We start from the raw sequence: 55151 nt of genomic DNA, 5'->3' as shown, positions 1-55151 counted from the left end.
TGTAGATTTCCGCATTGGCAAGGATGAGATCGACGGCGCGGCGATCCGCTTCATTGTTTCGGAATACACGCGCCAGCAATTGTCCGAAGCCTGCTCGGAAGACTATATGTGAGCAGGCCACCCCTCTGGTCCACGGCTTGTGAAATGCATGCAGTTATCGCCTGAAAACCTGCTCAAGGCGCTGTACGAGACGATGCCGGATCCGGTGCTGGTTCTCGACGGCAACCGAACCATTTTGGCGGTCAATGGGTCAGCTATCGAGACATTAGGGTTCTCTGCCGAGGAACTGATCGGGACCGGACCTGAGCGGCTCTATGCCTCTGCCGTCGACGCCCGGGAGGTGGGGGAGGACCTCTACCCGCTGCGCGGCAGCTCAAAACCCTATCGCCGGCGTGTCGATGTGAGGCGCAAGGATGGCAGCATTTTTCCGGCTGAGGTGACAAACAGCATTATCGAATCGGGCGGTGGGCAACCTATTGGCCTGGTCGCGATCATACGCGATCTCAGTGCTGTCCTTCAGGCGCAGAAACAGCGGTTGCGTGCCGAAACCATTCTCAACACGGCTCTTGCTTCGATTTCCCAGGGGTTTGCCGTCTATGACGGCGAGGACCGGCTGGTGCTCTGCAACGATGCTTACCGGGAAATTTATTCGATCTCGGCACCAGCCATGCAGGTGGGCAGCAGCTTCGAAACCATCATTCGCTATGGACTTGAGCGGGGTCAGTTTCCTGGCGCCGGGACCACCGCTGAAACCCGGGCGGCCTGGCTGGAACAAAGGCTGGCACGGCACACCAATCCCGAAGGTCCATTTGTGCAAAAGGTGGAACCGGGCCGGACGCTGCAGATTGAGGAGCGGATAACCGGCGACAATTACCGGGTCGGCGTTCTCACCGATGTGAGCGCACTGAGTGAGATCAAGAGCGAAGCCGAGCGGCTTGGTGTGATTATCGAAGGCGTGGCCCAGGAAGTGTATCTGGTAAGGCTGAGCGACCGGAGGTTCATTTATGCCAACAAATCGGCACGTGACAATCTGCAATACAGCATGGATGAAATGCGCCAACTGGAGCCGCAGATGATCAATGTGGATCTGTTTCCCGACAAGTTGGCCGGGAAAGCCGCTTCGATCATATCCGGAAAAACCAAGACGCTGATCGCCGATACAATGCTCAGGCGCAAGGATGGGACCATGTATCCGTGCCGGGTTCGGCTGGAACTCATGGACACGGGGCCGGACCCGGTGGTTCTGGCTTTCGCAGAGGATATCACCGAACGCCTGGAAATTGAGCGTGCGCTTGCGCGCAAGCAGCACGAATTCGAAACGCTGGTGCAAAACCTTCCCGATTTCATTGTGCGGGCTCGGCCGGACACCACGATGACCTATACCAACGCGCATTATGCGCGGTTTGTCGGTCTGGAACCCGCGGAAATGATCGGTCGAAAGTTCCTCGAATTCATTCCCGACCATTTTCATGAAGTGCTTGAGGCTCATCTGGCGAGCTTGTCCCCGGACAATCCGATGAAGACCAGCGAGCAGACCATGGTGGCCGAGTCGGGCGAGCAGCTGTGGTATCTGTGGACGAACCTGATGATTTTCGAAGACGGTGAGCCGGTGGAACTGCTCAGCGTGGGACGTGATATCACCGAAACCCGAGAGGCCCGGAACAGAATTGCCTCCCAGGCGCGCCAGCTCGAGTTGCGCAATGATGCGCTCGAGCAGTTCGGCGGTATCGTGTCGCACGATCTCAAGGCGCCGCTGCGCCAGATTCGTCTGTTTGCCGACATGATTGCCGAAGATGTCGGTGCCGGAAAGGTCGATGATCTGGAGACACCCTCGGGCTACATCTCCGATCGGGCCAAGGGGCTGGAGCGGATGATTTCGAGTCTTTTCGAATATTCCCAACTCGCCTATCAAGGCATCAACCCCGTGACGCTGCGGCTGGACGACCCGATTGCGGCCGCATGGAGCAATCTGACCGTCCATGTTGCCGAGGCGGACGCATCGTTGTTCTGCGAGGCGGATATTGAGATCGAGGCTGACCGGAATCTGCTGATACAGTTTTTTCAGAACCTGTTTGCCAACTCGCTGAAGTACCGCGATCCTTCCCGGCCAACCGAAGTCCGGTTGAGAGCCGAGGCTGGCGAGAACAGGATCACCATTACTCTAGAAGACAATGGAATAGGAATTGATCCGCGCAATGCGGATACCGTTTTCGGGGTCTTCCAGCGCTTGCATCCGGATGAAACGCTCTATTCCGGCTCCGGTATCGGATTGGCCTTGTGCCGCCAGATTGCGGAAAGTCATGGCGGCACCATAGTTTTGGATTCGTCCTATCGGGACGGTGCCCGGTTTGTCGCGACCTTTCCGACGGTTCCCCTTTGATCTGAGGCCGTCAGAAAGGCGGGTTGCATCGGCGTCAGCTCATCAGGCCGATTGCGCAGCGCTGAGGCCGCGCTCGATATCGGCCATCAGATCCGCGACGTCTTCCAGGCCGATTTGCAGCCGAATCACCGGGCCTTGCGCTGGCGCCAGCGCCACCGTCCGGTCGGACAGGTGCGCATGCACGGCGAGGCTGTCATAGCCGCCCCAGGAATAGCCAAGTCCGAAGATTTCGAGCGCGTCGAGAAACGCGTGCGCCTTGGCGCGCCGGCGTGTTTCATCAGCCACATCCAGAACGATCGAGAACAGGCCGGATGCCCCCTCGAAGTCGCGTTTCCACAATTGATGGCCGGGGAAACTCTCAAGTGCAGGATGCAAGACACCGGCCACGCCGGGGCGGCCTTCCAGCGCTTGGGCGATGGTCAAGGCGCTGTGCTGGTGGCGCTCGAGGCGGACGCCCAGGGTGCGCAGCCCCCGCAATGTGGTGTAGCTGTCGTCAGGTGATGCACAGAAACCAAGCGCCGTATAGGTCGCCAGCAAGGCCGGGTGGGCTGCCTTGCTGGCCGATACCGTGCCCATCAGAACATCGGAGTGGCCGGCGAAATATTTGGTCGCGGCATGAATGGAAATATCGACGCCATGGTCGAGCGGCTTGAAAAACAACGGCGTCGCCCAGGTGTTGTCAATTGCGACCAGCGCAGCGTGCGCGTGGGCGACTTTGGCAATCGCGGGGATATCCTGGATTTCAAATGTGTTGGAGCCGGGTGATTCGGTGAAGACCAGCTTGGTGTTGGGGCGCATCAGCCGTTCGATGTCAGCGCCGATCAGCGGATCAAAGTAGGTCACCTTGATCCCGTAACGTCCGAGCAGAGTGTCACAGAACCTCCGGGTGGGACCGTACACCGAATCAACCACCAGCACGTGGTCGCCGGCGCTCAGCACCGCCAGGAAGGTCAGGGTGACTGCGGCAAGGCCTGAAGGCAGGATAAGGGTGCCAGCGGATCCCTCCAGTGCATCCACCGCTGCGGCGAGGGCGTCGGTGGTCGGCGTGCCATGGGTCCCATAGGTATATTTCTGGTTCCTCGATTCGATTGTGGCTGCGTCGGGAAACAGCACGGTCGAGGCGTGCACCACCGGCGGATTGATGAAGCCGTGGAAGCTTTTCGGATCGAACCCGGAGTGGGCCAGGCGCGTGTTTGTTCCGGTCTGCGATGTCTTTGTGCTGCTGCTCATGCTGTATCCGTTTTTCTGGCTGGGCCTTGGGCGACATTGGATGTCCACAGCCTTATCGCGAGTTCCGGGCGACGACAACAATGGAGTAGGCGCTGGTCGGCCGGTTTGTCTTTCGCCCAGTTTGATCTGACGTTTTTGGACCTCACGCGATCAATTGGCCAGGAATTCCATTCCGATCTGCATGCTATTGGCGTTACTTTGCGGTTTTCGCGGATTGGAGGCTTGACCCATGATGGATTTCGGAATGGTATAAGGTCGGGCAAAGACGCACAGGCGGAGGGCTGAAAATGCAGCTCCCGCTGCTTTGCTGCATTCAGAACAGGGCAACAGAAAAAAGGTTGTATCACATGAAAAAGAATATCTTGTCGGCTGTCGTTGGCGTCGTGGCCGTTGCAGGCATGGGAGCCACCGTAGCTTCCGCCGCAACGCTCGATGACGTTAAGGCAAAGGGTTTCGTCCAGTGTGGCGTTTCCACCGGCCTTGCCGGCTTTTCCGCCCCTAACGATGCAGGTGACTGGTCTGGCCTCGACGTCGACCTTTGCCGCGGCGTTGCCGCAGCAGTCTTCGGCGATGCGAACGCGGTGAAATTCAGCCCGCTTTCCGCCAAGGAGCGCTTTACCGCGCTTCAATCCGGTGAAATCGATGTGCTGTCGCGCAACACCACCTGGACCATGAGCCGTGATACCCAGCTGGGTCTCAACTTTGCCGGCGTCAACTATTATGACGGCCAGGGCTTCATGGTCCGCAAGTCGCTCGGCGTGAATTCGGCGTTGCAGCTTTCGGGCGCATCCGTCTGCGTGCAGACCGGCACCACCACCGAATTGAACCTCACCGACTACTTCAAGGCCAACGACATGACCTACAATCCGGTCGTGTTTGAAAAGCTCGAGGAAGTCAACGGAGCCTATGACGCAAACCGGTGCGACGTGTACACAACCGACCAGTCGGGCCTGTATTCGATCCGTCTCGGCCTGTCGGCCCCCGACGAACATATGGTCTTGCCGGAAGTGATCTCGAAAGAGCCTTTGGGCCCGGTTGTCCGTCAGGGCGACGACCAGTGGTTCTCGATCGTCAAGTGGGTTCACTTCGCAATGTTGAATGCCGAGGAAATGGGCGTGACCCAGGCCAATGTTGATGAGATGCTCGGTTCGACAGATCCGAACGTCATGCGTCTGCTGGGCAAGGAAGGCACCTTCGGCGATTCAATCGGCCTGAGCAATGATTGGGCGTACAATGTGATCAAGCATGTCGGCAATTACGGCGAAGTGTTCGAACGCAACGTGGGAGCTTCAACCCCGCTTGCAATCGGCCGCGGCGTCAACGCGCTTTGGTCAAAGGGTGGCTTGCAGTATGCACCGCCGCTGCGCTAAGAGCTGAAATTGGTGAAGCGGGCTCCATCGGGAGTCCGCTTCACCGGTTCGCGCATTGAGCGCGAATCACAAGAGCCTGACGCAACGACGGCAGGTAGACTAACGATCCGGCCACAAGGCCCGGACGAATAAGAGTTGGGAACAGACATGGCTCGTCAAACAGGCGTCTCAGCCGAGGCTGATGATTCCGGTCGCGTATCATTGATGAATGATCCAAAGGCGCGCGGTCTCGTATTTCAGGCATTGTTGATCATTGCGGTCATCTTGCTGGTGTATTCTGGTATTTCAAACGCCATCGAAAATCTGGCGCGGGCAGGGATCGCTTCCGGGCTCGGCTTTTTTGGCGAGCGGGCCGGTTTCGATATTGGCCAATCCTTCATTCCCTACACAAATGACAGCACCTATCTGCGGGCGTTTTTTGTGGGCCTTCTGAATACGATGGTGGTCGGGGTGATTGGAATTTTCTTCGCCACGCTGATCGGCTTTGTTGTCGGTCTGGCCAGATTGTCGAAGAATTACCTGGTGCAGAAATTCGCCACCGTTTACGTCGAAACACTCAGAAACATTCCGCTGCTGCTGCAGCTCTTGTTTTGGTACAAGGCGGTGCTTTCAATCTTGCCGTCACCCAGGCAGGTGGGGCTGGAGCCAGGTGTCGAGGTCATATTCAGCCTCAACAATCGTGGTCTCTACATGCCGCGCATTGTACCCGAGGCCGGCTCATCCTTCGTCTTTATTGCCCTGCTTGTCGCGGTGATCGCCTGGGTCCTCATCGGCCGCTGGGCGAAGAAGCGACAAATGGCGACGGGACAGCAATTTCCGGTTTTCCTGACAGGACTGGGCCTGATCATCGGCCTGCCATTGCTGGCCTTTCTGGTCTCGGGCATGCCGTTGTCGTTTGAATATGCCAGCCTGCAGGGTTTCAACATGGTGGATGGCTGGGTGATCCAGCCCGAATTCATGGCGCTGCTGCTTGGCTTGTCGCTCTATACAGCTTCCTTCATTGCCGAAATTGTCCGTGCCGGCATTCTTGCCGTGTCGCGTGGCCAGTCCGAGGCTGCCTTCGCGCTGGGTTTGAGGCCAAACCTGACCAGCCGTCTGGTGATCGTGCCGCAGGCAATGCGGGTGATCATTCCACCCCTGACCAGTCAGTATCTCAATCTGACGAAAAACTCTTCGCTGGCTGTGGCCATTGGCTATCCGGATCTGGTGTCGGTTTTCGGCGGCACCGTGCTCAACCAGACCGGGCAGGCGGTGGAGGTGATCACGATTACCATGCTGGTCTATCTCACGCTGTCGCTGCTGACATCGGCATTCATGAACTGGTTTAACTCCAGTGTCGCATTGGTGGAGCGCTAGGCCATGGACAACAACACACGATCAATCGCTTTCGTTCGCACACAGGAAAGCCCGCTGATGGCGCCGCCGGTGTCCTCGCGTGGTGTGGTGGGGTGGTTCAAGGAAAACCTTTTTGCCACCCCGCGCGACACAGTGCTGACCATTCTGACCTCGCTGTTTTTGTTGTGGATGGTTCCGCCGATCATTGATTGGGCTTTCATCAGTGCGGTCTGGACCGGAGAAAGCCGGGAAGCCTGTCTTGCGCCGGGCACCGGCGCCTGCTGGGCCTTTGTCGAGGCAAAGTTCGGGCAGTTCATCTACGGACGCTACCCGGTCGATGAGCGTTGGCGGGTCAATCTGTCGGGACTGTTGCTGATTGCCGGTCTGGTGCCGATCGCCATTCCGTCGGTTCCCTACAAGCGTCAGAATGCCCTTTATCTGCTGGTTGTCTTTCCGGTCCTGGCCTTCATCCTGCTCACCGGACAATTCGGGCTGGAGCCGGTCGAGACGCCACTTTGGGGCGGCCTGCTGGTGACCCTCGTCGTCGCCATCGTCGGCATCGTGGTGTCGTTTCCGCTCGGCATTCTGCTGGCACTGGGGCGGCGCTCGGAAATGCCGATCGTCAAGATGTTCAGCGTCATCTTCATCGAGTTCTGGCGTGGCGTGCCGCTGATCACGGTGCTGTTTATGTCCTCGGTGATGCTGCCGCTGTTTCTGCCGGACGGGGTGTCGTTCGACAAGCTGCTGCGCGCGTTGATCGGCGTGGCGCTGTTCTCGTCAGCCTATATGGCCGAGGTCATTCGCGGTGGATTGCAGGCGATTCCGAAAGGGCAGTACGAGGCGGCCAATGCCATGGCGCTGACCTTCTGGCAGGGCACAAGGCTTGTGACCATGCCGCAGGCGCTGACACTGGTGATCCCGGGCATCGTCAACACCTTCATCGGCCTGTTCAAGGATACCAGTCTGGTTCTCATCATCGGTCTGTTTGATCTGCTCGGCATCGTGCAGCAGAACATGAACGACCAGAACTGGATTTCACCTGCTACGCCTGCGACCGGCTTCGTTTTCGCCGCGTTCGTATTCTTCCTCTTCTGCTTCAGCATGTCGCGCTATTCCGCTTATATGGAACGGCGTCTCGACACTGGCCACAAACGATAACAAGGGATTTTTACCATGGCTGACAACAACGCAGCAGCACAACAAGGTCCAGGCCCTTCGAAGATGACGGTGTCGGAGACCGATGTGGCCATCGAGATCATCGGCATGAACAAGTGGTACGGCGAGTTTCACGTGCTTCGCGACATCGATCTGAAGGTCATGCGCGGCGAGCGGATCGTGATTGCCGGTCCGTCGGGCTCCGGCAAATCGACCATGATCCGCTGCATCAACCGGCTGGAAGAACACCAGAAGGGCAAGATCCTTGTCGACGGCATTGAGCTGACCAACGATCTCAAGAAGATCGACGAGGTGCGCCGCGAAGTCGGCATGGTGTTCCAGCACTTCAACCTGTTTCCGCATCTGACCATCCTCGAAAACTGCACCCTGGCGCCGATCTGGGTGCGCAAGATGCCGAAGAAGAAGGCCGAGGAAATTGCCATGCACTATCTGGAGCGGGTGAAGATTCCCGAGCAGGCCAACAAGTATCCGGGCCAGCTTTCCGGTGGTCAGCAACAGCGCGTGGCGATTGCCCGCTCATTGTGCATGAACCCGCGTATCATGCTGTTTGATGAGCCGACATCGGCGCTCGACCCGGAGATGATCAAGGAAGTGCTCGACACCATGGTGGGTCTTGCCGAGGAAGGCATGACCATGCTGTGCGTTACTCACGAAATGGGTTTTGCGCGGCAGGTTGCCAACCGCGTGATCTTCATGGACCAGGGCCAGATCGTCGAGCAGAACGCGCCGGGCGAGTTCTTTGACAATCCCCAGCACGAGCGAACCAAGCTGTTCCTGAGCCAGATCCTGCATTAGGTCGTTTTCAGCATGGCTTCCGGAGGCGGCATTCGGCGGTTCCGGAGCTGGCGAACATTGCTCGTTGCAATGGGTGTCGTCATTCTGCTTTTGGGCCTTGGAACGGCGGTTCCGAGGCCCGGTGCCGTTGCCGGCCCGACAGCGTCAACGCCCGCGTCCACGATTGCGCCGTCGGTAGCGGCGAAGCGGACCGTGCTGCTCCTGTCGTCTGCAATCCACACCGACATTGCCTTGCCGGCAGATCCGGATGTAACGGCGCGTTTTGGTTTCATGGCCGCCGATGGGCTCGATCCGTCGCAGCCCGGGGTGGCGCACATCATTGCGGGTTGGGGTGGTCGCAGTTTCTATATCGAAACCCCGACCTGGGCCGACCTCAAGCCGGGTCCGGTCTTCAGCGCACTGACACTCGACAGCTCAGTCATGCATATGGGGCTGGCGGGCCCTCTCAATCCAGCCGATGCCTCAGTGATGACGCTTGAGTTCGATGCAGCAGCGTTTGACCGGCTGATCGATTCCATCCTTGCGAGTTTTGCGGTCAATGCCGAGGGAGCGCCTGTTAGGATCGAGGATGCCGGTTACGGCGCCTACGATCGCTTCTATGAAGCCAAGGGCGGGTTCAACGCGTTCGTCGGCTGCAATGTCTGGACCGCACGCATGCTGCGGCAGGCGGGGTTGAAAACCGGCTGGTGGACGCCGTTGCCCGGCTTGCTGGGCACAAGCCTGCGCGTGCACAATCCCCAGAGCCTCCAGGGTGTTTTCTGATCTGACTACAGCCCTGTCGCGCGGTAGCCATACAGCCAATCGAGATCGGCCGCGAGGCTTTCGGGCTTCCTCAGGCCAAGAACCAGATCGCGACCAAGGCGAACCGGGCCGCTGGCGTGATAGGCAAACCGGTTGAAAGCGCCGCGGCGGCGCACCTGGGTGAGGCGGGACCGGCGGTGGGTTTCATAGCGTTCGATTGCGCTGGAGAAGTCTTTGCCGGCATGGCCACAGGCATGGGCAAGTTCGTATCCGTCCTCGATCGCCATGGCCGCGCCCTGTGCCGCAAACGGTGTCATGGCATGGGCGGCGTCGCCAATCATGACCATCCCTGCATCATCGCTCCAGCGGCCATCGGCGACAGCGAACAACGGCCATCGGGTCATTCGTGGCGCGGTGCGCAGCAACGAAACCAGCCGTGGGTCCCAGCCGGCGAAAGCCTGCAGCAACTCGGTCCGATCAGCCGCCGCTTCTTGCGCAGCCCAGCTTTCACCAAGATTTTTGCCCCCGGCGATCGCCACCATGTTGAGGACGGTCCCGTTTTCCAGCGGATAGGCCACAAGGTGGGTCCTGGCGCCGAGAAATGCGGTGACGTTCCGGGTGTCGATGACCGATCCAGCGGCGCTGGCGTCGAGTTGGAAGCGCCATGCCACCTGGCCGGAAAACCGCGGCATCGAGGCCTGCGGGATCAACTTGCGGCTTTGAGACCAGACGCCATCGGCCGCGACGATGAGATCCGGGCGGGGTGTGCCAATCCGGGCGTGCAGTGTGGTGATGTCACTCGACTGGACCGGTTGTTCCAGATGCACCCGGCAGGCCGGGTGAGCAATGACGGCTTCGAGCAGCAGTGCTTGCAGATCTGCGCGGTGCATGACGCCGTAAGGCGCCCCCCACCTGTCGGCGGCAAAGCCACCACAGGGGACGCGCGCGATTGCCCGGAGCGAGCGTCCGGAAGCCAGCGCGATGTCGCGAGGCAGCACCATTGTCCGCTGCAACGCCTCGCCAAGGCCAAGTGCGACCAGGATTCGGCTGGCGTTGGGTGAGACCTGCAACCCGGCGCCGACTTCACTGAGTGTTGTTGCCTGCTCGACGACATCGACGGCAAACCCTTGCCGGGCAAAGGCAAGGGCGGTGGTGAGACCGCCAATTCCGGCGCCGATGACAAGAATGGTGTGAGCCGTCACTGCACCCTCCGGAGCCGGTACGCGTTCGCAGAGGCCAAACCGCGCCAGTCCGGCGCTGAAGATCCCCGCATTGTCATCGTGGTGCGATGCATTGGGGCCGCGTTGCCGGGGTCAAGCGAAGAGACGTGTTTCAGGCAGCCTGATCGACCCACGCACAGCCAGCCGGTGTGGTCTCGGTGGCAGGAAGCGCCGGATTGTAGGTGTACAAGGTCGAACAATAGGGGCAGACCTTTTCGGCATCTGCGCCCATGTCGAGATAGACATGTGGGTGATCGAAAGGCGGATTTGCGCCCACGCACAAGAATTCCTTGACGCCGATCTCGATCGCGGCATGACCCGCATCATTCTGAAAATGCGGGATCGTGTGGTCAGCCATGCATCTCTCCGTCGTGGCAAGCTTGATTTCGGCCGGACCTTATACGCTGGCAGAACAAAAGTGTAGCAGGTAATTTGACCGTGTCTTGATCGCTCGGACTCTGCGGCCGCGAAGTCCTGCGTCCGACATTTGCAAGCGGACCCGATTGGGTTAGGTAGGACGCGAAAGGAACTTCACATGAATCTGGATCGCCTGCAGGCCGCTCGTTTCACCTCCGGAGATGTTGAGCTTGCGTGGTATGAAGCGGGAAATCCGGAGGGATTTCCGGTCTTGCTCATTCACGGCTTTGCCTCAACCGCGCATGTCAACTGGCTTTTTCCGGGCTGGATCAAGACCTTTGACGAGGCCGGGTACCGCGTCATTGCCCTCGACAATCGCGGACATGGCCAGTCTGACAAGCCGCACGATCCCGAAGCCTATCACCCCGAGATCATGGCCGCCGATGCTGCCGGGCTGCTTGATTCGCTCAATATCACTTCGGCCTATGTGATGGGCTATTCCATGGGCGCGCGGATTTCGGCATTTCTTGCGATGTCGCGTCCGCAACTGGTTCGCGCGGTGGTGTTTGGCGGGCTCGGACTTGGCATGGTTGATGGCGTCGGTGACTGGGATCCGATTGCATCGGCCTTGCGGGCCGATTCGATTGAAGATGTGCCCGACGCCCGCGGCAGGATGTTTCGGGCCTTTGCGGATCAGACCAAGAGTGACCGGCTGGCGCTGGCGGCCTGTATCAGCACTTCGCGGACATTGGTCAGCCGGCCCGATCTGGCGAAACTGGACATGCCGGCGTTGATCGGTGTGGGCACCCGGGATGAAATTGCCGGCTCGGCGGAAGGGCTGGCACAGTTGATGCCGCGCGCGCGGTCCGTCGATATTCCCAACCGGGATCACATGCTTGCCGTCGGTGACAAGGTGTTCAAGGCCGCCGTGCTGACGTTCCTTGCCGATGTCGAGGCCGGTGCCATCTGATGAAAGCATTGAAAATCTCCACGGAGTTTAGCGGGGCTGCGGGCAACCGCCTGGTGGCCGACGACCATGGACCCCGCGGAGATGTGCGCGCAAACCCGGTGCTGCTGCTGCATGGCGGCGGCCAGACCCGGCATGCCTGGGGGGGCGCTGCGCGGCGCATTGCCGATGCGGGACACCGGGCCTTCACGCTCGACCAGCGCGGCCACGGCGACAGCGCCTGGCTGGAAGATCAAAGCTATGCCTTTGACGATTACGCCGCTGACGCCATCTGCATTTGCCGCGACATCACCGGGCGCTGCGGCCAGCCGCCGGTACTGGTGGGGGCGTCGATGGGCGGCATATCCGGTCTGATGGCCGAACATCTGGGTGGGCCGGGCCTGCTTGGCGGGCTGGTTCTTGTCGACATCACGCCCGATATCGACGCGGATGGCGTCAGCCGCATCCAGGGCTTCATGGCCGAGCGGATGCGGGAAGGATTTGCCACTCTGGAAGAAGCCGCGGGCGCCATTGCCGCCTATCTGCCGCACCGCGGGCCGCCGCGCTCGCTGGATGGACTGGCCAAGAATCTGCGCAAAGGGGTCGACGGGCGGTACCGCTGGCATTGGGATCCGGCCTTCATCGACGGGCCGCGCAACATCAACACCGGCGCGGCAACCCTTCAGTACCGGCTGGCGGATGCCGCACGCGGCTTGAACATACCGGTGCTGCTGGTGCGGGGACAGCAGTCGGAGCTTGTCACCGAAGAGGCTGTGCGGGCCTTCCAGACCATGGTTCCGCATGCTGATTTTGTCGATGTGTCCGGGGCCGGTCACATGGTTGCGGGCGACCGCAATGATGCCTTCAACGACGCAGTGTCGGGTTTCCTCGAGCGGTTCGAAGTCCGGGGCTGACCCCAGCTCTCCGGTAGACGCCGGGTGAGGTGTCATAGTGAAGATCTGACGTCTACGGACATGGATCAGCAGATCAGATGTCGTTACCGAACATGCGGGCTGCTATGTCCTGATCCTTGCACAAGCGGCTCAGATTTGCGGCGATGGCAGCCTTTGATTCCCGGACAGACAGTGATGCCACTGTGACAAGTGCTGCGGCCTCGGCCTGACCTTGTGCATCCAGCGCGCCGGGTCGGGAGAGAGCGGCAGGGCAGCCGCAGACCATTGCCGGGGGGTGGAGATCGAGCCTTCGGCCGCAGAAAATTTTTCGTCCGTTTGATCTGTGCGTTTGTTTTTTGTGCTGAGTGTCTTATCTTTATGGCAAATTCAATCCAGCCCGGAGGCGGCAATGTCAGCGAACACAGGTGTGCGGAGCAAGGACTCGGTCAAGGCGATCGACCCAATCTGGGATTCGATCCGGCTTGAGGCCGAGCGGTCCATCGCTCAGGAACCGCTGCTTGCAGCGTTTCTCTATTCCACGATTCTCAACCAGCCGTCGCTGGAGGCGGCTGTGATCCATCGGGTCTGCGAGCGGCTTGACCATCAGGATCTGCAGGCCAATCTGCTGCGGCAGACTTTCCAGGAAATGGTCGATGACTGGAAGGACTGGGAACCGGTGCTGCGGGTCGACATCCAGGCTGTTTACGACCGGGATCCCGCCTGCACCCGGTTCATCCAGCCGGTGCTCTATTTCAAGGGCTTCCACGCCATCCAGACCCATCGTCTGGCCCATTGGCTGTGGGGCAAGGGCAGGGTGGATCTGGCACTGTATCTGCAGAGCCGGTCATCCGAAATCTTCCAGACCGACATTCATCCCGCTGCCGCAGTGGGCAAGGGGATGTTTCTCGATCATGCCACCGGCCTCGTGGTCGGCATGACGGCGACGATCGGAGACAATGTTTCGATTCTGCAAGGCGTGACGCTTGGTGGAACCGGCAAGGAAACCGGTGACCGTCATCCCAAGATCAGGGATGGCGTGCTGATCGGCGCCGGCGCCAATGTGCTTGGCAATATCGAGATCGGCCGTTGCAGCCGGGTGGCAGCCGGATCGGTGGTTCTCAAGGCGGTGCCGCCGAATTCCACCGTGGCTGGCGTTCCTGCCCGCGTGGTCGGCACAGCAGGCTGCGACGAGCCGTCTCGCGCCATGAACCAGATGCTCAATGGCGGCAACTGAAGCGATCGACGTGGGCCTTGTGTGAAAATTTCATCGCGGGTTTGATTTAGCCCCCGGTCCGTGCCAAAAGCCCCGGCGAACCCCAATAGCCTCAGGAGTGCACCGTGAAACCCGATGAAATCATCAAGCTGAATGCCTATTTCAAGCGTATTTTCAACGACAAGATGGTGATCAAGGCGCGGCCCCGAAAAGATGATTCGGCGGAGGTCTATCTGGGCGATGAGTTCCTCGGCATCATTTTCCGCGATGATGAAGATGGCGATCTGTCATACAATTTTTCCATGGCCATTCTCGACGTCGATCTTTAACCGGCCAACGCCGATTCCAGATAGCTGCGCACATCGCTTTCAATCTGCCGCCATTGCGGCAGATGGTCGATTGAGAAGCGGTAGGTGACTGAAAGATCCTTGCCGATGAAGATGTCGCGCTGGCATCCGGTCTGAGTGGTTGTTGTGCGGTCAGCGCCGGTCTCCTCGACCAGGCAGCGGACCGTGTAGGGCCGTTCACCTGAAGTTCGCTCCACATACATCAGTTCGCTGGCATAGCCGGCGCCGGCGCGCAGGCGGAATGAGTCGAGGCCGTCCGGTCCGGCCACGGGCTGGCCATCGGTCAGCCGTTTGTAGATCGGGTCGAAACGACCGGACATGTCTCGTGACATGGTCGCCTGAGTGATACGGGCGAAGATGAGACCTTTTGCTGAGCTCGTCTGGTTGAAGATATTACGGTTTTCCAAGCTGTAACCACGCATGCCGGGCCATGCGAAATAAGTGTCGACTGCGTTTTGAACTCCAGACACACGCTGGCTTTGAAATCGGATCACATTGGCAGGCAGGCCGAGCACATCATTGCCAATGATGATTTCATGCACCGTCGGATCAGCGGTGTTGCCGGCATGGGAGATGCTTTTTCCGATCATTCTGCCGGTCACCGCTATTGCCAGGGTAACAAGGCACATCACCGCGACCACAGCCGTCAGCTTCCAGACAAAACTCTGGGTGATCAAGGGGGTGTGTTCTATTGGCGATGGAGCAGAGGACATGGGAAACCGGTAGGTTCAATATGTGTCAGAATGAAACATCCGGCCGTGGCACGGTGCTTGCACGATGTCTTGACGAGCATCAACTTTGGACCGGATATGGTTAACCAATGATTTATTCCTTTGACGTCATGGCCGCGGTTGTTGTTATGGTGACCGGATTCTCGACCTCGTGGGTCGGAGTTGAGCTTGTCCGGCTTGCGGGCTGGCGTGAGCCGTCGGGCGCCAGGCAGACAGGCCATCCGGGTCGGATGTTGGCCGAACTGGTTCTGGCGGCGGTGATTGGTCCGCGCTTGCTGCTGACCAATGGGTTCAAAAACTGGCGCGGCGGCCTGGTTTCCCTGCCGCTTTACATGGTTCTGACGCTGGTGGCTGCGGGCTGGTCAGTCTGTTCGGGGATCATCGTGCTTGAGATGGCCTTTGCCAGCGGTTACTTCCTCACCTGACGACCCCCAGGCATGGCTCTGATCCGCAAGGGCGGTTTCCATCTTTGCCGGAAACCGATTAAACAGGGGCCTGAAGTGGCGGAGAGGAGTTGAAATGGCGATTTACAGTCTCGACGGCAAGCAGCCATTGCTGCCAGACGGGTTTTACTTTGTAGCCGAAAGCGCCCAGGTGATCGGGCGTGTTGTCTTGGGCGAGGGGGCCGGGATCTGGTTCGGCGCCGTGTTGCGCGGTGACAACGAGCTGATCACCGTGGGCGAAGGCTCCAACATTCAGGAAAATTGCGTCCTGCATACGGATTTGGGGTTTCCTCTGACAATCGGCAAAGGCTGCACGATCGGTCACAGCGCGATCCTTCATGGATGCACGATTGGAAACAACAGCCTTGTGGGCATGGGTGCTACAGTCCTCAACGGCGCCAAGATCGGGGAGAATTGCCTGATCGGCGCCGGTGCGTTGGTGACCGAGGGCAAGCTGATTCCGGACAATTCCCTGGTGGTCGGTTCGCCGGCGCGGGTGATCAGAACGCTTGAGGCCGATGCTGTGGCCATGCTCACGCTTTCCGCCAGCCATTACGTGGAAAATGCCAGGCGCTTTTCCAAGGGACTCGAGCGGATCGGCTAAAGCTGTTTCAAGGTTTTGCTGCGGTTGGTGCAAAGAAAGTGAGCCGACCCCAGGGGACAGCGGGGTCGGCTCGAGCCAGGTCGTTGCGGGGAAGCATGGGGACTCGACCAGGCCCATTCGTCAGCCGGGCAAGGATGGCCCGGCAATTGTCTGACTGTCCCGGACGGCCCCCGCGGGCCATGGTGCCGGGGTGTTGGAAACTTCAGTAGTTCACAGCACCAACTTTGGGGGCGGAACCAGGCCCGAGCTTGGTCCATCGGGCGGCGTGTTCGGAGGATTGCCGCTTGACATAGGTGTAGCCGGTTTCGGACCACAGCCGGACATCGCCGCGCATATTGTCGAGAATGTAGTCGCCGTAATCAGTACGCACGGTCAGAACCGCATGGCCATCGCCATTGGGCTGCAGAACCACGGTGATCAGCAAGTCCTGCGGTGAAAAGCCTTTCTGCATCAGCATATGGCGCTTGAGCAGCACGTAGTCCTCACAGTCACCAACCTCGCGCGGGTAGGACCAGAGCTCTTCAACACCATGGATGTTGAGGTCGGTATCTGGTCGAATACTCTGATTGACGTGCGTGTTTATCTCGAGCATCGTGGCCCAGCGCTGGCGCGTCAGCACCATCGGACCGGTATCCTTGCCGAGCGAAGTGCACTCGTTGGGATAGCGCTTGCAAAAATCGTAATGGCCGATCGGCGGATTGGTTTTCCCCACAGGAACCAGATTGACTGGTGCCGCAATGGCTGCTGTGCTGACGGTTATTGCCAGGCCACACACCGCAGCAAATGTACCCATTGCCTGAATATGCTTGTGCATTTTTCGTCTCCCCGTTATGAGAAGACAATGCCAGTCAGGACTTGATGTCGCGCAAAAAACAACAGTAGAACTAAGTACTTATTAGATTGAAATCCAATTCAATCAAGACTAAAATCTAAGTATAATAAGTATAAAATGCCAGGTGTTGCATTGAGGCTTTGGCAACCATACGGAGTGGTCAAGCGCAGATTTGCAGAGATTCGATCTGCCATTGGCACGCGGGTGAGAAGCCCGGAGTTCTGCCAACACGGCGGGAAGCGGTCCGAGGCGGGGCGCACAGCTCTGTATCAATCCGCAACCGGGAAAGTCCACCTTATCGCGGGCACAAAAAAGCCGGCCATGGCGGCCGGCTATCGATGCTGAATGGAGTGGCTGTGTTCAGGAAAGTTGGTTGATGGCGTCTTCGGGCTGAAAGGTCATGAATTCCATGGCAATCCCTTCCTGAAAATGGCGGACAACCCGGCCACGCATGTTCCCCAGAACCACCATGGTGCCAAATGCCGGGCGGACGTCGATCTCGACGGCGGCGCCTGAGACCGACAGATCGATGATGCGGCAAGGGTAGCGGCGGCCGTCATCGAGACGGATTTCAGAGACCGGGTTGTTGGGCGAGACGCGCTCGTGACGGCGATCTTCGGGCAGCGCCAGCTCATGCTTGTTGGCGAGCCAGGTCAGCTGTGCCGAAAGCTTGTCGCGTTTCCGGTCGGTCGCGTTGATCGAGATGGTGAAGGACCGGATTCCGACTTCAATCACTTTGCCTTCAATCCGGCCGATATAGTCGATATAGGCGACGATCCTCTCGCCGGTCTCAGGCCGGTTTCCGGTTGAAAGTATCGCGTCGAACGGCGACATTTGATCGACGATACAATCATGTTCGGAATGATCGGCTCGCATGAACCGGCCCTGGACAGAGATCGTGACGCGACTGTACTGCCCCTCTTCGGGGGGCATCACGGTCTTTGGCTGCGCTTCGGTTCTTGCGGTCAACATGATAGGCCTTGTCGAGTCCCGGATTATCAGGATGCCATCCTAGGCCCGGCAATGTTAACATTGAGTAAGCACAGCTTCTGTCATTTTCCCTCAATCGCGCCTGCCACCTTCCAATACAACCAGATGCGCCACTTTTTTCCTGTTCTTGCCAAACGAAGCGGCGAAGCTTTTTGGCGCCGGCAGCCTGATTTCGGGGCGGTTGGCCAGGAAAAGCGGGTCGCGATCGAGATCAAGGAAGCGTATGCCGGTGGTCGAAAAGCCGAGCAAGGGATCGTGGCACAGCCAGTAGGGCGGATCGAAGACTGACAGGAGCCCTATCAGCCTGTCATGGAGCCCGCCTGGACCGGTAATCGGCAACAGCAGCATTTCGGCTTTGACCACTTTTGCACCTTTGCTGAGGCAGTCCAGCGACAGAATGGCGGGCGTGGCGCCGTTGGCTACGGAAACGCCGGTGCGGCCGGCATTGCGAATCCCGTCGGCAAGCCACAAGGAGCCGAACGGCATCCCCTTCAGCTCCCGGCCGTAAAGGGCGCACAATGCGGTCCCGGCGAGCCGGAAGCCGAGGTGGCGGTCCTCGGCGAGATCACAGATGAAGATGTAAGGGAGCAGCCCCCGGATGTCGGCGGGCTCGATGTCAGACCGGCTTGGCGCCGCGCGTTGACCTCGTTTTGCCGTCCAGTATTCAAACAGTTCAATGTTGTTCTTGTGTCTCATGTCAATGCCACCAGGTTCACCGCTACGGTGTCAGGTCCGATTTGTGCCGAATTGATGCAACCGGACTCAACGCACGGGGTTTCTGATGGAAGCGATGCCAGAACCATGCCACGGCGCCGCTGTTAAGGTTAATTTTTTGTTTGGATTGCTTGATTGACGCTGGCGTGCCATTTTCGGACATCAGTTCAGGAAGGGATCGTCCTTCAGCACAAATTTGGACGAGGGGACTCGACCGGCCGTTCGCACATCGCGGACGGCTTTTTTTTATCCTGCTGCTGGTTGTCAGCCTGATGCGCGACATCTACTCATCGGCAGATTGCCGGACAGGGGACCATCTGATGACCAGCCAAGAGCCAGATCAAATGCACCGCGTGCCCGGGCCGCCGAAGAATGAGCCAATCTTCAACCTGCCCAACGCCGTGCTGGCGATGCTGTTGCTCATGCTGGCAATCCAGGTGGCGGTTGACGCGCTGTTGTCTCCGGGAGCGGTGTATCTCTTGTTCACCGAGACTGCCTTTATTCCGCAACGGTATTCGAGCGGCGCGAGCGGGCAGGGTGGCGCCTATTTCTGGTCGCCCGTGACCTACTCGTTGCTGCATGGCGGCTACGCCCATCTGCTGCTGAACTCATTCTGGCTGGCGGCGTTCGGCTCGGTCGTGGCGCGGCGGATCGGCTGGCTCCGGTTTCTCATTTTCTGGGCTCTGAGTGCCGTGGCGTCGGCGGCTTTGTTTCTGATGTTTCATTGGGGCGGTCAAAGCATCATGGTGGGCGCGTCCGGTGTGGTGTCCGCATTGATGGGCGCGGCATCGCGGTTTGCTTTCGGCGACCGCGGGTTCCGGCGCGACCTGGCGCATCTCAATCCTCGTCTGTCGGTCGCACAATCGCTTGGCAACCGCACGGTGTTTGCCTTTCTGGTTGTCTGGTTCGGCATCAACCTGCTCACTGCGGTGGGCTTTTTCTTCGGGGCCGGTGATTCTGCGATTGCTTGGGAGGCGCATGTCGGCGGCTTTCTGTTCGGATTTTTCTGTTTCTCGCTGTTTGATCCGATCGAACAGGCCTGATCGCGGCGATTGTGGCGACTCATCGACAGTCTCACAGACCTCCTGTTGCCGGGATCTCGTGCCATGTTGCTGAAAAAATGGAATTTTTTTAAGTATTCTGCTCGCGCGCCCGAAAGCACTGCGCGGAAGAAAAGGGGGTGTTTGTCCCATTCCAGGACGAGTGTGCTTGCGTGACAATCGCCGTGTCCGCAGACTTGCAAACATTATGCTTCCAGCGCACCATGTCCGGGTAAACAACGGGCAATGTGCTCCGTTTGAGCGTCAATGACGCCTGTTCGGAAGGAGGACTGTATGACTGTTAAGCAGATACTCGACGAGAAGGGGCGCAATGTCGTCACCGTCAATCCTTCAATGGGAACCGGAGAGGCAATACGGTTTCTGGCCGACAACAAGATCGGCGCAGTGATTGTTCTGGGCACCGGCGGCAAGATTGCCGGTATTCTTTCGGAGCGTGATATCGTGCGGGCGCTGGCGGCAAAGGGCGCCGATGCGCTGACAAAGCCGATATCCTCGATCATGACCGCAAAAGTCACGACATGCGGCGAATCCCACAGCGTCAACCAGGTCATGGAACTGATGACCAATGGCCGGTTCCGGCATTTGCCGGTTGAAGAGGGCGGCAAGCTTGTCGGGATTATTTCCATCGGCGACGTCGTGCGCCGGCGCATCGAGGATGTCGAGCGTGAGGCCGAGGAAATCAAGGCCTATATTGCCGGATAAACCGGCGCGCTTTGGCACGGCCGGGCCGGAGTTCTCCCTGACGGGCATTTCCATCCGGCCCCGTGAAGATCGTCCGGGTCAGGCCGGAGACAACACGGCCTGCATGCGGATGATTTCACCCAATTTGGCGGTGGTTTCCTGATAGCCACGGTCAATGGCTTCGCTGGCGCGGTGAAACTCCGACAGGCCGATGTCGGCCAGCCGCGGGTGCAGCGACAGATCCGGCGGATCGCCGGCAAGCCGGGCGCGTGAAATCCGGTCCTGGATGATGTTGAAGGCCTGAACCATGACAGAGGTCATGCCAAGCCGGCTGGTGCGCGGCTTGTCGCGCCGATCCGCCCCGGAATAGTCCGACGCGGGTTCGCTGGCGGTGTGTTTGATCACGGCGGAACGGCCGTAAAGATCGTAATGCAGGTTGACCGCGACCACCAGCTGCTGTTCGTGGGCGCGACAGACGGAGACCGGCACCGGGTTGACCAGCGCGCCATCCAGCAGGGTGCGGTTGTTGCAACGCACCGGCTCGAAGATGCCCGGCAGCGCATAGGACGCGCGAATTCCGGTGATCAGCGATCCGGATGAAATCCAGACTTCGTGGCCGGTGTTGAGTTCTGCAGCCACGGCGACGAAGGTCCGGTCAAGGTCTTCGATGTTGACGCCTATCAGATGCTCCTGCATCCGGTCATTCAAGCGCATGCCGCCGAACAGGCCGCCGCCGCCGATGGCGAAATCCAGCAGGCCGGCGATTCGCCGCATAGTCAGGCTGCGGGCAAATGTTTCCAGCTCGTCGAGCCGGCCGGCCAGATAGCAGCCGCCGACCAGAGCGCCAATCGAGGTGCCGGCAATCATCGAAACTTCAATGCCGGCTTCATCCAATGCGCGCAGCACCCCGATATGGGCCCATCCGCGCGCGGCGCCGCCGCCAAGCGCCAAGGCAATACGAGGTTTTTGTGGCGGCTTCTGTTGCATCTCGCTTGCCGGTGTCATCGCCATGCCGTTGCTTCCATGCACTGCTATGGGTGTTTCCGTGATTCGGTTCATGTTCCAGTTCAGCATCAAAAAATCCTTCCCCGCCGAACACTCCCCCTGCGTTCACGCTGATGACACCAGCTATGGGTTTCGAATTGATGAAGGATGGCACATCAGTGGTTCAAATTGGCGCAGTTTGCCTAACGATCGGTATAGACAACAGCGGGATCGAACAGCGGGCTGGAGACTGTTTCGAGGCTGGTGGTGCCATCGTGGGTCACGATTTTGCGATAGAAGCAGGAGCGGCGGCCGGTATGACAGGTTGCATCGGCGCCGCCGACGCTGACCTTCAGCAGAATCGCGTCCTGATCACAATCGACCCGGATTTCATCGACCTGCTGCAAATTGCCCGACGTCTCGCCCTTTTTCCAAAGCCGGTTGCGCGACCGGCTCCAGTAATGGGCGATGCCGGTCTCAAGGGTCAGCCGCAACGCGTCTTCGTTCATGTGCGCCACCATCAGCACGGCATTGTCACGGCTGTCGGCGACAACGGCCGTGACCAGCCCGTTGACATCAAAGCGGGGGGTCAGGTCGGTGCCCTCCTCAAGGGCTGTCTTGTCGTCGGGAGCAGGTTTGAAGGCAGATGTCATGAGATCCCCTGTGCCGCGGGGTTCGGTCTCAACCCCGGATCAATGTCATGAAGCGGACCTGCTCATGCGGATCCGTTTTGAACTGGCCTGTAAAGGTCGTGGTTATGGTTGTCGAGCCTTGTTTCTTGATGCCGCGCATGGCCATGCACATGTGCTCGGCCTCGATCATCACCGCGACACCGCGCGGATGCAGGGCATCGTCGATGGCGTGGGCAATCTGGGCGGTCATGGTTTCCTGGATCTGCAGCCTGCGACCGAAGATCTCGACGACGCGGGCAATCTTTGACAGGCCCAGAACCTTGCCGTCGGGCAGATAGCCAACATGCGCCTTGCCGATGATCGGAACCATGTGATGTTCGCAATGGGAGAAGAACGGGATGTCCTTGACCAGCACGATGTCGTCATAGCCGGCGACCTCCTCAAAGGTGCGGCCGAGCTCTTCCTCGGCGTCCTGGTCGTAGCCGGAAAACAGCTCCTTGTAGGATTTCACCACGCGCGCGGGAGTGTCACGCAGGCCTTCGCGGGTAATGTCATCGCCGACATAGCGCAACAATGTGCGCACGGCTTCCTCCGCTTCGGCCTCTGTCGGCCGGTCATGCTGGTTCAAGCTTTTGATGATGGCATCCATGTCTGGTCTCCGGCGGGATTTCCCATCCCTTTACGTTGTTCGTACTCAATCGGACCACGCACACAGACACGTTTGCAGAGACTTCTGCTTGGTTGTCCCGCGGGCTCCGGGGCTTTCGGGCATTGCCCTCCGGCACGGTTTCCCTCAGCGCATCGCAAACAGGTTTTGCCGAACGCCTGATAGGTACTATATAATCATCAAAAGGCGGACGTCGAGATGCGATGCCGCCTTGTCATGTCGCAGCTCGGTTGCCGCACAAAGGTTCGAAGTGATGATAGATGACGTCTACAATGCCCGTATTCTGGATTTCGCCGGCAATATTCCCAGAATAGGCACGCTGGAAGATGCCGACGCAGAAGCCTCCGCTCATTCAAAATTGTGCGGCTCCAAGGTCAAGGTCTGGCTGAAGTTGCAAGACGGCAAGGTCAGTGACTTCGCCCATGACGTCAAGGCTTGCGCACTCGGCCAGGCTTCGTCGTCGATCATGGCCCGCAACATCATTGGGGCCAGCGTGGCTGACCTGCGCGCGGTGCGCGAGACCATGCGCAAGATGCTCAAGGAAAACGGGCCTGCGCCGGAAGGCCGGTTTGCCGATCTGAAATTCCTCGAGCCGGTGCGCGATTACCGCGCCCGTCATGCCTCGACGTTGCTGACCTTCGATGCGGTCAATGATTGCCTCGATCAGATCGAGGCCCGGCGCAAGAAGGAAGACGCAGCCTGATGGCACCAATGGCCGGCGGCCGGAACTGGCCCGGTCCCTGGCGCAAGACGCCGGGACGGCTCATGGGCATCGGGCTGGTGCGGCTGTATCAGCTCACGCTGTCGGGCTTTGTCGGCAATTCCTGCCGGCATCTGCCGACCTGTTCCGAATATGCCTATGAGGCGATTGCCCGGCACGGGCTTTGGATGGGCGGCTGGCTGGCGCTGTTCCGGGTCACACGCTGCGGGCCGGGCGGCACCCACGGCATCGACAATGTGCCCGAAACGCTCGAGGCGCGGCTGGTCTGGTGGGCGCCGTGGCGGCTGGTGAGGCTTGGGAAGACAGGGCAGGGGCTGTGACAGTGCCGCAGGAGTACATGCTGGCCCAGCAACGGTTCGACGCCTTGCTTGTCGAGTTGATCGACAAGCTGGGTTTGACCACCAGACATCAGGTTTATGCAGTTCTCTTCGGCTTCCTTCAGGTTTTCCGGAGCAGGCTGGATGCAGACCAGACGCTGGTGTTCGCCGGCGCATTGCCCGCCATTGTTTCTGCGATGTTTGTCGCAGACTGGGAGCCTGGTGAAGCGCCAAGGCCATTTGCCGATCCCGCCGGATATGACGAAGAGGTGCGCAACGTGCGGCGAGATCACAACTTTGCCCCGCCCGGCGCGCGGCGGGTGGTGGCAGCCGCAATCCGGTCGCAGTGCGACTGTGGCGCGTTCAACGCCGCTCTTGCCCAGCTGCCGCGAGAGGCCGCGGCGTTCTGGGAGTGAACGGGCGAAACCCTTGCCCGGACCATTCAAATCGCGTAAACGCCGGCTGCACACATCATAACTCAACCACCCGCGTTCGTTGGCGGGACTGGATCAAGGAGAGACTGCCATGGCATCTGCCGTATCCCTCACATTTCCCGATGGCTCCAAGCGCGAGTACCCGGCCGGCACGACCGGCCGCGAAGTTGCGGAGTCAATTTCCAAATCGCTTGCCAAGAAGGCCGTGGCAATTGCGCTCGACGGTGACCTCGCTGATCTGAACGACCCGGTCCGCGATGGCCGGCTCGAAATCGTGACCCGCACCGATCCGCGCGCGCTGGAACTGATCCGGCATGATGCCGCCCATGTGATGGCCGAAGCGGTGCAGGAACTGTTTCCGGGCACGCAAGTCACCATTGGTCCGGTGATCGAAAACGGCTTCTATTACGATTTTGCCCGCAATGCGCCGTTCACACCGGAAGATTTGCCGGTGATCGAGAAAAAGATGAAAGAGATCATCGCCCGCAACAAGCCCTTCACCAAGGAGATCTGGTCACGCGATGAAGCCAGGAAGGTGTTTGCGGAGAAGGGCGAGGGCTACAAGGTCGAACTGATCGAATCGATCAAGTCGGACGAAGATCTCAAGATCTACCGCCAGGGCGACTGGTTCGACATGTGCCGCGGGCCGCACATGGCCTCGACCGGCCAGATCGGCACCGCCTTCAAGCTGATGAAGGTGGCCGGCGCCTATTGGCGCGGCGATTCAAACAACCCGATGCTGACGCGGATTTACGGCACCGCCTGGGCGGATCAGGCCGAGCTTGATGCCTATCTGCACATGCTTGAGGAAGCCGAAAAGCGCGATCACCGCCGCCTCGGCCGCGAGATGGACCTGTTTCATTTCCAGGACGAGGGACCGGGCGTCGTCTTCTGGCATGCCAAGGGCTGGCGCATGTTCCAGAACCTGGTGGCCTATATGCGGCGGCGGCTGGAGCGTGACTACGAAGAGGTCAATGCACCGCAGATTCTCGACAAGAGCCTGTGGGAAACCTCCGGTCACTGGGGCTGGTATCAGGAAAACATGTTCGCGGTGAAATCCGCCCATGCCTTCACCAATCCCGATGACGAAACTGCCGATAACCGGACTTTCGCGCTCAAGCCGATGAACTGTCCCGGTCATGTGCAGATCTTCAAGCATGGTCTGAAGTCCTACCGTGACCTGCCGGTGCGGCTGGCCGAGTTCGGCAATGTGCATCGGTACGAGCCCTCGGGTGCGCTTCATGGCCTGATGCGGGTTCGCGCCTTCACCCAGGACGATGCCCATGTGTTCTGCACCGAGGAGCAGCTTGAGGCCGAGTGCCTGAAGATCAATGACCTGATGATGTCGGTCTATCGCGACTTCGGCTTTGAGGAAGTGGTGGTCAAGCTTGCCACACGGCCCGAAAAACGGGTCGGCACCGACGAAATGTGGGACCATGCCGAGGATATTCTGAGGAAGGTGCTCGACAAGATGGCAGCCGAATCAGGCGGCCGCATCAAGGTTGGCATCAATGAAGGCGAGGGGACATTCTACGGTCCCAAGTTCGAATACACCCTGCGGGACGCCATCGGCCGGGATTGGCAGTGCGGCACAACCCAGGTCGACTTCAACCTGCCTGAGCGGTTCGGCGCCTTCTATATCGGAGCGGATTCGGAGAAGAAGCAGCCGGTCATGGTGCACCGGGCGATCTGCGGTTCGCTCGAGCGCTTCCTCGGCATCCTGATCGAAAGCCACGCCGGGCATATGCCGCTGTGGTTCGCGCCGCTTCAGGTGGTTGTCGCGACGATCACCTCGGAAGCGGATGACTACGGTGCCATCGTGGCGGAGAAGCTGCGCGACGCCGGGCTTCAGGTCGAAACCGACTTCCGCAACGAGAAGATCAACTACAAGGTCCGCGAGCATTCCGTGGCCAAGGTTCCGGTGATTTTGGTCTGCGGAATGCGCGAAGCCGAGGAGCAGACGGTCAACATCCGCCGCCTTGGCAGCCGCGATCAGGTGCCGATGACGCTTGCGGACGCGATTGCGCATCTTGTGCAGGAGGCGACACCGCCCGATATTGTGCGCAAGGATGCGCAAAAGGCTGCGCGGGCCGGCTGACCTTGCGGCGCGGTGCACTCCGGTGCGCCGCGCTCTTCGTCACGCGAACCGGTGTTGGCCTGACAGGTCTTGCAGGAACAGGGTGTCCGCCTGATCAGTTAAGCAGCACTTCGACGTCGGAATTGCGCCCGGCCACGACGGTGAACTCGCGCTGGTAGACCTTGGTCTTGTTGCGGGCGATGGCGGTGTAATCGCCTTCTGCAAGCACGATTGTCGGGAACGCGCCGACGCTTTCGGAGACGACATCCCCTCCTGACGTGAGGATCGACCAGGCCGTGTCGGCGATCGCCTCGCCGCCGGGCTCGGAAACCAGCTTGAGGGTCAGCTGGGCGGCGCGGTGCTGGATGACGGCTTCGGTCAGCTTGCCTGCTTCGACCCTTATGTCGGACCTGATCACCGCGTTGACGGAGCCGTATTCGGAGACGATGTGATAGGTGCCGGCGTTGAGCCGGACGATGTTGTTCGGCTTGACATCCTCGACAACCAACTGCTGTTCGCCGTCGATGCCTTCGCCGGACTTGTAGATGTCGAAGCGCAGCTTTCCGGCCGGGATGCGCGCATCGATTCCCGACACGGCATTGAGCATCAATCCGCCCGCCTCGAGCACGATGTGCTGTTTTTCGACAGGGCCACCCTTCGGCACTGTCAGTTTCTTGGTAACGCCGGCACGGCCGAACGCGACATGGACGAAATATTCTCCCGGTTCGAATTCAAACTGGGCGGAGCCGCCTTCGGCGGTCGCAAGCAGCGGCAATTTTCCATCGGGACCCAGAACCGGGTGGAATATACGCCAGGTCAATCCGTATCCGAGTGGAGCTCCTGCCTCGGTCAAGGCGGCTTCCATCTGCACTGTCCGCCCATTTGCCGCCGTATCGCCTGGCTTGTCAGCCGGCGCATACTGACTCAATCCGGGAAGATTGATCCTTGGTTCGGCATCGGTCTTGAACGCTTCCTGTGCGCTGGCAAGGGCGGGAAGACCTTGAAAGGCAAGTGCGAGAAGAACAATCGACAGTCTGTTCATAAGGCCCAGTCCGGTTGACTTCCATAAGGCGAAAGGTCACTTGGACCCTAGTGCCATGGCGAATTCATGGCCGATTTCGGTCAAACTGAATGCACGAGGATGACATGCCGGTCAATGCTGCCCTAAAAACCTATCTCCAAACCCGCCGTTCAATTCCGGCGTTGCAGATGAGTGAACCTGGTCCGTCGCGGTCGGAAATCGAGGAAATGCTGGTGCTGGCAAGCCGTGTTCCTGATCATGGCAAACTGGCGCCGTGGCGTTTTATTGTTTATGCGGGCGCCGAGCGGGAGCGGGTTTCATTGGAACTGGCCGGAATCGCGCTCGCCAACAAGCCGGATATGCCCGAGGAGATGGTCGCGATCGAGAAAACACGGCTGACCCGGGCTCCGGTGGTCATCGCGGTGGTGTCGCGCGCTGCACCCCACGTCAAGATCCCCGAATGGGAGCAGCTGATGAGTGCCGGCGCCGTCTGTCTCAACCTTGTGTTTGCTGCCAATGCCATGGGCTTTGCCGCCAATTGGCTCAGCGAATGGTTTGCCTTCGACAAGGCCGCGCATGAGATTCTCGGTATCGAGCCTCACGAGCGGGTGTCTGGCTTCATCCATATCGGCACTTCGACATTTCAGCCCACAGACCGTTCACGGCCGGATCTGGCTGACATTGTCACATTTGCAGGGGAGTAGACGGCATGTTCTACGAGACGAAAGCCAATGCGCACGGGCTGCCGCATGACCCGTTCAAGGCCATTGTCTCGCCACGGCCGATTGGCTGGATTGGCACCAGAGGACGCGACGGTTCGGTCAATCTGGCGCCGTATTCCTACTTCAACGCCATTTCGGACCGCCCGAAACTGGTGATGTTCGCCTCTTCCGGACGCAAGCACTCCCTGCGCAATGTTGAAGAAACCGGCGTCTTTACCACCAGCATGGTTGGCCGCGCGCTGGCGGAGAAAATGAACCTGTCTTCCGCAACCGCTCCCTATGGCGACAGCGAGTTCGACCTCGCCGGCCTGGCAATGGAAGAAGCCAGACTGATTGACGCGCCCTTTGTCAGGGATGCCCATGCAGCGCTCGAATGCAAGGTGACGGATATCTTTGAGGCCAAGAGCCTCGAAGGCAGCCCGAGCGGATCCTTCGTCGTGATTGGCCAGGTTCTGGGCATCCATATCGACGAAGCGGCACTGACGAACGGCCTGCTTGACATGGCGGCGGTCGCGCCGGTGGCGCGTCTGGGCTATATGGACTATTCCGACGCCTCACAGACGTTTCAGATGAATCGTCCGCTCTGGAACAAGGACCAGGCTTCCTGATCAGCCGAGATCGGGCAGGCTGCCCGGCTCCAGACCGGCGCGCCGGGCCACCCGTTCGGCCTGACGCAAATGCGGCTTGTCGATCATCTTGCCATCAAGCGAAAGAACACCCGCACCCGGCCCGGCTGCAGCAAACAGCGCCAGAATCCGAACCGCACGCTCGACATCCTCGGGCGCAGGGGTAAAGGCCGTGTTGATGACGGCAACCTGGTCCGGATGGATCGCCATCTTGCCCGAAAATCCGTCGCGCACGGCGGCGTGGCACTCGCGCTCCAGCCCCTCTGAGTCGCGAAAATCAGTGAAAACCGTATCGATTGCCTCGACAGCGCAATGGGCGGCGGCGAGGATCGTCAGACTGCGGGCCAGACGAAACACGTCGGTGTAGCGCCCGGTCTCGTCCCGGTTGGAGGCTGCGCCGATATCAGCGGCCAGATCCTCGGCGCCCCAGGCCACCGCTTCAAGTCTGGCCGATTTGGAGGCAAACGATGCCGCCGCAAGCATGCCGGCAGCAGTTTCCGTCATCAGCGCATGGATCGCGATCTGTCCCTCCGGCAAGCCTGCATCCGCCTCGTGGACAGAGAGCCGGGCGCTCAGATCCTGAATGTCAGCGCCGCAACTGGCTTTGGGCAAGAGGATCGCAGCCGGCGCACCGCGTACAATGGCACCCAGATCGTCATCGGTCAGACCGGTGTCGAGCGCGTTGATCCGCACGACCAGACGCGGGGTCTTGGACTGACCCTTGGCACTGTCGAGATACCCGGCCACGGTCTGTCTGGCGTCGGCCTTTCGCGATTGCGCAACCGAATCCTCAAGATCCAGAATCAGTGCATCGGCCCCGGAGCTGCCGGCCTTGAGCAGCTTGCGCTCGGAATCGCCCGGCACGAACAACAAGGAGCGCATCATGACTGTGACCCCTTGCGCATCATCGCCTGGCGGATGCAACGCGCCACCAGCTTGTTGTGCTGATTGAACGCCTGATGCTCCAGTTCGACAATGCCGCGGTCCGGTTTGGATTTGGACTCGCGGACTGACAGCACCCTGGTTTCCACCCGGACCGTGTCGCCGTGGAACAGCGGATGGGGAAACGTCACCTCGGTCATACCGAGATTGGCGATAGTGGTGCCCATGGTCGTGTCGTTGACCGAAATTCCGATCATCAGCCCGAGCGTGAACAGAGAATTGACCAGCGGCTGGCCGAATTCGGTGGTCTTGCAGAATTCGTGATCGATATGCAGCGGCTGCGGGTTGAGGGTCATGTTGGAAAACAACATGTTGTCCATCTCGGTGACCGTGCGGCGCAACCTGTGGGAAATCACTGCGCCGGGTTCGAATTCCTCTAAATACATGCCGCGCATGCGTTCCCCCTTAAAATGATCAAAACATATAGATGCCGTTTTAGAAACCTTTGCGCAAGTTGGAGTCAACAATGGCGATGGCGCAATTGGATGTGCGCCATCGCCGCTGCATCGGTCACAGGTCTTAAGAATTATGGTGAACCGATCGTCTTCCCGTGCCCGATTGCTAAACGGGTGCTTCAACCATGCGTAGAAGCCGCTAGGTTGGATGCGAAGGGAACGGCACATCGCTCGCACCGAAAACAGCGGACGAAGCTCTGCTATAAACGCGTACTTCACTTTGCATCTCGCGCGAAGTACGCCGTTGCCTTTTTTAAGATGTCGCGCTCCTCCGTAACACGCGCCAGTTCAAGCTTCAGTCGTCGAACTTCAGCAGCCTGTTCGTCGAAAGACCTATCGCAGGAGCCTGACTTCGCGAACCGCTTCTTCCACGCATAAAGCGAGTGGGAACTGACACCCAAGCGCTTCGAAACCTCCGCAACCGGATAACCGCGCTCAACGATCTGATGAACAGCATCGCGTTTGAAATCGTCACTGTATTTGGCTGTGCTCATGATGGCCTCCTTGCCTCAAAATTAGGGAAGAAGGCGTCTACAAATCTAGGGGCTATTCACACCATGTCAAAACACCTATGCATATTTGGCATGTGCAAAAAGTACGGTGATAACGTATGATGACAATCGATACCCTCGCATTAGTTCTCTGTTTGATCGTCGTGATGAGGATCATTCCGAGCATCCACCGAAATGAATTAGGAGTACTCAATGGCAGGTAACAGTGGACGCATCAAAGCTACCGAAGCAAAGCGGCTTCGAAAGGAAGCGGGCAAGTATATTCGACGGCGGCGTGTCGAGCTTGACATGACGCAGAAGAACCTTGCTGACACACTGGGGCTTGAATTCTACACCTTCATCTCGTCAGTCGAGACCGGCGCTAATCAGGTCCCACCGGAGTCTGTTGACGATTGGGCTGATGCTTTGAAGATGGACAGAAGGGAGTTCGCTACTCACCTGCTCTCTTATTATTCCCCCGGCTACTATCGTGCCATCTTTGGTGGCGGTACCGGTACAACCAAAAAGGATCCTGAACCTGTGAAGCACTAGCGAAAGGAGCTGCCATGTTTTCTCCAGATGAGTCCGTATATCTGGCGGGGATTGATGTAGGATTGGAAGTTTTCCCTACTGACGAGGGAGAAAGCGTTGCGGCTCTGATCGCACCCGATGGTGAAGCTTTCCTTCTGATCCATAAAACTCGTGACAAGAGGTTTGTGTTCACAGATCGACAGGCCAAGGTGGTCGGTCGGTACGCGGACCTCCGTCACCATTTCGAACAACCGACCAGAGAAAGGGCACAGCTATGACTTTGTTCAAGGTCGAGGGGTCACCCTACTGGTACTACAAATTCATGATCGACGGCGAAACCTACAAGGCGAGTACCCGTCGACGGCGCAAGAGCGAGGCGGCTGAGGTTGAAGCCGCCAAACGCCAGGACGTGCTGAACAGGAAGCAGCTCGGTCACCTGCCACCCATCAAGCTCCGGGACGCGGTGACCTACTGGATCGACCACTATGGCAAGGAGACACGGTCGGCCAAGGCAGAGCGGAACCTGATCAGAGTTATGTTTGAAGGGTCCAGTGCAAAAAAGACACAGCGTCAATGGACATGGTGCCCGAACATGCCTTTCCATGAGATGACCGAGGCTGACGTCAAGCGGATGATTGATCACCGCGTCAACGAGGGACTTGGTCCATCATCGATCCGCATGGAGTTGTCGATCCTCAGCCGGACAAGGAGCCGCCTCAAGGGTCTCTTTCTGGTGCCCACTTTCGAGTTCCCTACGGCGAAGGAAGACAAGCGCATCAAGCCTGTCCTCAAGCACAGGTTCCTTGATCAGGACGAGGTGAGCAAGCTGCTCAAGATCCTCGATCCAAGGGATCTGCCAGACACGCCACGCAACAGGCGCTGGTATGCTGACCGGATGGATGCGTTCGATCTGGCCACGCTACTGCTCGACACTGGGGTGCGTCCGATGGAAGCCATGTCTCTGACGTGGCAGGACGTCCACCTGAATGAGCGGCGCATCCATACCCATCGCATGAAGGTAGGGAAGTGGTCGCGGCTGCTGATGTCTGACCGTGTCCTGGCCATGCTGACACGCCGGTACCGGGAAGCCGAGGGCACCCCCTATGTGTTCCCGAACAGGCGCATGAAGTCGTCCCGGTCGGAGCCACACATGACACAGTGCAAGGTTCTCCAGAACGGGATCGAGCGGTGTGGTGCGAACACACCGGACAAGGTGAAGCGGTATGGATGCCGTGCCACAATCTACACACTGCGGGACACGTTCGCTTCGCGTCTGTTGCAGACCGGCAAGGTCCCGCTCAAGGACGTGAGCCAGCTCCTTGGTCACAGCAACGTGACGATGACCGAGAAGTACGCCTCACTGGTACCCGAACAGGTGACCGAGAACGCGGTCGCTGTTCTCAACGGACTCAACACCCACTGAAAGGAGGCATGAATGAAAGAGAAACTGAATAGCGTAGGTGGTGCGGCTGCAATGGTGGGGCTGGTCGCTCCGTGGCTCTACAGTCTGTACCTGGATATCGTGGAGGGGACCGTGATCTGGTTCCTGATCCACTTCTTTGTCCCGCCTATCGGCTGGATCTTTGGTGCGTTCCGCATCGTTCAGGGACTGTTCTTATAGGGCGTCACTAAAAATGGGCCTATTGAATTGACCTACCCGGTACGTGGTTTACCCGCCACCTCATGGGGACAAGGACAGGGCGTGACTGAGGGTAATCAGTCGTTAGGATCTCGGCCTCATAATCCGAAGATGTGGATTCGCCCGACCACCTTGCCGTGCGGCATGTCGTTTAAGGTCCGGTCAATTTTTGGTTCAAGACCGTCCCACTATTGTCCAAGTATCACATTCACTGGACTTTAAATCACCTCAACCCATTGTAATCATTAGAGTTATCAGAACCGCGGCGATATGGTTTACAGATCGTAAACCATTTGGCTTTAGTGTTTTGCCCAGTGGTGTTGAGTGGAGTGGTGGTTTCATGGTGGTGCAGTCATTTTTGAAGTGGTCGGAAACCGCCGGGGTCAGTGACCGCTGCCGCGCCACGCTGGCACTGACCCGGATCTACGCGCAAGAACATATGGATGGTAAAGACCGACAGGACGCCGAAGCGGCGTTGTCGCTGCTGCTTGAGGATCCATCTCCCAAGGTCCGTCTTGCCTTGGCCGAAGGGCTTGCAGAGATTGATCACGCGCCACGCAACATTGTGCTGGCGCTGGCGGCCGACCAACTCGAGGTGGCGGCGCGGGTCATCGCCCTTTCGCGGGTTCTGTCTGACAACGACCTGATCGAAATCATCGCCAGCGGTCGCTCCTCGCTGCAACAACTGGTCGCATTCAGACGCCCGCTTTCGGTGAGTGTCGCCGCCGCGCTGGCGGAAATCGCGGACGCCGATGCGATTGCCGGTATGCTCGACAATCCGGAGGTGTCGATTGCGCGCATTTCGCTGCGCCGGATTGCCGAGCGATTCGGCGACAATGCCGAATTGCGGGCGCGGCTGTTTGATCGCGCCGATCTGCCCAGCGATGTCCGTCAGGGGTTGATGGAGCAGCTAGGCGCTGCACTGGCGGGGTCGATGTTCGTCCGCTCGGCCATAGGCGGCACCCGTGGCCGCAAGGTTGCCGAAGACGCTTGCACCACGGCGACACTGCGGCTGGCCGAAACCGTGGTCCAGGATGAAATTCCGGCACTGGTCGAGCATTTGCGTCTGTCGGGCAAGCTGACACCGGCCTTTCTGATGCACGCCCTGTGTGCGGGCAATGTCGATTTCTTTGCCGGCGCCGTGGTGTCCCTGTCTGGCCTGAGCGACGGACGTGTGCGTGGCATTCTGGTTGACGGCCGCGAAACCGCGATGCGGGCGCTGTACCGGTCGATCGGCCTGGGCCGTGACCTGGCTCCGGTGTTTGTCACGGCGACGCAGATGTGGCGCGCGGCGTCGCGCACGCATTCATCGCTGGATACAGACCTGGTCGCCACCCAACTGATGGCGCGTCACGCCGGTGACGCAGATCGCCAGCCAGCGGTTGCAGAGCTGCTGAGGCTGGTTGAGACCATGCAATTCAGCTGGCGCCGCCATGTCTCGCGCGACTACGCCCAGGCCCTGGCGGCGCAGGCTGCCTGAGCTGCGCCGCTTGTCATCGGGACGTGAGGATCCAGACAACAACCCGGTTCAGATATCGAGATTGTCGGCAAAGGCAGCGTGTTCCTGAATGAACCGGAAGCGGGCTTCCGCCTTGGTGCCCATCAAATTGTCGACCGTGTCCTGGGTGGATTGCGGATCGGTTGTATCAACGGACACTTTCAGCAGAGTCCGCTTGGACGGGTCCATGGTGGTTTCCTTGAGTTGCGAGGCCATCATTTCACCCAGTCCCTTGAACCGGTTGATCTCGACCTTGCCGCGGCCGCTGAATTCGGTTTCGAGCAACTCCACCCGGTGGGCGTCGTCACGCGCATAGAGCGACTTTGCGCCCTGGGTGAGCTTGTAAAGCGGCGGAACCGCCAGATAGAGATGGCCCTGACGGATCAGTTCCGGCATCTCCTGATAGAAGAAGGTGATCAGCAACGAAGCGATATGGGCGCCATCGACATCGGCATCGGTCATGATGATGATGCGCTCGTAGCGCAGATCTTCTTCGCGGTATTTCGACCTTGTGCCGCAGCCCAGCGCCTGAACCAGATCGGCGATCTGCTGGTTGGCGCCCAGTTTCTCGCGTCCGGCGCTGGCGACATTGAGGATCTTGCCGCGCAACGGCAAAATCGCCTGATTGGAGCGGTTGCGCGCCTGTTTGGCCGAGCCGCCAGCCGAATCCCCCTCGACGATGAACAGTTCAGCGCCGGCAGCGGTGGTCTGGCTGCAATCGGACAATTTGCCGGGAAGCCGCAGCTTGCGCACCGCAGACTTGCGGTTGACTTCCTTTTCCTTGCGCCGCCTGACCCGCTCGTCGGCCCGGTCGATGACCCATTCGAGCAACTTGTCGGCTTCGGCAGGCGAATCGGCAAGGAAATGATCGAACGGATCGCGCAGCGCGTTCTCGACAATGCGCTGGGCTTCGACAGTGGCGAGCTTGTCCTTGGTCTGGCCGACGAATTCCGGCTCGCGGATGAAGACCGAGAGCATGCCGATCGACGAGATCATCACGTCGTCGGTGGTGATCGCGGCGGCGCGCTTGTTGCCGGTCAGTTCGGCATAGGCCTTGAGCCCCTTGGTCAGGGCAATCCGCAAGCCGGCCTCGTGGGTGCCGCCATCGGGCGTGGGAATGGTGTTGCAATAGGAGCTGATCGAGGAATCGCCGCCATACCAGGTGACCGCCCATTCCATCGAGCCATGGCCGCCGGAGCGTTCGGTCTTGCCGGCGAAGATGTCGCGGTTGACCCGGTGCTCCTTGCCGAGCGAGGCCTCGAGATAGTCCTTGAGGCCGCCGGGGAAATGCAGCACTGCCTTTTCCGGTATGTCGGTGCCCTCGACAAGCGCAGGCGCACAGACCCAGCGGATCTCGACGCCGCCGAACAGATAGGCCTTGGACCGCGCCATGCGGTAGAGCCGGCCGGCATCAAAGCGGGCGGCGGCGCCGAAAATTTCGGGATCGGGGTGAAAGCGCACCTTGGTTCCACGGCGGTTATGGACATCGCCAAGGTCTTCGAGACCGCCCTGGGGCAGGCCGCGGGAAAAGGTCTGCCGGTAGAGTTTCTTGTTGCGGGCGATTTCAACGATCAGTTCATCGGACAAGGCATTGACCACGGACACGCCCACGCCATGCAGTCCGCCCGAGGTCTCGTAGACCTTGCTGTCGAACTTGCCGCCCGCATGCAGCACCGTCATGATCACTTCGAGCGTGGATTTTCCGGGGAACTTGGGATGGTTTTCAACCGGGATGCCGCGGCCATTGTCGGTAACGGAGAGATAGCCATCGGCCCCGAGTTCGACCTCGATGAAATTGGCATGACCGGCCACGGCTTCGTCCATCGAGTTGTCGATGACTTCGGCAAACAGGTGATGCAGCGCGCGCTCGTCGGTGCCGCCGATATACATGCCCGGTCTGCGCCGCACCGGCTCGAGACCCTCGAGCACCTCGATGGTGGAGGCGTCATACTCATCGCCGCTGGCGGGGGCGCCTGACTTTTGCGCCGCAGAGCGCGCCGGTCTGGCGGCCGCAGAGCCCGGTTGCTTGTGTGAAATGCTTTCCACTTTTGGCTCCGGCCGCTCGACCGGTGTGCCTGGTGTGGAAAAAAGATCGTTGGAATCGTCCATATTGCCGTGATGCCTGATGTAGATTGGGAATTCGAATCACCCGGAGTGTGCCAGAATCCGTTCTTTCAATCGACTGTGTAGCATTTGGTTTCAGGCTTTGCGCAGCGTTCTTGCCGGGCAGGGTGCGATATTTCTTGCTTTGATGATCTCGCTTTGTTCGGCCTCCGCCGTCCATTCCCTCGAACTCAAGGGTCACAAGGACCGTTTGTTCGCCTATCCTGGCATCCTGTCGATGGCCAAGGACGGCTCCTTCATGACGGTTCAGTACGACAAGATGCGCGACATTCACAAACGTGATGTCGAGCCCGAACGGCGCGTGCGATCGAACTATGTTTCGCTTGCCGTGAAGAAGCAGAGCCGCCTTGCCGTGCATGAGGCCAATGGCCGGACGATCAAGACCGGGGTCACCGGCGATTATGCCCACGCGCGCTTTGCGGTCATTTTCGTCCATGGCCGGGGCGGGGACCAGCGGCTCGGCATGAATGATTATACCTTCGGCGGCAATTTCAACCGGCTCAAGAACCTGGTGGTGCTCAATGGCGCTGCCTATCTGGCGCCGACGGTTGCCAGTTTCGATGACAAGGGCGCCAGCGACGTCAAGGCATTGATCCTGGCCGGTCAGGCGCCGGTGGTGCTGGCCTGTGCCTCGATGGGCGCGATCATCTGCTCGAAACTCGCCCATGATCGGGAGGTTGTGCCGCGGCTGGCGGGCATGGTGTTGCTTGGCGGTGTGCCGGATAGGGGGCTTGCAAAGAGTGCCGCCGTCATGTCCGGAGTGCCGATGTCGTTTACCCACGGCAGTCTGGACACAGTCTATCCCTGGCAGGATCAGAAGGCGGTGTTTGATGCGGTTCGCGGTACGGCTGAAGCCTATCCGGCACGGTTTGTGCTGTTTGACACCGGCTCTCACGGCACGCCGATGCGGATGACGGACTGGAAGCAGACGCTCGAGTTTCTGCTCAGCCGCTGACCCTGTCCGGCGGCGGTCAATTCATCCTGGTTCATTTCGAGACCCGATTCAACTTAAGGAAAAATTGACTGCACTCGTGAACCTGATGTTTGGGAAATAAGACTAGAACTGCTCCCATCCTCATTGGAGCGGATCATGAAGTACATTGTTTTTATTCTTTTCACGGTACTGACCAATGCTGCGGCGCAATTGATGCTCAAGCAAGGCATGCTGTCACTGGGGCCGGTCTCATTCACCGCCGACACCATGGTTGCACGGGTCTTCCAGATCCTGTTCAATCCCTGGGTCTTTGCCGGATTGACGACGTTTGCCATCTCCATGGCGTCGCACCTTTATGTGCTGTCGAAAGTTGAGCTGTCTTTCGCCTATCCCTTCCTCAGCCTTGCCTATGTGGCGGTGGCGATATTTGCCTACATCCTGTTCCGGGAAGACCTCAACAGCTGGCGGATCGCAGGCATTGCCTTCATTTGCGTGGGCACCGTTCTCATTGCCCAGTCGGGCCGCGGCGGTCACGCCGGTGAGGGGCAGGAAACCGCCCACCTTTCCAAAATCAAACTAGCAGCAAGTGAGACTTCGCAATGAAACACATTCTTTTCGGAGGCGATGGATTCGTCGGCCGTCATCTTGCCCAGAAACTGCTTGCCGACGGCGAGGAAGTTGTGGTTGCCGACATTGCCAACGACAACCGCGCCTTCTACCGCGATGCGACGCTTCTCGCCTGCGACGTGACCAAGCCCGAGATGGTGGCCAGGGTTCCGCTCGCAGCCGGTGACATGGTCTACAATCTGTCGGCCAAGATGCTGTCGCCGCTGCAGGTGCGCGCCAAGCGGCATGATTTCTTCTATCCGGTCAATTATGACGGCACGAAGCACATCATCGAGGCCATGGACAAGGCCGGCGCGCGCAAGCTGGTGCATTTCACCACCGACATGATCTACGGCCACACGGTGACCTTCCCGATGACGGAAGAGCATCCGGTCTCGCCGCTGGGCGAATACGGCCAGTCCAAGCTCGACACCGAGGTGCTGGCAGCGGACTGGCGCAAGCGCGGCATGTCGATTTCGCTGTTTCGTCCGCGGCTGATCATCGGCCCGGGCCGGCTCGGGATTTTGGAAAAACTGTTCAAGCTGATTGATGCCAACCTGCCAGTCCCGATGATCGGTTCGGGCAAGAATCCCTACCAGTTCATCTCGGTGTTCGACTGTGCCGAAGCTGCGCGGCTGGCCTGGAAAGCCGGGGTTCCGAACGAGGCCTATAATCTTGGTTCGATCCAGCCGCCGCCGGTCCGAAAGCTGCTTGGTGACCTGATCAAACATGCGGGCTCAAGATCGCTGCTGATCCCGACGCCAGGCTGGGCGGTCAAACGCACGCTGGATCTGTTCGACCTGATCAACAAGCCGATCATGGATCCCGAACAGTATCTGATTGCCGACGAGAATTGCGTTCTCGATGTCTCCAAGGGCGAGCGCCAGCTTGGCTGGGTGCCGCAATACCGCGACGAAGACATGCTGATCGCCGCCTATGACGAATATCGTGCTGGCAAGGCGCGTGGCAGATCATCTGCTGCAGCCCAGGTCGCACCGGCTGAATGAAAATGCTTCGAGGGAGCCCCATCAATGCTTGACACACCCAACCGCGTTGCCGTCGATGCACCGTCCTTGTCGGATGCCGGAGCCAACATGACCCCAACACACCGCCCTGATCTGCTGACAGTTGCCGATGCCAAGGCAATGTCGCTTGGCCAGATGACAGATCTGTTCAAGGACCATATCAACCCCGGCCAGTTGCATTTCATGAAGCTTCTCGGCTTTCACAAGGTCAAGATCGAGACAGCTTCGGGGATGTATTACACCGATCAGAACGGCCGCAAGATCCTGGATTTCTTCGGCGGCTTCGGCTCGCTGGCGCTGGGGCACAACCATCCGCGCATCATCAAGGCGCGCAAGGATTTTCAGGACGAAGACCGTCATGAGATCGCCATCGCCTTCATGAGCCAGTATGCCTCGGCGCTGGCCAAGAACCTCGCTGCGATCGCGCCGGGTGATCTTGATATGGTGTTCCTCGGCTCATCCGGATCGGAAGCCATGGAAGCGGCGATCAAGGTGGCCGAGCGCGCCGCCGGACCAAAGCGGCCCAAAATCGTCTATGCTGCCAATTCGTTCCATGGCAAGACCAAGGGCGTGCTGTCGCTCACCGATTCCGAACTCTACCGCGGCGAGTTCCAGTTGACCGGCAATACGGTCAAGGTGCCGTTCGGCGATATCGATGCCATCCGGGCGGCTTTCGAGACTGATCCCAAGATCGGCGTCATCGTGCTCGAAACCATCCAGGGCGGCGGCGGCATTGTCGAAGCGCCGGTGGCGTTCTGGCAGCAATTGCGCGGCCTGTGCGACAAGCATGATGTGCTGTGGATTGCCGATGAGGTCCAGTGCGGCATGGGCCGGTCCGGCCACTTCTTCGCTTTCGAGAAGGCCGGTGTGGTGCCTGACGTGACAGCCCTTGCCAAATCGCTGGGCGCGGGCAAATGCGCCATGGCGGCGATGATCGCATCGCGCAAGGTCTACATGAAGGCCTATGGCACACCGAAGACGGCAATGATCCACGCCCAGGCCACCTTTGGCGGCATCGGCGAGGCCTGCGTCACCGCCATTGAAGGCCTCAACGTCATCTATGACGAGGATCTGATCGGCAATGCCGCTCAGGTCGGATCGTATCTGATCGAGCGTCTCAACGAGCTCAAGGACAAATATCCGCAGATCATCAAGGATGTGCGCGGCAGCGGCTTCATGGTTGGCCTGGAATTCCAGGATTTCAGCCAGACCCTGCCCGCCCTGCTGCGGCCGATGGTGGCGTTGCTCGATGACAAGCTCAAGGGGTCGCTGTCGGGCTTTGTCGGCGCCGAACTGCTGCGTGATCACGATGTGCTGGTGGCGTTCACCGAGTACAACCGCAACGTCATCCGGCTGGAGCCGCCATTGATCTGCGGACGGGAACATGTCGATGCGTTCATCACCGCGCTGGACGCCGTGCTCGGGCGTGGCATCGTCCGCATTGTCCGCGATTTCATCGGCAGCCAGGCCAAGAAATAGGCTTTGGCCGCAGCGGAATGGTCAGGTGAGGGACCGGCGGTCAGGTCCGGGACTCCGGGATCAGACGCCTGACGGCCGCAGCCGATCCGATGGTCTCAGGTTCTTGAACCAATGTCTGAAGACCTGCCTGCATAGATCAGAAATTGCTAATAAAAGACCGGCGAAACCTGTTGGGTTCCGCCGGCTTTTTGTGCCGGCTGCGTGACCAGCGCGGCGCGTGTCAATCAGACCGAGTAGTACATGTCGAACTCGACCGGATGCGGGGTCATTTCATAGCGCATGACCTCGATCATTTTCAGCTCGATGAAGGCGTCGATCTGGTCGTCGTCGAACACACCGCCGGCGGTGAGGAACTTACGGTCCTTGTCGAGGCTTTCGAGCGCTTCACGCAGCGAACCGGCAACGGTCGGGATCTTCTTGAGTTCCTTGGCAGGCAGATCGTAAAGGTCCTTGTCCATGGCCTTGCCCGGATGGATCTTGTTCTTGATACCGTCGAGACCGGCCATCAGCATGGCTGCGAAACACAGATACGGGTTTGCCGTCGGATCGCCGAAGCGGACTTCGACGCGCTTGGACTTGGGCGACGAGCCGAACGGAATGCGGCAGGACGCCGACCGGTTGCGCGCCGAGTAAGCCAGCAGCACCGGGGCTTCGTAGCCCGGAACCAGGCGCTTGTAGGAGTTGGTCGACGGGTTGGAGAAGGCGTTGATGGCCTTGGCGTGCTTGATGATGCCGCCGATGTAGAACAGGCAGTTTTCCGAAAGGCCTGCATATTCATCGCCTGCGAATGTCGGCTTGCCGCCCTTCCAGATCGACTGGTGCACATGCATGCCCGAACCGTTGTCGCCGAACACCGGCTTGGGCATGAAGGTTGCGGTCTTGCCGTAGGCATGGGCAACCTGGTGGACGCCGTATTTGTAGATCTGGGTCTTGTCGGCGGTGCGGGTCAGGGTGTCGAACACCATGCACAGCTCGTGCTGGGCCGCAGCCACCTCGTGATGGTGCTTTTCGACGGTCAGGCCCATTTCGGCGAGAACCGTGAGCATTTCGGAGCGCATGTCCTGGCAGCTGTCGACCGGGGGGACTGGGAAGTAACCGCCCTTGACGCGCGGACGATGGCCCATGTTGCCGGTCTCGTAATCGGTGTCGTCATTGGACGGCAGTTCGGAGGAATCGAGCTTGAAACCGGTGTTGTACGGATCAGCCTTGTACTTGACGTCGTCGAAAATGAAGAATTCGGGCTCAGGTCCGATATAGACGGTGTCGCCGATGCCGGAGGCCTGCAGATAGGCCTCGGCCTTCTTGGCGGTTGTGCGCGGATCGCGGCTGTAGGCTTCGCCGGTGATCGGATCGAGAATGTCGCAGAAAACCGCCATGGTTGACTGCGCGAAGAACGGATCCATGTGCGCCGTCGCTGTATCGGGCATCAGAACCATGTCGGATTCGTTGATGGCCTTCCAGCCACCGATCGAGGAGCCGTCGAACATCACGCCGTCAGCGAACATGTCTTCGTCGACGCAAGAGGCGTCCATGGTCACATGGTGCATCTTGCCCCTCGGGTCGGTGAAGCGCAAATCGACGAACTTGACGTCGTTTTCTTTGATTTGCTTGAGGATTTCAGTGGCAGTCGTCATGTTCGATATTCCCTGTAAGTAATGATGACGGGTGCGCGGCTGTCCGCCGTACACAATTGGTCAGATGGCGTCGTTGCCGGTTTCACCGGTGCGGATACGGATGACTTCCTCGATGTTGGAGACGAAGATCTTGCCATCGCCGATGCGGCCGGTCTGGGCGGCATTGCGAATGGCATCGATCGCGGCCTCCGCGGTCTCGTCAGCCAGGACGATCTCGACTTTCACCTTGGGCAGAAAATCCACGACATACTCCGCGCCGCGATAGAGCTCTGTATGGCCCTTCTGGCGGCCGAAACCCTTGGCCTCCATGACAGTGATGCCCTGAAGGCCGACTTCCTGAAGAGCTTCCTTCACCTCATCAAGTTTGAAGGGCTTGATGATCGCTTCGATCTTTTTCATGAGAACCAATTCTCCGCTCTGTCCTGTGAAAGCGGGTGTTTGAGCTGATGCCAAAAACCCGCTTGCGGACATCAAAGCACACGCCGTGCCAATTTGTGAAAAAAATGCCTCTACGGATCAAATTGAACCATTTCTTCGCCGGTTCCGGCCCAAAACCGGCGCTGACGCGAGCCCCTGGTGCGCCCCGAGCTGTGTTCGGCCTGAAAAGCCATCGCTTCGCCTGAGCCGGTTGAGGCAACAGGTGGTGGTTTGTGCGCCACCGGCTGCCCAAAATACAGGCAACCGCCCAAGGATGATGCAGCTGCGATTGCGCCTTCCTCGGTGTGTGCAGGCCGCGGCCACAATCTTGACCGGCGGGGGCGGTCATGCCACGAACGCTGATGGCCACCAATGACACAGTGTTGCTAACCCCCGCCGCCATGGGCCTTGTCGACAAGGCGGCGATCGACAGCGGGCTTGACGGTTACGCGCTGATGCAGGCTGCTGGCGCGCATGTGGCGGCGGTTTTCCTGGCCAACTATCCTTCAGCCCTGCGTGCGGTGGTTCTGTGCGGACCCGGCAACAATGGCGGCGACGGGCATGTGGCCGCGCGCCTGCTGCTTGGCAGCGGTGTCGAGGTCATCCGCTACGGCACGGCACCGAGACCGGGCGGTGATGCGGCTGTGGCCTTTGCTGCCTGTCCGGGACCGTTGCATCGCCTGGAAGACTGTCACTTCCGGCCCGGTGACGTGATCATCGATGCGCTGTTTGGCGCCGGGCTGGACCGGCCGGTCAGTGCCGGGGTGGCGGCGCTGATCGCGCGCGCCACCAGCACCCGCATCCCGGTGATTGCCGTTGATCTGCCTTCGGGTTTGTCGGGTCGAACCGGCGTTCCCACCGGCCCGTGTTTTTCCGCCGCCCACACGGTCACTTTCGCGGCGCTCAAGCCGGGGCACCTGTTGATGCCGGGCAAGTCACTGTGCGGGGAAACGCATCTGTGCGATATCGGCATTCCGGCGCGGCTGATCTGCAGTGCCGATCCTGTCTGGCGCAATCATCGCGGGATCTATCAGACGCACCTGCCGGCGACAGATGCGGCCCAGCACAAATACAGCCGAGGACATCTGGTGGTGTTTTCCGGGCCGCTGATTTCGACCGGCGCCGGCCGGATGGCGGCGGAAGCCGGTTTGCGCTCCGGGGCGGGGCTGGTGAGCATGGCCACGCCGCCCGGAGCCGTCATGGTTCAGGCCACCCATCTGACCGCGATCATGCAAAGGTCGATCAAGGACGAGGCTGACCTTGACGCCTGGCTCACCGACAAGCGGCTGTCGGCCTTTGTCATCGGCCCGGGATTTGGCGACCTGGCCAAAGCGCGGGCTTACACCGGCACTCTTGCGGCGACCGGGCGACCAGTGCTGCTCGACGCCGACGCGCTGACGGCGTTTGGAGATGATGCCACTGTGCTGGCAAATCTGTTCGTCGGTGAAACCCGGCTGCTGATCACGCCGCATGAAGGCGAATTCCGGCGGCTGTTTGCCGATCTGGCCGACGATGACAACCTGTCCAAGATTGACCGGGCCCGGGCGGCGGCGCAGCGTCTTAATGCCGTGGTCATCTACAAGGGCGCAGATACGGTGATTGCCGCGCCGGACGGGCGATGCGCGCTCAATGCGGATGCGCCGCGGTGGCTGGCCACTGCCGGGTCCGGCGATGTGCTCTCCGGCATTGTCGGCGGGATGCTGGCGCAGGCCATGCCGCCCTTCGAGGCGGGATGCGCAGGCGTTGCCCTTCACAGCCAGGCCGGGTGGCGTGCGGGCGAGGCGATGACGGCCGAGGATCTGCCGGGACAGCTAGGGCGGCTATAGAAGGCGGCTCTTGCGCAGCATGCCGGCGCCGGCCAGCACCGGATAGGCAATCGAGGCGAACAGCGAATTGATCTCCTTGAGGTCGCGCATCGTGTCGATGTGGATGGAGCTCGAATCGTAGCTGTCGTCATTGCCGTCGCGCAGCCGCTGCATGTGCTGTTGCTCGCTGTTGCGGACCATGGTGCGGACCAGCTCCTTCTGCGCAACCAGTTGCCGGGCGTGATCAACATCGGGATTGACGAAAAGGTTGAACGCCAGGCGCGCGTTCTTCATCACCTCCTGGTGCAGTTCCTTGATTTCATGCCAGCCTTCACGGGAAAAGGCGATCTTGCGCTCGTGCTTTTTGCGCACTCGGGTCACCATGTTCTGCGAAATGATATCGGCAGCCTGCTCCAGCTTGATCGTCGCGCCGAGCAGATCCTGGCACAACGCCGCGGATTTTTCATCAAGGGCGCTTTGGGAGATTTTCGCCAGGTAGAATTTGATGTCGCGATGGGTCTGGTCAACTTCGTCATCAAGCGATTCTATGTGCTTGATCTTCTGCTTGTCGGATTCCTCGTAGACATCGAAAATCCAGGTCAGCATCAATTCGATCCGGTCGCAGACCGTCAGCAGTTCCCGCGTCGCATTGCTGATAGCCTGTTGCGGATCGGCCAGATGTTCGGGCATCAAGGCGGACATCCGCTTGTCGGGCACCGCCTCGGTGCCCTGACCGGACGGCGTCAGCCATTTCGACAGAATGCGTCCGACTATGCCACAAAACGGCAGGCCCAACACCAGGACAGCCAGGTTAATGGCAAGGTGGACCATAACCACCGCATCGCCGGGCTGGCTGGAGAACAGGCTGCTTGGCACCTCGAAACTCATCTGCAAGGCCAGCGCGATCAGCGTGCCGGTGCCGCGAATGGCAACATTGCCAAGCGGCACAATGCGCGCGTCGGTGCGCTCGCCGCGGGTCAGCACCGCGCCGATGATGGCGGCACCGAAATTGATGCCGAGAACCAGTGGAATGATCAGGACAGGTGGAATCAATGCCCGGTCGGCCAGTGAGGCGAGCAGCAGCACGGCTGCAACGCTTGAATGGAACGCCCAGGCGAGCAGGCCGGCGAGAACAAAGGCGGTGATCCAGTCGCGCGCCAGGTAGTTGATGATTATTGGAAGGATTTCGCTGGTCTTGAGCGGAACAGATGCTTCGCCGATCAGCCTGAGCGACAACAGCAACAGCCCAAGTCCAACGAGGATACGGCCGATCTGGCGCCAGTTGCGCTGTTCGCTGGCCCGGAAGGCGATCGTGCCGGCGAGCAGCAACACCGGAATCAGCAAGGACAGATCATGGCGCAGGATCCGCACGACGAAGGCTGAACCAAGATCGGCTCCGAGCAGTGTGGCAATGCCGATCGCGGTCGAGACATAGCCGCTGGCGACAAAACCGGCGACGATAAGGGCAACGGCGGTGGCGCTCTGCAGGGCAATGGCGAAGAAGAATCCGGCAACGGCCGCGGTGACACGGTAATTGATCGCCAGCCGCAATTTCTGCCTCAGCTGATCGCCATAGGCCCGTTCAATGCCGGTCCTGACCATGCGTGTGGCCCACAGCAGCAGTGCGACGGCACCGGCGAGATTTATGAAGACGATGATACCCGACATGACGCGGCCAAACAAAAGAGTGAACAGATTCCAGGTGTCGCGAACTGGGCATGCCTGGAAGAAAACGTCCGTCTGGCCGGGACAGGTGGCTGAAAGACGACTCAGACTAGCGTATTTATTCCGCAGTAACAATTTGCCGGTTTCGGGGGTGGAAAGCGACGCCTTGATGCCGAGAGTGGTGGTGTTTACGCCGGTTACGCCAGCAATTGCAATGCCGCCATTCACATCGCGCGCTGATTTCTCAGATAGGTTCTGGGCGGTGTGCCCATCACCCGCGAAAACATGGTGGTGAAGGCCGGCATGCTGTCATAGCCCAGATCAAGTGCGACGATCGTGACCGGTTCGCCGGCGGCCAGGCGGGGCAGGGCGGCCATCACGCAGACCTGCTGCCGCCAGGCTGAAAGACTGAGGCCGGTCTGTTGCCGGAACATGCGGGTGAAGCTGCGCCGGCTCATCCCGACATGGCTGGCCCAGTCATCGATCCTGAGCCGGGTTGAGGGTGCGGCGATGAACTCGCGGCACAGCCGCACCAGACGGGCGTCGGCGGGAAGCGGCAGGCCCAACGGCCGTTCGGGCAGCAACGGAATTTCGTGCAGCAGCGACGCGTGGATCAGTTCGGCGCGCGGATCGCCGGGATCTGGCCCCAGCCTGACGGCTTCCGCCAGCAGGCTGCGCATCAGCCGGGTCATCGCGGTGACATGCAGATGCGTCGGCAGACCGGCCAATGCATCCGGCTTGACATAGGCCGAGTGCATCTCGACCGCACCGATGATGTCGACCGCATGCCGAACACGGGCCGGAATCCACAGCGCGTGATCGGGCAGCACCATCCAGCGGCCAAGTTGTGTGGTGACGATGACGGCGCCGGTGGTGGGATGCAGCAACTGGGCCCTGCTGTGCTCGTGCTCGGCGACAAACGAATTTTCGGTGTAGCGATGGGCGAAAGCAATCGCCGGGCTGGTTGCCGCTTCAACCTCGGCGCGCCGCTGCATCATCAGCGCTTCCTGCTCGCGCGGCTGAATATTTGCTGTGCGCACCAATCCGGAGGTCATGACATTGGCCCAATCGCGAAAGAAATCGACCAAACCACGAAAGCGGGTCGCAAGCAACACGTGTATTGGTCGAGTGGAGAGCACAGCCGGTCGCCAGCTTGTTGACTTTTCGAACAGATCCGTTCCGGCTATGACAATTCGGCTGGAATGGCTGCTGTGAGTCGGGTTTGGCGTTTTTTATCAGTTGTGTAGCGGCTCTTCGGGCCCTGTGAGAGGACTGTTCATGCGTGTCGGACCTGAAAATGCCAGTGCTGGAGAAACACCAAATGCGACCACATCAGCCGCGTTCTCCGTGGTGGTGGCGCTCAGCATCTGCCATTTTCTCAACGACACGATGCAGTCGGTGCTGGCTGCAATCTATCCGATCCTGAAGATCAATTACGCGCTCAGCTTCACCCAGATCGGGTTGCTGACCTTTGCATTCCAGTTCACCGCATCCCTGTTGCAGCCTGCCATCGGGGCCTACACCGACAAACGTCCGATCGGCTATGCGCTGCCGGTTGGAATGGGGTTCACGCTTATAGGTTTGCTGCTGCTGTCGTCGGCCGGCTATTACGCTTTGCTGCTTGTGGCGGCTGGACTGGTCGGCTTTGGATCGGCGGTCTTTCACCCGGAATCCTCCCGCATCGCCCGTCTTGCCTCCGGGGGGCGGCATGGAACCGCGCAATCGGTGTTTCAGGTGGGCGGCAATGTCGGCACGGCGAGCGGACCGCTGCTGGCGGCGTTCATCATCGTGCCCAACGGCCAGGCCTCGGTTGTCTGGTTCGGTCTGGCGGCGCTGTGCGGCATGGTGATCCTGACCTGGGTCAGCCGCTGGTACGGTGAATTCCGGCGTGCGGCGGCCGGACGCCCGGTGCCCGATACACGGCTGGCGCACAGCCGCCGCCGCGTCATCCTTGCGCTGGTGGTGCTGGCGCTGCTGGTGTTCACCAAGAATATCTATGTCGCCAGCTTCACCAGCTTTTACACGTTCTTTGTCATCGAGCGGTTTGATGTCAGTGTGCAGGACGCGCAAGTGCTGCTGTTTGTGTTTCTGGGCGCCATGGCTGCCGGAACCTTGATCGGCGGGCCGATCGGCGACCGGATTGGCACCAAGCTGGTGATCTGGGTGTCGATTCTGGGTGTGCTGCCGTTCACGCTGTTGCTGCCCTATGCCGATCTGTTCTGGACCGCCGTGCTGACAGCGGTCATTGGCGTGGTGCTGGCCTCGGCGTTTCCGGCCATCGTGGTGTTCGCGCAGGAACTGGTGCCGGGCCGGGTCGGGCTGATCGCCGGCGTGTTCTTCGGCTTCGCTTTCGGCATGGGCGGCATTGCGGCCGCAGTGATGGGGCAGGTGGCCGATGTCAAGGGCATCATCTATGTCTACCAGATCTGCTCGTTCCTGCCGTTTCTGGGCCTGCTGACGATTTTCCTGCCGCGGCAGGTAAAGGCGGCTTAGCTTGTCTTCCAGCCGCCGCGGCAGTGGCCACGGCATCCGGCTCACCCATGCGCGTGTGATGCCGCAAGCATGGAGCAGGTGCGAGACGCTGCCTTGATCCGGATCAGCAGCACAGGAAGCTTGTTTGCCGAGAGGTGTCAGACCCTCTGCTGCAGCGCCATGGCACCTGCGGGGGCATTGACCTTGCCGCCGGTGATGAAGAAGGCAAACACGTCGCGGGGTTGTGTTCGTACCTGGCGGTCGGCGGCGATCAGCGGCAGGTCCGATGGGGTGGAGCCCTGGGCATAGGTCCGCAGCCGACTGGCCCACAGATCGATTTCGTCCGGCGGATAGCAGGTGCGCACCGCATCGGACCCGCGCTGCAGCCGGGCATAGACGAAATCCGAGGTGACATCGGCGACCATCGGGTAGCTCTCGTGGTCGGCACAGACCGCCGCCACCTTGTGTTTGGCCAGCAGGTCGATGAACTCCGGCGTGCAGAAGCTTTCATGCCGGGCTTCGACGACGTGGCGCAGCGCAATGCCGTCCTGCTTGGCCGGAAGCAGGGCGAGAAACGCCGCGAAATCATCGGGTTCGAATTTCTTCGTCGGCATGAACTGCCACAGGATCGGGCCGAGCCGGTCGCCCAGTTCGGTGATGCCCTGGGTCAGGAATTTGGTGATTGAGGGTTCACTGTCCGCCAGCACCTTGCGGTTTGTGCAGTAACGGCTGGCCTTAAGCGAAAACACGAACCCGTCCGGCACATCGGCGGCCCATTTGGCGAATGTCGCCGGTTTCTGGCTGCCGTAATAGGTGCCGTTGACTTCGATGGCGCGCAACTGACTGCCGGCATGTTGCAACTGCCTGGTCTTGGGCAGTTTCGGCGGATAGAAACTCTCGTTCCAGGCATCGAACACCCAGCCGCCAATGCCGGTGCGGATTGTTGCGTGTGGGGTCATGAGGCAGCCTCTCGAGTGCAGGCTTGATTGGCGCCCGCTGAATTGATGTTCAATGCTACAGCTTCAAGTCTGGCTGTGGAGGCTCGGCGAACTCCTGGGCCAAGTCGTCTTTGACGCGGCGATAGAGTCTCGCATTCTTTGCGGCGGTCCGGACATCGCCAGCACGCAAAGCCCTGCGCACGGAGTCCAGCTTGCGAATCGAACCAAGGTCGACCGTCGGCGTCCAGTCATGATCGCCATTGTGCAGGATGACTTCCACCTCCGCGACAACATCGCCTTCGCGCAACAGCTGCGTTGATATCCTGGTCATGACCTTTCCCTCAGCGTGAAGCTCTTGTCCCATTTTGTCGGATCGGGTCGATACGCCGTCACCAGCACAGCTGGTTCCCTTGCATCTCTTGGAATTCCCCATACCAGATGAATAGGGTGCCCAAACTCGTCTCTTTGCAACAGCAGGACCGCCGGTCCTTTATGGTAATCCGGATAGTCTTCCACAACAATGCCATCACCGACTGCACCGATCAGCGGCTCGATCAGAATGCCGTCATTGAGCAGTTCCTGCAAAGCGTGAAGTGAAACCTCGAACCTCTCTTGTTCAATCAAAGAGACAACAATTGTAAAGGTCTCGCTCACTTACTCCGCCGCTTCCACCCGTCGCCCCGGGCGCCGTTCCAGCAGTTCCTTGAGGAACTGGCCGGTGTAGCTGCGCTCGATCTTGACGATGTCTTCGGGGGTGCCTTCGGCAACGACGGCGCCGCCGCCCTCGCTCACGCCACCACCCTGGTCAATTCGAAAATCTCGCCGTGGCGGGCCGCAGCCTGGATGTCGCGGTGCCTGAGCGCGCTGCGCACCTCGTCGAGCTTGAGCGCGTCTTCGGCGGAAAGATAGGGGCCCCAATTGGTCGGATCGTCGGACTCGTAGATCAGCGTGACGGGAACCTTGGCGATATAGCCGCCTTCTTCCACGAGCCGTGTCACTTGCTCAAATCTTGCGCCGGATTGTGAACTGCTCATCCCACGTCTCCTTGTCAGGCAGATAGACCGTCACGAGGACGGCATGAACTGCATTTTTATCGATCATACCCCAGACAGCGTGAACCGGACCAGCCGGTAGTTCATGCTTGGCAAGGAGCGACGGCCCCATCCGGTTGTCTTCGTAGATTTCGACAATTGACCACGACGGAACGCTGGCCAGGATATCCGACAGCAACAGACTTCGTTCATCCAATCGCGCCTGAGCATGATCGGAGACCCTGAAACTGCCGCTTGCTATACGCTGTCGTAGCCGGACAGCCAGATCGTCCATTCCTACTCCGCCGCTTCCACCCGTCGCCCCGGGCGCCGTTCCAATAATTGCTTGAGGAACTGGCCGGTGTAGCTGCGCTCGACCTTGACGATGTCTTCGGGGGTGCCTTCGGCAACGACCTCACCGCCGCCGTCGCCGCCTTCGGGGCCCAGATCGATGACCCAGTCGGCGGTCTTGATGACTTCCAGATTGTGCTCGATCACCACCACCGAATTGCCCTGATTGACCAGTTCGTGCAGCACTTCGAGAAGTTTGGCGACATCGTGGAAATGCAGCCCGGTTGTCGGCTCGTCGAGAATGTAGAGCGTGCGACCGGTCGAGCGCTTGGACAGTTCCTTGGCCAGCTTGACCCGTTGCGCCTCGCCCCCGGAAAGCGTGTTGGCCTGCTGGCCGACCTTGATGTAGCCAAGACCGACACCCTCGAGCGCCTTGAGCTTGTCGCGCACGGCGGGAACGGCGGCAAAGAACTCGACGCCTTCCTCGACCGTCATGTCGAGCACATCGGCAATCGATTTCTGCTTGAAGGTGACCTCGAGGGTTTCGCGGTTGTAGCGCTTGCCATGGCAGACATCGCAGGTGACGTAGACATCGGGCAAGAAGTGCATTTCGATCTTGATGACGCCATCGCCCTGGCAGGCCTCGCAGCGGCCGCCCTTGACGTTGAACGAAAAGCGTCCGGGCTGATAGCCGCGCACCTTGGCTTCGGGCAGATTGGCAAACCAGTCGCGGATCGGGGTGAAGGCGCCGGTGTAAGTGGCCGGGTTGGAGCGCGGCGTGCGGCCAATCGGCGACTGGTCGATGTCGATCACCTTGTCGATGTGCTCGAACCCGTCGATGCGGTCGTGATCGGCGGGGGTTTCGCGTGCGCCCATCACCCGGCGCGCAGCGGCCTTGTACAGCGTCTCGATCAGGAACGTCGATTTGCCGCCGCCCGACACCCCGGTCACCGCCGTGAACACACCCAGCGGAATGGCGGCGGTGACGTTCTTGAGATTGTTGCCGCGGGCGCCAAAGACCTTGATTTCCTTTTTCCTGACGGGTTTGCGCCGGTCTGATGGCACCGCCACATCGAGTTCGCCGGAGAGATATTTGCCGGTGATCGAGCGCGGATTGGCCATGATGTCGCCGGGCGTCCCCTGGGCGATGATCTCGCCGCCGTGAATGCCGGCATGAGGGCCGATGTCGACCACATGATCGGCGCTCATTATCGCGTCCTCGTCGTGTTCGACAACGATCACGGTGTTGCCGATGTCGCGCAGATGCTTGAGCGTCTCCAGAAGCCGCGCATTGTCGCGCTGATGCAGGCCGATCGAGGGTTCGTCGAGCACATAGAGCACCCCGGTAAGGCCCGACCCGATCTGCGAGGCCAGCCGGATGCGCTGGCTTTCGCCGCCCGACAAGGAGCCGGAATTGCGCGACAGCGTCAGATAGTCGAGCCCGACATCATTGAGAAACTTCAGCCGGTCGCGGATCTCCTTGAGAATGCGCACGGCAATCTGGTTCTGCTGCTCGTTGAGCCGCGACGGCAAATCGGCAAACCAGCCGCCGGCGCGGCGGATCGACAGCTCGGTGACTTCACCGATGTGACAGCCATCGATCTTGACCGCGCGCGCCTCGGGCTTGAGCCGGTAGCCGTCGCAGGCCGGGCAGGGCGCGGCCGACATGTAGCGCTCGATCTCTTCGCGGGCCCAGGCGCTGTCGGTTTCCTTCCAGCGCCGCTCCAGATTGGGAATGATGCCTTCGAAGGTCTTCGAGGTGGTGTAGGAGCGCAGGCCGTCATCATATTTGAAGGCGATCTTTTCACTGGTGCCGCGCAGGATGGCGGTCTGGCCCGCCACCGGCAGGTCTTCCCAGCGGTCGCCCAGCTTGAAGCCGAAATGCTTGCCCAGCGTTTCCAGCGTCTGGGTGTAGTAGGGTGAACTGGATTTGGCCCAGGGCGCCACGGCGCCGCCGCGCAAGGTCAGCTGCGGCTCGGGGATGACCAGGGCCTCATCGATCTTCTTCTGGGTACCGAGACCATCGCAGGTGGGGCAGGCGCCGTGCGGATTGTTGAACGAAAACAGCCGCGGCTCGATCTCGGAAATGGTGAAGCCGGACACCGGGCAGGCGAATTTTTCCGAAAACAGCAGCCGCTCATGGGTTTCGTTCTTGGACTTGTTGGCCGAGCCTTCCGAGGTTTCGCTGCCGGGCAGCGGCTTGTCGGCGAATTCGGCAATCGCCAGCCCGTCCGCCAGCCGCAGGCAGGTTTCCAGGCTGTCGGCCAGTCTCGAGGCGATATCGGGCCGCACGACGATGCGGTCGACAACGATGTCGATATCGTGCTTGTACTTCTTGTCGAGCGCCGGGGCATCGGCAATTTCGTAATACTGGCCGTCAACCTTGACCCGCTGGTAGCCCTTTTTCATGAACTCGGCCAGTTCCTTGCGGTACTCGCCCTTGCGGCCGCGCACCACCGGCGCAAGAATGTAAAGCCGGGTGCCTTCTTCCAGCATCAGCACCCGGTCGACCATCTGGCTCACGGTCTGGCTTTCGATCGGCAGCCCGGTGGCGGGCGAATAGGGTACGCCGACGCGGGCAAACAGCAGCCGCATGTAATCGTAGATTTCGGTCACCGTGCCGACGGTCGAGCGCGGGTTGCGGCTGGTGGTCTTCTGCTCGATGGAAATCGCCGGCGACAGCCCGTCGATCTGGTCGACATCGGGCTTCTGCATCATCTCGAGGAACTGTCTTGCATAGGCCGACAGGCTTTCGACATAGCGGCGCTGGCCCTCGGCATAGATGGTGTCGAACGCCAGCGAGGATTTGCCCGACCCCGACAGCCCGGTCATCACGATCAGGCTGTTGCGCGGCAGATCGAGATCGACATTCTTCAGATTGTGCTCGCGGGCGCCGCGAATGGTGATGGATTTCAGTTCAGTCATGATGCCGCCGCTGTGCCGTGGGCCATCCAGCGTTTCGTTCGGAACGCGCATGAATTGCCCAGATGCCTAAAAGCCTTGCAGGTCCGATGCCCCGGTGGAGCTATCTGGCCGCAGTTCGCAAGAACACTTGCCCCAGGCGAACTCTGCATTTCAACAATGGTTCCGCGGGCAAGACAAGAGCCATACATAAGCACCTCACCGGCAATGTCGAGATGCTCAGAGTGGTGTTGCTTGCAACTGCGCCGAATCTGTTGACAGAAACTGACACAGATATTAGAACAAAGAAAGAACAAAAAAGGCCTGTGGATTGTCACCCCCCACGTGACGGGTGGATGGCTGATCCTGTAAGGTGCAATTCGATTTGGACGGGGCGGCGCAAGGCCGCCTGAAGTGTTGGAAGGTGAGATATCATGGCGGGCAGCGTCAACAAGGTCATTCTGATCGGCAATCTGGGCGCCGATCCGGATATAAGACGGACCCAGGACGGCCGTCCGATTGCCAATCTGTCGATCGCCACCTCGGAAAGCTGGCGCGACAAGAACACCGGTGAGCGGCGGGAAAAAACCGAGTGGCACCGGGTTGTGATTTTCAATGAGGGCCTGTGCAAGATTGCCGAGAGCTACCTGAAAAAGGGCTCGAAGGTGTATATTGAAGGCCAGTTGCAGACCCGCAAATGGACCGACCAGTCGGGCCAGGACAAATACTCCACCGAAGTGGTGCTGCAGGGCTTTAACGGCAATCTGACCATGCTGGATGGCCGCAGCGAAGGCGGCGGCCAGCGCTCGGGCGGCGGTGACTTCGGCGGCGGATCGTCCTCGGGCGGTGACCGTGGCGGTGCCAGCGGCGGATTCGGTGGTGGCGGTGGTGGCGGGTCTTCCCGCGATCTCGACGACGACATTCCGTTCTGATCGGTTCGGCCGTTCTGATCGGTTCGGCTGTTCTGAGCAGCCTCGCCGTTCTGAGCCTGCATCGCCGTCCGGCGCCGTGACGGGTGGCCACAGCACCAGGAGTGGCAAGGCATGGCATCTCAGAGTGACGTTCTGGAACTTGGCCCCGGGGATGGGCGCGCCTATAGTCTCGGTCGCATGCGGGCGGTGTTCAAGGCCGACCATGCCGAGAGCGCTGATCGCTACGCGGTCTCGGAATGGTGGCTGGAGCCTCATTGCACAGGGCCCGGAGCCCATCTGCACGAGGCCAATGAAGAGCTTTTCTATGTGCTCGAGGGCACGGCCTGTTTCCTGGTTGGTGAGGTTTGGCGGGATCTGCCGAAGGGGAGCTTTCTGCGCATCCCCGCCGGGATCGTGCATGATTTCGAAAACCGCAGCGCGGCACCGGTCGGGCTGTTGAACATCTTCCTGCCCGGCGGGTTCGAGCAGGCAATGCCGGGCATCGTGAAATGGTTCGAGGAGAACCCCCAGGGGTTGGCCGGTGTGCCACCGACGGGAGGCAAGTGACCGGTTTCCGGTTGTGGCACGGCCTTGCGGGGCGGGGGAGAAAAATTGTGCGCCAATCCATTACCCATGTTGCGCTCGTGGTTCGAGATTATGACGAGGCGATCGGCTTTTATTGCGGCGTGCTCGGCTTTGATCTGCTGGAAGACACCTATCAGCCGGCGCAGGACAAGCGCTGGGTGGTTGTCCGGCCCAAGGGCGGGCAGGGTGCTTCCCTCGTGCTGGCCCGCGCCGCAACGCCTGCGCAGCAGCCTTTTGTCGGCGACCAGACCGGCGGGCGGGTGTTTCTGTTTCTCAACACCGACGATTTTGACCGTGACCATCAGCGCCTGACTGCCGCCGGGGTCGACTTCGTGCGTGCGCCGCAGACCCATGATTACGGCACCGTGGCGGTGTTTCGCGACATCTACGGCAATTTGTGGGACCTGCTGCACTTGACCGAAGGCCATCCGGCGGCAAACTGATCGCCCGGCCTTAGAGCGTCGTGCATTCAAGTGTATCCATAGCCTGCTGCGGTGAAGTAGTTTCTGCATTCGGT

At 59.9% G+C, this 55151-nt stretch carries 60 protein-coding genes and 1 pseudogene (1 of these 61 running past the window's edge); 35 read left to right on the top strand and 26 right to left on the bottom strand.

Annotation, left to right across the window (positions count from 1 at the left end):
- Positions 1-112, top strand: partial view of a hypothetical protein gene (locus PZ897_RS17800; RefSeq protein WP_275753976.1) — the end only. 281 nt of this gene lie to the left of the window's left edge; only the last 112 of its 393 coding nucleotides appear in the window; its start codon lies off the left edge, out of view; it ends in the stop codon at positions 110-112.
- A gap of 36 nt (positions 113-148) precedes the next feature.
- Complete coding sequence (locus PZ897_RS17795; RefSeq protein WP_275753975.1) at positions 149-2380, top strand: PAS domain S-box protein; 2232 nt, start codon at positions 149-151, stop codon at positions 2378-2380.
- Between the two features lie 42 nt (positions 2381-2422).
- Here the strand turns inward: PZ897_RS17795 and PZ897_RS17790 are convergent, their stop codons facing one another.
- Positions 2423-3610 carry a cystathionine beta-lyase gene (locus PZ897_RS17790; RefSeq protein WP_275753973.1) on the bottom strand — a complete coding sequence of 396 codons (1188 nt, stop codon included), beginning with the start codon at positions 3608-3610 and terminating at the stop codon, positions 2423-2425.
- A gap of 347 nt (positions 3611-3957) precedes the next feature.
- Here PZ897_RS17790 and PZ897_RS17785 point away from each other — a divergent pair, with 347 nt between their 5' ends.
- The 5 genes from PZ897_RS17785 to PZ897_RS17765 all read left to right on the top strand — a co-directional run bounded on the left by PZ897_RS17785 (position 3958) and on the right by PZ897_RS17765 (position 9048).
- The gene (locus PZ897_RS17785) at positions 3958-4980 is read left to right on the top strand and encodes an amino acid ABC transporter substrate-binding protein (protein ID WP_275753971.1); all 1023 of its coding nucleotides are present in this window, start codon (positions 3958-3960) and stop codon (positions 4978-4980) included.
- A 147-nt stretch (positions 4981-5127) separates the two neighbouring features.
- On the top strand, positions 5128-6336 hold the full coding sequence (locus PZ897_RS17780) for an amino acid ABC transporter permease (RefSeq protein ID WP_275753970.1): 1209 nt from the start codon (positions 5128-5130) through the stop codon (positions 6334-6336).
- Positions 6337-6339: 3 nt separating this feature from the next.
- Positions 6340-7473 carry an amino acid ABC transporter permease gene (locus PZ897_RS17775; protein WP_275753969.1) on the top strand — a complete coding sequence of 378 codons (1134 nt, stop codon included), beginning with the start codon at positions 6340-6342 and terminating at the stop codon, positions 7471-7473.
- 15 nt (positions 7474-7488) lie between these two features.
- Complete coding sequence (locus tag PZ897_RS17770) at positions 7489-8286, top strand: amino acid ABC transporter ATP-binding protein (RefSeq protein WP_275753967.1); 798 nt, start codon at positions 7489-7491, stop codon at positions 8284-8286.
- A 57-nt stretch (positions 8287-8343) separates the two neighbouring features.
- Entirely contained in the window at positions 8344-9048 is a 705-nt protein-coding gene (locus tag PZ897_RS17765; protein WP_275753965.1) for a TIGR02117 family protein, read from the top strand.
- 5 nt (positions 9049-9053) lie between these two features.
- Here PZ897_RS17765 and PZ897_RS17760 read toward each other — a convergent pair whose 3' ends face one another.
- A complete protein-coding gene (locus PZ897_RS17760) occupies positions 9054-10229 on the bottom strand; it encodes an FAD-dependent monooxygenase (RefSeq protein ID WP_275753964.1) in 1176 nt (391 codons plus the stop codon).
- Between the two features lie 130 nt (positions 10230-10359).
- A complete protein-coding gene (locus tag PZ897_RS17755; RefSeq protein WP_275753962.1) occupies positions 10360-10605 on the bottom strand; it encodes a zinc-finger domain-containing protein in 246 nt (81 codons plus the stop codon).
- 177 nt (positions 10606-10782) lie between these two features.
- Here PZ897_RS17755 and PZ897_RS17750 point away from each other — a divergent pair, with 177 nt between their 5' ends.
- The 4 genes from PZ897_RS17750 (at position 10783) to PZ897_RS17735 (ending at position 13985) form a co-directional block, all read left to right on the top strand.
- The gene (locus PZ897_RS17750) at positions 10783-11574 is read left to right on the top strand and encodes an alpha/beta hydrolase (RefSeq protein WP_275753961.1); all 792 of its coding nucleotides are present in this window, start codon (positions 10783-10785) and stop codon (positions 11572-11574) included.
- Positions 11574-12464, top strand: coding sequence for an alpha/beta hydrolase (locus PZ897_RS17745; RefSeq protein ID WP_275753959.1), 891 nt, complete (start codon positions 11574-11576; stop codon positions 12462-12464). Before PZ897_RS17750 ends, PZ897_RS17745 begins: the two co-directional genes overlap by 1 nt.
- 388 nt (positions 12465-12852) lie before the next feature.
- Positions 12853-13677: a serine O-acetyltransferase gene (gene cysE, locus PZ897_RS17740; RefSeq protein WP_275753957.1), complete on the top strand. Its 825-nt coding sequence runs from the start codon at positions 12853-12855 to the stop codon at positions 13675-13677.
- Positions 13678-13781: 104 nt separating this feature from the next.
- Positions 13782-13985, top strand: coding sequence for a DUF3126 family protein (locus tag PZ897_RS17735; RefSeq protein ID WP_275753956.1), 204 nt, complete (start codon positions 13782-13784; stop codon positions 13983-13985).
- On the opposite strand, the gene PZ897_RS17730 is transcribed toward PZ897_RS17735, so the two are convergent.
- The gene (locus PZ897_RS17730; RefSeq protein ID WP_275753955.1) at positions 13982-14644 is read right to left on the bottom strand and encodes a hypothetical protein; all 663 of its coding nucleotides are present in this window, start codon (positions 14642-14644) and stop codon (positions 13982-13984) included. The two genes, PZ897_RS17735 and PZ897_RS17730, sit on opposite strands and share 4 nt — an antisense overlap.
- A gap of 179 nt (positions 14645-14823) precedes the next feature.
- Between PZ897_RS17730 and PZ897_RS17725 the strand changes: the two genes are divergently transcribed.
- Together PZ897_RS17725 and PZ897_RS17720 are read left to right on the top strand one after the other, a co-directional pair.
- Complete coding sequence (locus PZ897_RS17725; protein ID WP_275753953.1) at positions 14824-15159, top strand: hypothetical protein; 336 nt, start codon at positions 14824-14826, stop codon at positions 15157-15159.
- Positions 15160-15253: 94 nt separating this feature from the next.
- Entirely contained in the window at positions 15254-15781 is a 528-nt protein-coding gene (locus PZ897_RS17720; RefSeq protein ID WP_275753952.1) for a gamma carbonic anhydrase family protein, read from the top strand.
- A gap of 202 nt (positions 15782-15983) precedes the next feature.
- On the opposite strand, the gene PZ897_RS17715 is transcribed toward PZ897_RS17720, so the two are convergent.
- The 3 genes from PZ897_RS17715 to PZ897_RS17705 all read right to left on the bottom strand — a co-directional run bounded on the left by PZ897_RS17715 (position 15984) and on the right by PZ897_RS17705 (position 18299).
- Positions 15984-16595: a transglutaminase-like cysteine peptidase gene (locus tag PZ897_RS17715; RefSeq protein WP_275753950.1), complete on the bottom strand. Its 612-nt coding sequence runs from the start codon at positions 16593-16595 to the stop codon at positions 15984-15986.
- 378 nt (positions 16596-16973) lie between these two features.
- Positions 16974-17585 carry a PilZ domain-containing protein gene (locus PZ897_RS17710; protein ID WP_275753949.1) on the bottom strand — a complete coding sequence of 204 codons (612 nt, stop codon included), beginning with the start codon at positions 17583-17585 and terminating at the stop codon, positions 16974-16976.
- A gap of 90 nt (positions 17586-17675) precedes the next feature.
- Positions 17676-18299 carry a PAS domain-containing protein gene (locus PZ897_RS17705; protein WP_275753948.1) on the bottom strand — a complete coding sequence of 208 codons (624 nt, stop codon included), beginning with the start codon at positions 18297-18299 and terminating at the stop codon, positions 17676-17678.
- 362 nt (positions 18300-18661) lie between these two features.
- Here PZ897_RS17705 and PZ897_RS17700 point away from each other — a divergent pair, with 362 nt between their 5' ends.
- A complete protein-coding gene (locus PZ897_RS17700; RefSeq protein WP_275753946.1) occupies positions 18662-19360 on the top strand; it encodes a rhomboid family intramembrane serine protease in 699 nt (232 codons plus the stop codon).
- A gap of 291 nt (positions 19361-19651) precedes the next feature.
- The gene (locus tag PZ897_RS17695) at positions 19652-20080 is read left to right on the top strand and encodes a CBS domain-containing protein (protein WP_275753944.1); all 429 of its coding nucleotides are present in this window, start codon (positions 19652-19654) and stop codon (positions 20078-20080) included.
- Positions 20081-20158: 78 nt separating this feature from the next.
- Here the strand turns inward: PZ897_RS17695 and PZ897_RS17690 are convergent, their stop codons facing one another.
- The 3 genes from PZ897_RS17690 to folE form a co-directional block, all read right to left on the bottom strand.
- The gene (locus PZ897_RS17690; protein WP_275753943.1) at positions 20159-21133 is read right to left on the bottom strand and encodes a patatin-like phospholipase family protein; all 975 of its coding nucleotides are present in this window, start codon (positions 21131-21133) and stop codon (positions 20159-20161) included.
- A 113-nt stretch (positions 21134-21246) separates the two neighbouring features.
- Positions 21247-21696, bottom strand: a complete 450-nt coding sequence (hisI, locus tag PZ897_RS17685; RefSeq protein ID WP_275753940.1) for a phosphoribosyl-AMP cyclohydrolase — start codon at positions 21694-21696, stop codon at positions 21247-21249.
- Between the two features lie 28 nt (positions 21697-21724).
- Complete coding sequence (gene folE / locus PZ897_RS17680; RefSeq protein WP_275753938.1) at positions 21725-22324, bottom strand: GTP cyclohydrolase I FolE; 600 nt, start codon at positions 22322-22324, stop codon at positions 21725-21727.
- 271 nt (positions 22325-22595) lie between these two features.
- On the opposite strand from folE, the gene PZ897_RS17675 reads away from it, so the two are divergent.
- The 4 genes from PZ897_RS17675 to thrS all read left to right on the top strand — a co-directional run bounded on the left by PZ897_RS17675 (position 22596) and on the right by thrS (position 25912).
- Positions 22596-23045: an iron-sulfur cluster assembly scaffold protein gene (locus tag PZ897_RS17675; protein WP_275753937.1), complete on the top strand. Its 450-nt coding sequence runs from the start codon at positions 22596-22598 to the stop codon at positions 23043-23045.
- Positions 23045-23383, top strand: coding sequence for a membrane protein insertion efficiency factor YidD (gene yidD, locus PZ897_RS17670; protein WP_275753935.1), 339 nt, complete (start codon positions 23045-23047; stop codon positions 23381-23383). The genes PZ897_RS17675 and yidD overlap by 1 nt, the downstream gene beginning before the upstream one ends.
- Positions 23380-23796, top strand: coding sequence for a DUF2267 domain-containing protein (locus PZ897_RS17665; RefSeq protein ID WP_275753933.1), 417 nt, complete (start codon positions 23380-23382; stop codon positions 23794-23796). The genes yidD and PZ897_RS17665 overlap by 4 nt, the downstream gene beginning before the upstream one ends.
- A 109-nt stretch (positions 23797-23905) precedes the next feature.
- Complete coding sequence (gene thrS / locus PZ897_RS17660) at positions 23906-25912, top strand: threonine--tRNA ligase (RefSeq protein WP_275753931.1); 2007 nt, start codon at positions 23906-23908, stop codon at positions 25910-25912.
- Between the two features lie 94 nt (positions 25913-26006).
- Here the strand turns inward: thrS and PZ897_RS17655 are convergent, their stop codons facing one another.
- Positions 26007-26933, bottom strand: coding sequence for a hypothetical protein (locus PZ897_RS17655; protein ID WP_275753929.1), 927 nt, complete (start codon positions 26931-26933; stop codon positions 26007-26009).
- An 89-nt stretch (positions 26934-27022) separates the two neighbouring features.
- Between PZ897_RS17655 and PZ897_RS17650 the strand changes: the two genes are divergently transcribed.
- Together PZ897_RS17650 and PZ897_RS17645 are read left to right on the top strand one after the other, a co-directional pair.
- Positions 27023-27616: a nitroreductase gene (locus tag PZ897_RS17650; RefSeq protein WP_275753926.1), complete on the top strand. Its 594-nt coding sequence runs from the start codon at positions 27023-27025 to the stop codon at positions 27614-27616.
- Between the two features lie 5 nt (positions 27617-27621).
- Positions 27622-28242, top strand: coding sequence for a flavin reductase family protein (locus tag PZ897_RS17645; RefSeq protein ID WP_275753924.1), 621 nt, complete (start codon positions 27622-27624; stop codon positions 28240-28242).
- On the opposite strand, the gene PZ897_RS17640 is transcribed toward PZ897_RS17645, so the two are convergent.
- From PZ897_RS17640 to PZ897_RS17630, 3 genes and pseudogenes are all read right to left on the bottom strand, one after another.
- A complete protein-coding gene (locus PZ897_RS17640; protein ID WP_275753991.1) occupies positions 28243-29142 on the bottom strand; it encodes a CoA ester lyase in 900 nt (299 codons plus the stop codon). It lies immediately after the preceding gene.
- The gene (locus tag PZ897_RS17635) at positions 29142-29597 is read right to left on the bottom strand and encodes a MaoC family dehydratase (RefSeq protein WP_275753990.1); all 456 of its coding nucleotides are present in this window, start codon (positions 29595-29597) and stop codon (positions 29142-29144) included. The genes PZ897_RS17640 and PZ897_RS17635 overlap by 1 nt, the downstream gene beginning before the upstream one ends.
- 123 nt (positions 29598-29720) lie before the next feature.
- A pseudogene (locus PZ897_RS17630) lies at positions 29721-30151 on the bottom strand (transposase); the annotation flags it as partial.
- Positions 30152-30361: 210 nt separating this feature from the next.
- Between PZ897_RS17630 and PZ897_RS17625 the strand changes: the two are divergent.
- The 5 genes from PZ897_RS17625 to PZ897_RS17605 all read left to right on the top strand — a co-directional run bounded on the left by PZ897_RS17625 (position 30362) and on the right by PZ897_RS17605 (position 33798).
- Entirely contained in the window at positions 30362-30700 is a 339-nt protein-coding gene (locus PZ897_RS17625) for a helix-turn-helix transcriptional regulator (RefSeq protein ID WP_275753922.1), read from the top strand.
- A 14-nt stretch (positions 30701-30714) separates the two neighbouring features.
- Positions 30715-30957, top strand: coding sequence for a hypothetical protein (locus PZ897_RS17620; protein WP_275753921.1), 243 nt, complete (start codon positions 30715-30717; stop codon positions 30955-30957).
- Complete coding sequence (locus tag PZ897_RS17615; RefSeq protein WP_275753919.1) at positions 30954-32102, top strand: site-specific integrase; 1149 nt, start codon at positions 30954-30956, stop codon at positions 32100-32102. Before PZ897_RS17620 ends, PZ897_RS17615 begins: the two co-directional genes overlap by 4 nt.
- 12 nt (positions 32103-32114) lie before the next feature.
- Entirely contained in the window at positions 32115-32300 is a 186-nt protein-coding gene (locus PZ897_RS17610; RefSeq protein ID WP_275753918.1) for a hypothetical protein, read from the top strand.
- Positions 32301-32658: 358 nt separating this feature from the next.
- Positions 32659-33798 (top strand): DUF2336 domain-containing protein, encoded by a 1140-nt coding sequence (locus PZ897_RS17605; RefSeq protein ID WP_275753916.1) that lies wholly within the window; start codon positions 32659-32661, stop codon positions 33796-33798.
- Between the two features lie 48 nt (positions 33799-33846).
- Here PZ897_RS17605 and parE read toward each other — a convergent pair whose 3' ends face one another.
- Positions 33847-35925, bottom strand: coding sequence for a DNA topoisomerase IV subunit B (parE, locus tag PZ897_RS17600; protein ID WP_275753914.1), 2079 nt, complete (start codon positions 35923-35925; stop codon positions 33847-33849).
- A gap of 97 nt (positions 35926-36022) precedes the next feature.
- Between parE and PZ897_RS17595 the strand changes: the two genes are divergently transcribed.
- The 4 genes from PZ897_RS17595 to PZ897_RS17580 all read left to right on the top strand — a co-directional run bounded on the left by PZ897_RS17595 (position 36023) and on the right by PZ897_RS17580 (position 39984).
- Positions 36023-36895 (top strand): alpha/beta hydrolase, encoded by an 873-nt coding sequence (locus tag PZ897_RS17595; protein ID WP_275753912.1) that lies wholly within the window; start codon positions 36023-36025, stop codon positions 36893-36895.
- Between the two features lie 135 nt (positions 36896-37030).
- Complete coding sequence (locus tag PZ897_RS17590) at positions 37031-37477, top strand: transporter (protein ID WP_275753910.1); 447 nt, start codon at positions 37031-37033, stop codon at positions 37475-37477.
- A complete protein-coding gene (locus PZ897_RS17585) occupies positions 37474-38487 on the top strand; it encodes an NAD(P)-dependent oxidoreductase (RefSeq protein WP_275753909.1) in 1014 nt (337 codons plus the stop codon). The genes PZ897_RS17590 and PZ897_RS17585 overlap by 4 nt, the downstream gene beginning before the upstream one ends.
- An 87-nt stretch (positions 38488-38574) precedes the next feature.
- The gene (locus tag PZ897_RS17580; protein ID WP_275753989.1) at positions 38575-39984 is read left to right on the top strand and encodes an aspartate aminotransferase family protein; all 1410 of its coding nucleotides are present in this window, start codon (positions 38575-38577) and stop codon (positions 39982-39984) included.
- Between the two features lie 224 nt (positions 39985-40208).
- On the opposite strand, the gene glnA is transcribed toward PZ897_RS17580, so the two are convergent.
- Complete coding sequence (gene glnA / locus PZ897_RS17575) at positions 40209-41618, bottom strand: type I glutamate--ammonia ligase (protein ID WP_275753908.1); 1410 nt, start codon at positions 41616-41618, stop codon at positions 40209-40211.
- Positions 41619-41678: 60 nt separating this feature from the next.
- Complete coding sequence (locus tag PZ897_RS17570) at positions 41679-42017, bottom strand: P-II family nitrogen regulator (protein WP_275753906.1); 339 nt, start codon at positions 42015-42017, stop codon at positions 41679-41681.
- 365 nt (positions 42018-42382) lie between these two features.
- Between PZ897_RS17570 and PZ897_RS17565 the strand changes: the two genes are divergently transcribed.
- Complete coding sequence (locus tag PZ897_RS17565) at positions 42383-43861, top strand: NAD(P)H-hydrate dehydratase (RefSeq protein WP_275753904.1); 1479 nt, start codon at positions 42383-42385, stop codon at positions 43859-43861.
- On the opposite strand, the gene PZ897_RS17560 is transcribed toward PZ897_RS17565, so the two are convergent.
- Positions 43856-45508 (bottom strand): Na/Pi cotransporter family protein, encoded by a 1653-nt coding sequence (locus PZ897_RS17560; RefSeq protein ID WP_275753902.1) that lies wholly within the window; start codon positions 45506-45508, stop codon positions 43856-43858. The two genes, PZ897_RS17565 and PZ897_RS17560, sit on opposite strands and share 6 nt — an antisense overlap.
- A gap of 221 nt (positions 45509-45729) precedes the next feature.
- Positions 45730-46560 carry a helix-turn-helix transcriptional regulator gene (locus PZ897_RS17555; RefSeq protein WP_275753901.1) on the bottom strand — a complete coding sequence of 277 codons (831 nt, stop codon included), beginning with the start codon at positions 46558-46560 and terminating at the stop codon, positions 45730-45732.
- A 223-nt stretch (positions 46561-46783) separates the two neighbouring features.
- Between PZ897_RS17555 and PZ897_RS17550 the strand changes: the two genes are divergently transcribed.
- Positions 46784-47998, top strand: a complete 1215-nt coding sequence (locus PZ897_RS17550; protein ID WP_275753900.1) for an MFS transporter — start codon at positions 46784-46786, stop codon at positions 47996-47998.
- A gap of 137 nt (positions 47999-48135) precedes the next feature.
- On the opposite strand, the gene PZ897_RS17545 is transcribed toward PZ897_RS17550, so the two are convergent.
- The 7 genes from PZ897_RS17545 to uvrA are packed head-to-tail and all read right to left on the bottom strand — an operon-like array spanning position 48136 to position 53162.
- Positions 48136-48936: a DUF72 domain-containing protein gene (locus tag PZ897_RS17545; protein WP_275753898.1), complete on the bottom strand. Its 801-nt coding sequence runs from the start codon at positions 48934-48936 to the stop codon at positions 48136-48138.
- A gap of 55 nt (positions 48937-48991) precedes the next feature.
- Positions 48992-49246, bottom strand: coding sequence for a hypothetical protein (locus PZ897_RS17540; protein ID WP_275753896.1), 255 nt, complete (start codon positions 49244-49246; stop codon positions 48992-48994).
- Positions 49243-49569 carry a DUF4258 domain-containing protein gene (locus tag PZ897_RS17535; protein ID WP_275753895.1) on the bottom strand — a complete coding sequence of 109 codons (327 nt, stop codon included), beginning with the start codon at positions 49567-49569 and terminating at the stop codon, positions 49243-49245. The genes PZ897_RS17540 and PZ897_RS17535 overlap by 4 nt, the downstream gene beginning before the upstream one ends.
- Positions 49570-49707 (bottom strand): hypothetical protein, encoded by a 138-nt coding sequence (locus tag PZ897_RS17530; RefSeq protein ID WP_275753893.1) that lies wholly within the window; start codon positions 49705-49707, stop codon positions 49570-49572. It abuts the gene before it with no gap.
- Entirely contained in the window at positions 49704-49949 is a 246-nt protein-coding gene (locus PZ897_RS17525; RefSeq protein ID WP_275753891.1) for a hypothetical protein, read from the bottom strand. The genes PZ897_RS17530 and PZ897_RS17525 overlap by 4 nt, the downstream gene beginning before the upstream one ends.
- Positions 49918-50241: a DUF4258 domain-containing protein gene (locus PZ897_RS17520; protein WP_275753890.1), complete on the bottom strand. Its 324-nt coding sequence runs from the start codon at positions 50239-50241 to the stop codon at positions 49918-49920. Before PZ897_RS17520 ends, PZ897_RS17525 begins: the two co-directional genes overlap by 32 nt.
- Positions 50242-50243: 2 nt before the next feature.
- Positions 50244-53162 carry an excinuclease ABC subunit UvrA gene (gene uvrA, locus PZ897_RS17515; RefSeq protein ID WP_275753889.1) on the bottom strand — a complete coding sequence of 973 codons (2919 nt, stop codon included), beginning with the start codon at positions 53160-53162 and terminating at the stop codon, positions 50244-50246.
- A gap of 410 nt (positions 53163-53572) precedes the next feature.
- On the opposite strand from uvrA, the gene PZ897_RS17510 reads away from it, so the two are divergent.
- The 3 genes from PZ897_RS17510 to PZ897_RS17500 all read left to right on the top strand — a co-directional run bounded on the left by PZ897_RS17510 (position 53573) and on the right by PZ897_RS17500 (position 55077).
- Positions 53573-54070: a single-stranded DNA-binding protein gene (locus PZ897_RS17510; RefSeq protein WP_275753886.1), complete on the top strand. Its 498-nt coding sequence runs from the start codon at positions 53573-53575 to the stop codon at positions 54068-54070.
- A gap of 111 nt (positions 54071-54181) precedes the next feature.
- Positions 54182-54616: a cupin domain-containing protein gene (locus tag PZ897_RS17505; RefSeq protein WP_275753885.1), complete on the top strand. Its 435-nt coding sequence runs from the start codon at positions 54182-54184 to the stop codon at positions 54614-54616.
- Positions 54617-54663: 47 nt separating this feature from the next.
- Positions 54664-55077, top strand: a complete 414-nt coding sequence (locus tag PZ897_RS17500; protein WP_275753883.1) for a VOC family protein — start codon at positions 54664-54666, stop codon at positions 55075-55077.
- Positions 55078-55151 lie beyond the last annotated feature (74 nt).

Source organism: Hoeflea sp. YIM 152468 (assembly GCF_029210485.1).
Classification (GTDB): Bacteria; Pseudomonadota; Alphaproteobacteria; order Rhizobiales; family Rhizobiaceae; genus Hoeflea.
The sequence above is the reverse complement of the archived record's forward strand: the minus strand, read 5'-3'. Positions and strand labels throughout refer to the sequence as shown.

Bases quoted from the DNA above. Each gene is read 5' to 3' on its own strand.
- PZ897_RS17650 (WP_275753926.1), top strand. From the start codon at position 27,023: ATGCACGAGGATGACATGCCGGTCAATGCTGCCCTAAAAACCTATCTC.
- PZ897_RS17755 (WP_275753962.1), bottom strand. From the start codon at position 10,605: ATGGCTGACCACACGATCCCGCATTTTCAGAATGATGCGGGTCATGCC.
- PZ897_RS17745 (WP_275753959.1), top strand. From the start codon at position 11,574: ATGAAAGCATTGAAAATCTCCACGGAGTTTAGCGGGGCTGCGGGCAAC.
- PZ897_RS17635 (WP_275753990.1), bottom strand. From the start codon at position 29,597: ATGCGCGGCATGTATTTAGAGGAATTCGAACCCGGCGCAGTGATTTCC.
- PZ897_RS17725 (WP_275753953.1), top strand. From the start codon at position 14,824: ATGATTTATTCCTTTGACGTCATGGCCGCGGTTGTTGTTATGGTGACC.
- PZ897_RS17545 (WP_275753898.1), bottom strand. From the start codon at position 48,936: ATGACCCCACACGCAACAATCCGCACCGGCATTGGCGGCTGGGTGTTC.
- PZ897_RS17610 (WP_275753918.1), top strand. From the start codon at position 32,115: ATGAAAGAGAAACTGAATAGCGTAGGTGGTGCGGCTGCAATGGTGGGG.
- PZ897_RS17505 (WP_275753885.1), top strand. From the start codon at position 54,182: ATGGCATCTCAGAGTGACGTTCTGGAACTTGGCCCCGGGGATGGGCGC.
- PZ897_RS17615 (WP_275753919.1), top strand. From the start codon at position 30,954: ATGACTTTGTTCAAGGTCGAGGGGTCACCCTACTGGTACTACAAATTC.
- PZ897_RS17785 (WP_275753971.1), top strand. From the start codon at position 3,958: ATGAAAAAGAATATCTTGTCGGCTGTCGTTGGCGTCGTGGCCGTTGCA.
- PZ897_RS17795 (WP_275753975.1), top strand. From the start codon at position 149: ATGCAGTTATCGCCTGAAAACCTGCTCAAGGCGCTGTACGAGACGATG.
- PZ897_RS17770 (WP_275753967.1), top strand. From the start codon at position 7,489: ATGGCTGACAACAACGCAGCAGCACAACAAGGTCCAGGCCCTTCGAAG.
- PZ897_RS17695 (WP_275753944.1), top strand. From the start codon at position 19,652: ATGACTGTTAAGCAGATACTCGACGAGAAGGGGCGCAATGTCGTCACC.
- PZ897_RS17540 (WP_275753896.1), bottom strand. From the start codon at position 49,246: ATGACCAGGATATCAACGCAGCTGTTGCGCGAAGGCGATGTTGTCGCG.
- PZ897_RS17790 (WP_275753973.1), bottom strand. From the start codon at position 3,610: ATGAGCAGCAGCACAAAGACATCGCAGACCGGAACAAACACGCGCCTG.
- PZ897_RS17710 (WP_275753949.1), bottom strand. From the start codon at position 17,585: ATGTTGACCGCAAGAACCGAAGCGCAGCCAAAGACCGTGATGCCCCCC.
- folE (WP_275753938.1), bottom strand. From the start codon at position 22,324: ATGGATGCCATCATCAAAAGCTTGAACCAGCATGACCGGCCGACAGAG.
- uvrA (WP_275753889.1), bottom strand. From the start codon at position 53,162: ATGACTGAACTGAAATCCATCACCATTCGCGGCGCCCGCGAGCACAAT.
- PZ897_RS17620 (WP_275753921.1), top strand. From the start codon at position 30,715: ATGTTTTCTCCAGATGAGTCCGTATATCTGGCGGGGATTGATGTAGGA.
- PZ897_RS17690 (WP_275753943.1), bottom strand. From the start codon at position 21,133: ATGCTGAACTGGAACATGAACCGAATCACGGAAACACCCATAGCAGTG.
- PZ897_RS17590 (WP_275753910.1), top strand. From the start codon at position 37,031: ATGAAGTACATTGTTTTTATTCTTTTCACGGTACTGACCAATGCTGCG.
- parE (WP_275753914.1), bottom strand. From the start codon at position 35,925: ATGGACGATTCCAACGATCTTTTTTCCACACCAGGCACACCGGTCGAG.
- cysE (WP_275753957.1), top strand. From the start codon at position 12,853: ATGTCAGCGAACACAGGTGTGCGGAGCAAGGACTCGGTCAAGGCGATC.
- PZ897_RS17580 (WP_275753989.1), top strand. From the start codon at position 38,575: ATGACCCCAACACACCGCCCTGATCTGCTGACAGTTGCCGATGCCAAG.
- thrS (WP_275753931.1), top strand. From the start codon at position 23,906: ATGGCATCTGCCGTATCCCTCACATTTCCCGATGGCTCCAAGCGCGAG.
- PZ897_RS17550 (WP_275753900.1), top strand. From the start codon at position 46,784: ATGCGTGTCGGACCTGAAAATGCCAGTGCTGGAGAAACACCAAATGCG.
- PZ897_RS17655 (WP_275753929.1), bottom strand. From the start codon at position 26,933: ATGAACAGACTGTCGATTGTTCTTCTCGCACTTGCCTTTCAAGGTCTT.
- PZ897_RS17585 (WP_275753909.1), top strand. From the start codon at position 37,474: ATGAAACACATTCTTTTCGGAGGCGATGGATTCGTCGGCCGTCATCTT.
- PZ897_RS17780 (WP_275753970.1), top strand. From the start codon at position 5,128: ATGGCTCGTCAAACAGGCGTCTCAGCCGAGGCTGATGATTCCGGTCGC.
- PZ897_RS17705 (WP_275753948.1), bottom strand. From the start codon at position 18,299: ATGAGACACAAGAACAACATTGAACTGTTTGAATACTGGACGGCAAAA.
- PZ897_RS17555 (WP_275753901.1), bottom strand. From the start codon at position 46,560: ATGACCTCCGGATTGGTGCGCACAGCAAATATTCAGCCGCGCGAGCAG.
- PZ897_RS17645 (WP_275753924.1), top strand. From the start codon at position 27,622: ATGTTCTACGAGACGAAAGCCAATGCGCACGGGCTGCCGCATGACCCG.
- PZ897_RS17625 (WP_275753922.1), top strand. From the start codon at position 30,362: ATGGCAGGTAACAGTGGACGCATCAAAGCTACCGAAGCAAAGCGGCTT.
- PZ897_RS17720 (WP_275753952.1), top strand. From the start codon at position 15,254: ATGGCGATTTACAGTCTCGACGGCAAGCAGCCATTGCTGCCAGACGGG.
- PZ897_RS17525 (WP_275753891.1), bottom strand. From the start codon at position 49,949: ATGAGCAGTTCACAATCCGGCGCAAGATTTGAGCAAGTGACACGGCTC.
- PZ897_RS17605 (WP_275753916.1), top strand. From the start codon at position 32,659: ATGGTGGTGCAGTCATTTTTGAAGTGGTCGGAAACCGCCGGGGTCAGT.
- PZ897_RS17775 (WP_275753969.1), top strand. From the start codon at position 6,340: ATGGACAACAACACACGATCAATCGCTTTCGTTCGCACACAGGAAAGC.
- PZ897_RS17640 (WP_275753991.1), bottom strand. From the start codon at position 29,142: ATGCGCTCCTTGTTGTTCGTGCCGGGCGATTCCGAGCGCAAGCTGCTC.
- hisI (WP_275753940.1), bottom strand. From the start codon at position 21,696: ATGACATCTGCCTTCAAACCTGCTCCCGACGACAAGACAGCCCTTGAG.
- PZ897_RS17700 (WP_275753946.1), top strand. From the start codon at position 18,662: ATGCACCGCGTGCCCGGGCCGCCGAAGAATGAGCCAATCTTCAACCTG.
- PZ897_RS17560 (WP_275753902.1), bottom strand. From the start codon at position 45,508: ATGTCGGGTATCATCGTCTTCATAAATCTCGCCGGTGCCGTCGCACTG.
- PZ897_RS17565 (WP_275753904.1), top strand. From the start codon at position 42,383: ATGCCACGAACGCTGATGGCCACCAATGACACAGTGTTGCTAACCCCC.
- PZ897_RS17510 (WP_275753886.1), top strand. From the start codon at position 53,573: ATGGCGGGCAGCGTCAACAAGGTCATTCTGATCGGCAATCTGGGCGCC.
- PZ897_RS17570 (WP_275753906.1), bottom strand. From the start codon at position 42,017: ATGAAAAAGATCGAAGCGATCATCAAGCCCTTCAAACTTGATGAGGTG.
- PZ897_RS17520 (WP_275753890.1), bottom strand. From the start codon at position 50,241: ATGGACGATCTGGCTGTCCGGCTACGACAGCGTATAGCAAGCGGCAGT.
- PZ897_RS17750 (WP_275753961.1), top strand. From the start codon at position 10,783: ATGAATCTGGATCGCCTGCAGGCCGCTCGTTTCACCTCCGGAGATGTT.
- PZ897_RS17715 (WP_275753950.1), bottom strand. From the start codon at position 16,595: ATGCACAAGCATATTCAGGCAATGGGTACATTTGCTGCGGTGTGTGGC.
- glnA (WP_275753908.1), bottom strand. From the start codon at position 41,618: ATGACGACTGCCACTGAAATCCTCAAGCAAATCAAAGAAAACGACGTC.
- PZ897_RS17675 (WP_275753937.1), top strand. From the start codon at position 22,596: ATGATAGATGACGTCTACAATGCCCGTATTCTGGATTTCGCCGGCAAT.
- yidD (WP_275753935.1), top strand. From the start codon at position 23,045: ATGGCACCAATGGCCGGCGGCCGGAACTGGCCCGGTCCCTGGCGCAAG.